Consider the following 55,372-nt stretch of genomic DNA (forward strand, 5'->3'; position numbering starts at 1 on the left):
GGCTATAGCGCAATTAACTCTCTCGAGTTGGTTTGAACCCGTTGCCTAGACGTCAAGTTCCGGTCCACAGGAGCCTCCTAGGATTTCCTTCTAATTGCCAGAACATGGGCCACCCGTCCCAATTTCGTGAGCGTTGCTACGGCCCATTGACCGCGGTTGTTGATCGGGGCCATAGTTTGGGGCCTGAACAATGGAACTCGTTTTGCGATTGATCTTTGCCATTCTGTTGCTGCTCACGTCGGCCATGCTTGTTTTGCCGAGCATGACGCAGGTGTATTTGGGGCATGACATGGCGATGAGTGATTGCGATGCCTGTCCTGATAGCGCGCATGACATGGACAACGCTGCGGACCATGGGATGGCTTGTGCGAAAGGTCACTGTGGCCTGTTCAATGCAATGGTTCCAAATGTGGACACTTGGCCGACTGAGCCGATAGCGATTGCACATCCAGTGCAGGTGGGCCCCACATGGCAGAGCTTGCGTCCGCAATCAGACCTGCCACCTCCACGCGCCTGATCATTTGAAATCAAACGGAGCCCTCGCGGTTCCATGACTTTTCAGCCCTGTGTCATTGCAGGGCCATTCAGGACATGATCATGAAAAAACTACTCATTGTGGGCGCTGCAATCGCTGCCCTTTCCGTTGCTGCATATCTGGCAATTCCCGAAACACCTGCCCCCTCGACCGCGGGCTCTGCGCTCCCGCCCGAGGGGGCTCCGCTTGTCAGTATTGTGGTGCCCGATCAATTGTCGGCTCAAGCGCAGCTCGGCAAAACTGCCTTTGATGCGGTTTGCGCCACCTGCCACGGTAGCAATGCGACGGGCAAGATGGGGTTTGGACCGCCCTTGATCCACCCTATTTATGAACCGAACCATCATGGCGATATGGCGTTTCAGATGGCGGCTCAAAATGGGGTCCAAGCGCACCATTGGCCTTTCGGAAACATGCCTCCGCAAGCAGGCGTGACGAGCGGAGATGTGAAAGCCATCGTTGCGTATGTTCGCGAAATTCAGCGCGCTAACGGTATTAATTGAGGGTTCCCATGAAACGACGTGAGTTCCTTTTGGCGACAGCTTCCGCAGCTGTCCTACCTCTTCGCGCCTTTGCAGCTGGACCGTTCGAATTGCGGGCACAAAAGGTGACAGCAAATATCCTACCCGCCGATACCTATCCAGCGAGTTACCTACAGGGGTTTAATGGCACCGTGCCTGGCCCTGAAATCAGGGTCCGCTTGGGGGATACGGTGAATGTTCGTTTGGTGAACGAACTTGACGAAGGCACAGCCGTTCATTGGCATGGTGTGCGTCTCGAGAACGCGATGGATGGGGTGCCAATTCTGACCCAAGAGATCGTCGATCCCGCCGCATCGTTTGATTACCAATTCACACCTAAGGATGCGGGCACGTTTTGGTATCACTCGCATTACCTATCTCATGAGCAGGTCGCACGGGGTCAGATGGGACCTCTTGTTATCGACGAAGTGGATGGGCCCGATGTGGATCACGATATCGTCGCAATGCTCACCGATTGGCGCTTTGATCCAGACGGTGTGCTTATGGAAGATTACGGGAGCATGCACGATGTTGCCCACGCTGGGCGGCTAGGCAATTTCGCCAAAGCCTTCTTGCCTGACGTTGCCCTTCGTATCGGGGAGCGCGTGCGATTGCGGCTTATCAATGCCTCCGTCGATCGGATTTTCCCGCTCGGGTTCGCAGGTCTGGAGGGGAGGATAGTAGCGATTGACGGGATGCCGCTCGCTGCGTCGCGATCTTTTGATGGCCTTGTCTTAGCTCCTGCGCAGCGTGCGGACATCATCGCGGATGTCACAGGACGCGTTCAAGTTTTCATGCCCTCGCAGCCTGATAACTATGTTTTGGGAGAAATAATTGCCGAAGGCGAAGTTGCGCGACGGACAGTTGAGGTGCCGACCTTACCGCCGCACTCCGTTCCATCTCCGACTAAAGTGAACCAAGAGCTGGTCTTGACCATGCAGGGTGGCGCAATGAGCCGAGGCCACGCTGGTGACAATATCTGGGCATTTAACGACGTCTCAGACCTCCAGAGCGCGCCTTTTGCCAGTTTTGAACGCGGCGAAACTGCGAAGATCACCTTGGTCAATGAAACCAGCTTTGCGCACGGTATTCACTTGCATGGTCATCATTTCTACGAAGTAAATCCAGACGGCAGTATGGGCGATCTTCGCGACACGACATTGGTCCAAGCTGGCGAACAACGCGACATTCTGTGTGTGTTCGACAATCCCGGTCGCTGGATGCTCCACTGTCATATGCTCAGCCACTCGGTGGGTGGTATGAAAACATGGGTGTATGTCGCATGAGAGGGTGGCTTGCGCGAAGGTGCCTCAGTTTTCGTAGTGGGCTGGACCTATTGGGTAGGCTAATTCCCTGGTAACGCCATTCGTCCCACCCAAACCAGACTGACGCTCTATAGCGAAACTAAGTCCAGTTTGGGTGACGAATGGTCCGTTCTCACTGCTCGCGGGAGCCAAACTCCGCTCGGAAATCTTCCAGCTTGCGACGCTGTTGGCCGTGTTCATCAAAGTTATCTTCGGATAGCCAGGCATCATAGGCTGGGCGTAGCGTTACCCAGTCCTTATCGAGCATCGCGAACCAAGCAGTGTCACGGTTACGGCCTTTGATGATCCAATGCTGATGGAAAACCCCTTCATGACGGAAGCCAAACCGTTCAGCAGCGCGTCTGGAAGGGAGGTTTTCGTTGTTACATTTCCACTCGAAACGTCGGTATCCCAGATCGTCAAAGATATGTCGTGCAAAGAGGTAAAGCGCCTCTGTCGCGGCGGGGGTCCGAGAAACGAGAGGTCCCCAGTAGATATGGCCAATCTCTACGACGCCATTGGCGGGATCGAGGCGCATAAGGGTCTGACGGCCAGCTACTTTACCCGTCACCTTGTCGATCACAGCGAAAAAGATGGGGTCTTCACTTGCGGCTACATCCTCGACCCATCCGCGAAACTCCGCTCGATCAGTCGGTGGAATATCGGGCAACCAACGGAAACGTTCCTCACCGTCGGGCTGTGCAGAGGCGTCAAACAAACCATCGGCATGTTTGTCGGCATCGAGTTTTTCGAGGCGCACGAAGCGTCCTTCAAATACATCGGTTGAGGGTCTGGGGCGGGGTGTCCACTTTGAGAGATCTTCGATCATATCAGTCACTTTGGTCTTAGTATTTCGAGATGTCTTAGGCGTCAGGGCCGTCGACGTTTTCCAAGGTTTCCCCTTTGCCGATGCGAAGGAAAACGTAGCGCACATCGTCATCCCCTTCGAGAATTTGGCAGCGATGGATCAGCCGTCGTGGGAAATACGCGTAGTCACCAGCACCCAACTCAAACGACTTTTTGCCGCCAGAGCCATGATCAACGCGAATACGCCCTGAAAGCATATACATTACGCTGTCAAAGTCCTTGTGGTGATGCCACTGGCTTGGCTCATCAAGCGCCGTTACGTGACATTCTCCAACCCAGAGGTCGCCCGCTTCCAAAGCCTTGCGACGGATTTGACCTGGAGTGATCGGCCCATCTTGAAGTTCATGGGATCGGATCACGCCGATTTCTTTGAATAGTTCAACAGTCACAGGCTGTTCCTTCATGCTCTATCGTTCTGCGCCTTACAAAGCACAGTTCAGGGCGAAACAGATGGACAACCTTTGTTGTGAAACTGCCAATATTGATGGCTTAGCCCAGATGTAGCGTCCGAGCCTGCGCTGGTGTCAGCCCAAAGGTTCGTTTGAAGGCGACCCCGAACGCAGACTGACTGCTGAAACCGACCTTTTGTGCCACCTTGGAAATGTCACCGTCGGTTGCCAGCATGATGAACGCCGCATTTAGACGTGCCTGCAGCCGCCATTGCCCAAAGGTCATACCCGTTTCTTTGTAGAACAGCCGCGCCAAAGTGCGTCCCGATGCGCCGCAGGTTTCTGCCCAATCTTCGAGTGATCGTGGATCGGACGGCACTTCCAAAATTGCGTTGGCGACCCGAGAAAGACGTGCCTCCTTTGGCGAGGGGAGCTTTGTGAACAGTGTTTTAGCTGAGGCGATCTCGCTCAGGATCAGTGCTACTATATGCGGTGTCCGTCCGCTTTCGTCCCAGTCCACGGGCTCGTCACAAAGGGCGACAATCAATTCACGCAGCAGTGGCGTCACTGCAAAGACCCGTGCCTCGGTTGCTACTTTTTCAGCGAAAGTTGGCTCAATGAGCAACTCACGCATCGCAACCGCGCCCTCCATCAAAATGGAGTGCTGTTCATCAGCGGGTAAAAACAACGCTTTCGTGGGCGGCAAGACGAAGAACGCATCGGTCGTTTCAATCCGCATGACCCCCGAAACCGCATAGATCAACTGAGCCTTTGGGTGGCAATGCATGCCCGAAGAAAGACCGTCGGGATAGTCCATCGAGAACCCAACGGCCGACCGATCAGATCGGTCGTAGGCTTCCAAGAGAGATTGTCGCTCTGGCGAGATAAACGAATTTTCAGTTGTCATATCGACATTTTAGCCACGCTGCGAACCGCTCGCAATTGTTTGGTGTTTTCAAAGCCGACGTTTGTGACGCCCGCAACGAATGGCAGCTCTCCGCCCTTACCCCCCAAAAAACACCACCTCTTCCTGCTTTTCCCAACTCGCCGTCACGAGATCCGTCATCTCGCGGATGGTGATACTCGGAACCTCCCGCCCATAGACGAGCCTCCGCAGAACGCTCGGCGCAAGATAGGTCAGCCGCAAATGCCGGCTGACGTAACGCTCATGATTGCCGATCGCGGCCGCAAGATCCTTCGCGGTCTCAAATTCACCGGAGCCGAGCCTGCGCCGCCATGACCAAGCAAGTCCAATGGCGCGGAGAAGGTTGCAACATTCGCCAGACTCCGCGGGTTCCTGAGTGATGTTGCCCGGTGGAACGATCCTCGGCCGCCCGCTGCGCTTCCGAATGGTGAGGGGGACAAAGATTTGGATGCTGTTAGGATTGGTCATGATCAAGCGGCCTCCTATTTGGTGGGGGTGATCAGATCTTGAATAACCCCGCCGATGGCCTCGGTGCGGATATCGATGACAAGGCACTGTCAGACTAAACGGTCTTGAGCAGGGAAGGGAGCATGTTTAGCGTTTTGGAATGACCAAGCGCTCTCCATTTCGATACTTCAAGACGAGCCCAGAGGTGATCCGCTTAGCGGTCATGCTCTATGTGCGGTTCCCTCTGCCTCTTCGTAATGTGGAAGATCTCCTGCTTGAGCGGGGGATCGATGTTATCCATGAAACGATCCGTTATTGGTGGAACCGTTTTGGTCCGCTGTTTACTGCTGAGATCAGGAGGCGAACTACCGCAATTCGCCCTCACTCCCCAAACACCACCTCTTCCTGCGTCTCCCAACTCGCCGTCACGATATCCGTCATTTCGCGTATGGTGATGCTCTGAACCTCTCGCACATCGGCTAATTTCTCCAGAACGCTGGGCATAATGGCGGCCACCGGTAAATAGCAGCGGGTTTCACGTTTCCGAGACCTAATGAGCATATCAGCTTGGCATCACTCTGCTTGTATGGCTTGGTGCGCGATTATTTCAGTAGTACTTTCTTAACCTAGGCCGCACATTCATCGTAACAGATCGGTGGAAGCTGTCGTTATCGTTTTGAAAAATCAAACGTGAAAACATCGTATCCTGCCGAACCGCCAGTCGCCAGCGTCACCACGTTCAAAAGTGTTTCCGTTAGCGGCTCTCTCGACGAATCTATTCATCCAACCTTCCCCAGGTTTGATGGCATTTTGCATGAGCGCTTCTAGCTCAAGTGTATCTAGATAAGTATCTAGAGTGATGTTTATTTAAGATTTATATTTAATATCAAATATTTGGTTTGATATTATGGCGGAGACGAAGGCCGCCATATTACTATCCAGTATGAACTGATTATTTCCAATAAAGGCCAATTATAATTGATATTTTATTGATGTTATCATCCAGCATAGTCTAGTGACATCCACCAAAATCCATGCTATTTGAATGGATAAAATGGGGGATAAATTATGGCAACCAAAGCTGGGCAGCATCCTCAAAAAGCCCTCACCGCTCGCTTTGTTGAAACCGTAAAGGACGCCGGAAAATACTTTGACGGCCACGGCCTCTTTCTTCGCGTCAACAAATCGGGATCAAAACAGTGGGTTCAGCGGCTCGTGATAAATGGGAAGCGGACTGAGCTTGGACTAGGCAGCCCGCCAGCGATCCCACTTTCGACCGCAAGGCAGCGCGCTCTTGAGAACAAAGGCATGGCAATGATGGGTGGCGATCCTCTTGCTGCCAAACGCTCAAGAACGAAGCAGATGACTTTCACGACAGCTGTAGAAGCTTACCTTGAAAAGAAACAGTCCGAGTTCAGAAACGAAAAACACGGAAAACAATGGCGCTCGACCTTAGAAACATACGCCATTCCTGCCCTCGGCAACAAGCATGTCTCGGCTATTACTGTTGAGGATGTTTTGAGAGTGCTCACTCCAATCTGGGCTGAAAAGACTGAAACTGCGAAGAGGTTAAGGGGACGTATCGAAAAGGTCTTATCCTGGGCAACTGTTTCGGGTCATCGAACTGGAACGAACCCAGCAATATGGCAGGGCAATTTATCTGAACTTCTTCCGAAGCCCTCACAAATAGCAGAAACAACCAATCAGCCTGCTGTAGCAGTTACCGAAATTTCACGTTGGTGGTCTGCATTATCCGCACGCGAAGGAATGGCTGCTGAAGGCTTACGTCTGTTGATTTTGACGGGGGCCCGGTCCGGAGAAATCAGAGGTATGACTTGGGATGAAATTGAATTTCAAACTGACCCCGTTGCGACATCCGCGACTTCTGCGACATGGACGATCCCAGCGTCGCGGATGAAAAATAGACGGACACATCGCGTGCCATTGTCGTCGGAGGCGATCACACTTCTACAACGCCTTCCCCGCCTCAATAGCACAAACTTGGTATTCTTCGCTCCCAAAGGTGGGAAGCTATCAGACATGTCTATCAGCGCCGTAATGCGACGCATTCATGAGGCAGACATAAAATCAGGCGGACAAGGCTTCCTTGATCCACAAAGCAAACGCCCTGCAGTACCCCACGGACTTCGATCCACGTTCCGTCAGTGGGCGGCTGAAAAAGGTTATGAACGCGACATGACCGAGATCGCATTGGCACACTTCATTGGCTCAGACGTAGAACGCGCCTATCAGCGCTCCGATATGTTTGAGCGACGGAAGCAAATGATGCAGGATTGGGCAAAGTTTGTCTTAATATCTGAGGATTAAGCATGCGGAACCCGAAAGCCAGAGGCAGACCACAAATACCAAATTTGCTGTCTAATGATGCAAAACGCGCCTTCGTTTTATATGCAGCCGCCGAACATTATCGCAAAGATAACGGGCTGAGACGTAATGCCAACCTCGAGCTCACAACGTTCAAACTCATTGCGCTTGCTAAAAGCCTTTATCCTTGCCGAGGGATTTTTGATCGACCGGTTCAACGACATAAAATGTTGGCCTCCATCAAACGTGGCAGGAAAATCTTAGGTATCAAAGATGGTTGGTGCGGTCCTAAACCCCAGTCCCTTTTAAATCGTAGGACTAGCTCAATTTTGTAGATTAAACGTCAATTTTATAAACTATAATAATTACTTACTGATAATAATTTAAAAGGGAGCATTCGTCGAAACGGAAAGTCTGAAATCATCCAATCATGCACCATGAATTCCTCATGGGCCTATGTTTGGAGAAAAAGATGACCGACATCCTCTACCGTCTACCAGAAGTCATGGCCCGCACTGGGCTTGCGCGGTCAACGATTTATCATTGGATCGCACACGGCGAATTCCCTCAGCCCGTTAAACTGGGTGAACGCATATCAGCATGGCGCAGTAGCGAACTTGACGCCTGGCTCTCTTCCCGCATTCAGGGAGGCAAGTAATATGCAACTCACGCCTGATGCAGTGGCCTTTGCTCAAGAAGTGCAAAAACACACTAAGGTCGGAAAAGCCCTGATCATACACGTCCAACATGATCAGTGGTGCGGTGTCTTTCAACCCCAAGGTATTTGCAACTGCACCCCAGCCTATGTGCTTCTTGATGACGAAGGGACGGTTTTAGAGACCCAAGGGAAATCCGTCTGCAAGTCTACGCTCGAGACATATGTCGCGTCCATGAAGGGAGGTGAGAAATGAGTTTAGCTCAAGACATTACCCCGCAATTAAATGTGAAATGGTATCGCGCAATGCATCGCGATCCGCTCTTCCCCCAGCCGATCAAGTTAAGCGAGCGCTGCATCGGGTTTCGTGAAGCTGACATCGATGCATTGATTGAGCGTCTCACTACACAGGCAGCGGAGGGCGTTCGTGATGCCTAATTCTGTTAAATTTACCAAGGTGACGGCGACAATCCCTGAGCGGCTTTCAAAAAGCTACCATTTGAATGCAGACGGCTCCCTTCGCAAAGAAAGCGGGGGCCAACTCATAAAAGGTGCAATTGAAGTCTTAGAAGTCCCAACGCTCGCTCATTTCGGCAGTGTGCTTCAATCGCTCACCCCGCAGCATGCGCTGATTTATGGACTGCCAAAAAAGAACGTCCAGCTGCTTCACTCTAAATCCTACCATAGCAAGTTATCTCATCCGGCTACCGCAACAACGCGGACAAAAGATGAATTCGTTTGGCCATCATTTGGCGGCGTAATGATGCTTGATTACGATCCACCTAGTCATGAAGCGCCACTGTCTCGCACAGCCCTAGTCCAAGCGCTTAGGGATGCTGTGCCTGGTTTGCAAAATGCATCCATGCTGTGGTGGCCAAGCGCATCGAGCTGCATTTGGGCTGAGGGTTCCGAATTAAAAGGGACTGACGGACAGCGGTTATATCTCTTTGTAAAAGATGCCCAAGACATTCCTCGGGCGGGCAAAGTGCTGGAGCAACGTTTATGGCTAGCAGGGCTGGGTTACATTTTTGTCAGTAAATCGGGCTCATTATTAGAGCGCTGTCTATTTGATACCGCTGTATGGCAACCAACGCGCTTTGACTTCATTGGAGGTTCGAACCTCTCTGCAGGTTTAGAACAGCGGCGCGGGGCTCCAATCATCATCGAGGGCGAAGCCGAGTTTGTAGACACATCGGAGGTGTTCGCACCCTTGTCTCGTGATGAGTTAAAGAAATTTACCGCCGAGGTTATGCTTTCGAAGGATGCGCTAAAGAGTGAGGCGCGTAAGGTTCAAGACGAATGGGTTACAGATCGCGTCAGAGATATGACCTTGGCTAATCCGGCTGAAGACAAGAAATCTTCTGATGAATTTCGTCAAATTGCGGTGCATGCGATCGACACCGGCCAGCTATCCGATGATTTTGTTTTGAACATACAGATCGGTGGTCAAGTGCAGCCCGTTAAGGTTTCTGATGTTCTGCAGGACCCTTATACTTACCATGGTTCATTAACATTGGACCCTTTGGAGCCGAATTATGATGGAGGGCGTTTAGTTGGGCGCCTCTTTCTGTGCCAATCTAAACCCGTGCTCTACTCCTTCGCGCGCGGCGGTAAAACTTACCACCTTTCCAAGAAGAAAAGCCGGGTTGAATTGGTGAGTGGTCATATGGTCGAGGCCGTCGAAGAAACTGTCAGTATTTTGCGTCAAGATCCGCAGTCTTTTGATTATGGCGCTCAAGTCGTCACCATTGATAAGGGCGTTATTCACCCAATGTGCGAGCATGCGCTGAGCTTTCACATAGGCGAGCGCATTCAATATTGCAGAATGACGTCTGAAGGACTGAGGGATGTGGATGTTCCGGTAAAGCTCGTGCGGCAGGTTTTGGCGCAAAAAACGCGTCGTCAACTGAAGCCTTTGAAAGGTCTACTAACTGGACCCACAATTTTGCTAGATGGCACCATTTTGGATCGGGTGGGGTATGATCATGCAAGTGGCCTTTTTTGCGACTTCGATAAAGGTGCCGTTCCGGAAATTCCTGTCGAACCGAATACCTCAGATGCAGTGGATGCGTTGCAAACTTTGCTGAAGCCTTTTGAGACGTTCCCGTTTGTAGACGCTTTATCTAAGGGCATTTTGTTGGCAGCACTTTTGACGGCAGCCGTTCGACCAGTCCTGAAAACTGCACCTGCATTTGCATTTGATGCGCCAATTCAGGGGAGTGGTAAGACTTTGTTGGCGAGCTGCGTCGGTGCACTGATGGAAAGAAAGAGCCCCGATATTTGGCCGCATGTTAATACGCAAAATGACGATGAAATCCGTAAGCGGTTATTTGCGGTGCTGGCTTCGGGCTGCCAAACGCTGATCTGGGATAATGTCATTGGTACTTTTGATAGTGCGAGTATGGCGGGCTTTATCACCGCGGATGCCATGGTGGATCGGGTCTTGGGGAAGTCGGAGAGCATTCGAGTTCCAAATCGCATCCTGCTTCTACTCACAGGGAATAACCTGATTTTGGCAGGCGACATGCCTCGTCGTGTCCTGATCTGTCGCATCGACCCGCAAACTGATCAGCCATTTGCTCGTGAATTTTCATTAGACCCGCTGGAATACGTGCTTTTACACCGTAATGAGCTTTTGGCTGCTGCATGCACCCTCATTCGTGCGCGATTTATTCATATGAAAACGCCTGCTGCTGGTCGTCTTGCCTCGTTTGAAGAGTGGGATGTCATGGTGCGTCAAACCGTTGTGTGGGCGAATGAGGCACTTATGCCAGGTGAGTTTGGCGATCCTATGGATTTGGTGAGGCAAGCTCAGACCGCTGATCCTGAAGCAGAAATGCTATTCGCCCTGCTCGAAGCTCTTAAAGACGAATTTGGCAATCGAGAGTTCACGGCCAAAGATGTGCACGTAAAGGTTAACACAATAAGTATTTCGACAAATCTGGGTGAGGCGTTGCGAGATATTGCGGGTGATAGCGCTCTAAAATCTACGCGGGCCGTTGGTCGTGCGTTGACGTATCGCAAGGAACGTATTGTGCATGGTCTATGCTTGGCAGCTCGCACGGATACGAGTTCAAAATCTCAGGTATATCGGGTCAAAGTGTTAAATGACGGGTTTGGCGGGTTTAACGGGTTAAAATCTACACAGGGAGAAAACGATGTCGCTTCAAAAAACACCAATCAATGGAAATTAACCCCGTTAAACCCGTTAAACCCCGTAAAAACGGAAGATGAGGAATTTTGAAGCCGCGCCTCATCGCGTTCGGGATCACACATCGGAGACCATCTGGCAGGTCTTTAGTTGCCGTCGCATGAAATCGCTTCCAGATGGTTGGCAAAACTATCTTCCGGTACCGTGTGGGATGCGACGGGTCCTTCTGGAAGAACCGTGTTGCGAGTGGTTCGGGCCGCAGACCTTCGTTAGCGGCAGATCATGCAAGAGGGGGCTCAACAGGCATCTGGCAATCTAGGCGAGTCGGCAAGGACTACGGGGTCATCAACGAACCTCGGGTTCGAATCTTTTTGCCACCGCCACTTCCCCCTTTCAAAAAATAATTACGTCTGCGCTGGGCGTGATTCCCTTTTTATTTCAAAGGGACTTAGTGATCTTCAAGGGGCTACTGAGAACCTAACACTGGACGATTTTCGTCTCAGATATGGTTTTGTCTCAAAAGCACCGAACCTGAGTAACTTTGGGTCTTTGTCATGAAACGCATTAGATACAAGTGCTTAGCGGAAATTGGTTGCTATCGAGTTGCGGTTTGCAACTGCATGGCGCTTGAACTTTGATTTCAAATAAACGTTCAAGTGCGGTCTTCTGCGCAATTAATCTGTACGAGTAGTTTGGGCTGCTTGATTTGACGTCAAGTTCGGCCCAAAGCCGCCTTTCGATGGGTGGCCGGTCGCCGCATCGCAGCTTCCTCGAAGCCGTCATTCATCCAGACCGCAGAATTCTGGGCGGCCGGACGTCAGGGATGCGGGACATTGCGGACCTGCTCGTTAGCAGCGAATGCACGTGCAGAAAGTCCAAATCGAAGTTCGCATCTGCAGCACCGAGAGTTCGGCAGCATCGCAGATTTCCCCATTCCGGTAATTCAGGAACAATGCGAAACATCAGCCACAAGCGCCATTGCCGCGCGAGCGGCTTCGTCCTTGAGCCTGATCCGGTCTCTGATCAAGGCAAGGGAGTGTTGCGCTGAGCGTGGCGGTCGTTCAGAAATCTGAAAATGCTGATCAATAGCATCACTGTTGGATCAGAAGATATGCGCAAGTGTCCACGTCAAACCCGACAATCCGATATCCCGCCTTAAAAGCTGTGGTCAACTCTTCGCGCACGCGCAGGCGTTCGGATATGGCTTTGTCCATGTCATGTGACAGCAAGCCTGCGAAATCAGCGGGGATTGTGATCTTCAGACTGCCTTCGGGCACATGAGGCTGCGCCACCGAAGGGTCAAGCCGCTGCACGACTTCAGGTGCGTTCAGATGCCATTCAGCAACGAGGCGGTCGGAGGGGACACCGGCATTGATGCCCTCCATCTCGCCATAATAATCTTCGTGGTAGATTCCCGCGGTCGCGCCAAGCCTTGCTATGTTGAGGCTTGCGTTGATGCGGCGCAGTGGATCATAGGTCCAGCGCACCACGTTTATGCCGCGCTGAAGGCACCAGTCGCGCTGATACCATTTCAGCTTTGCCCCCAACCCCATGCCTCGGCTGTCGGGATGCACGGCCAGCCTGTGCGAGTGTTGTGCGTCGGGTTGGCTTGTTGGGAAGCCAAACAGAAAACCCAGCATGCGCCCGTCTTTGAATGCGCCTGCAACAAGCCCCCCTTCATGCTGGATCGCCAGCATGATGTCTGAATTGTCGGACGGGTCATCCTCGCCCCAAACCTCTTTCTGAAAGCGCTCGGACCGTTTGAGTTCTGTGACCGAGTTCAGCTCGCGTATTGTGATGCCTGACTGTTCCACCTTCATGCGCCGATCTCCTCGACATGATCGGAGACGGTTTTCAGAAACCCTTGGTCGAGCGTGACGCCGATGCCGGGGCCGTTCGTGGGCACGGGCATTTCGCCGTTCGTGGCTTCGAGCGGTTCATTGATGATGTCGCGCTTGAAGTAGCGGCTGGCGCTGGAGGTGTCGCCGGGTTTGGTGAAGTTCGCGAGCGTCGCCAGATGGATGTTGTGCGCCCGCCCGATGCCGCTTTCCAGCATCCCGCCGCACCAGACCGGCGCATCAAAGGCGGCACAGGTGTCATGGATGGCACGGGCCGAGGCAAACCCGCCCACGCGTCCGACCTTGATGTTGATGACCCGCGCCGCACCGAGTTCGAGCGCGATGCGGGCGTCCTTGGCGCTGCGGATGCTCTCGTCAAGGCAGATCGCGGTCTTCAGCGCCGCCTGCACCTTCGCGTGGTCGTGGATGTCGTCATAGGCCAGCGGCTGCTCGATATAGTCGAGGCGGAAGTCGTCGAGCGCCTGCAACACCGGCAAGTCGGCCATCCCGTAGTCGGTATTGGCGTCCACGGTCAGCTTGATGTCGGGGTGGCGCGCCCGCACCGCTTCGACGATCTTGACGTCATGGCCCTGCGCGATTTTGAGCTTGGTGCGCTTGTAGCCATTCGCGACCGCCTCATCGACGCGTTCCAGCGTCTTCTCGACCGGCGCGATGCCAAGGCTGACGCCCACATCGACGCTGTCGCCGACGCCGCCAAGCGCGGCCTTCAGCGGGATGTTCAGGCTTTTGGCCCAGAGATCCCAGAATGCCATCTCGACCACCGCCTTGGCCATTCGGTTGCCGCGCCACGGGGCGAGGATCGGCTGAAGCTCATAAGGCGAGGCAAAGCGTTTGCCGACGATCTGCGGCAGCAGCACGTCGCGCAGGAAGGCCATCGCGCCGGGGATGGTTTCCTCAAGATAGTCCGGGGCCGGGTCCATCACCGCTTCGCCGATGCCCTCCAGCCCTTCGCCCTTCAGCACCAAAAGCGGAAAGGTCTTGGCCGTCATCGTGCCAGTCGAGATCACGAAGGGCGTCAGAAGTGGCAGGCTGACGATGCGAAGCTCGGCGGATTCGATCAGGATGCCTTGGTGCATCGCCCCGGCGGGCGGCGTTTCGGGTTTTTCCAGCATTTCGACAACTTCCTAGATTTTGGTGGATCACATGACCTTGGCGATGAACCGCTCGAACACCTCGGTCCTGGGGTTGGTGAACATCTCTTCGGGCGGGCCCTGTTCGGCGATGCGGCCTTCGTGCAGGAAGACGACTTCGGAGGAGACCTCGCGGGCAAAACCCATCTCGTGTGTCACGACGATCATCGTCCGACCTTCGGCGGCAAGATCCTGCATCACCTTCAGAACCTCGCCCACCAGTTCCGGGTCAAGCGCCGATGTTGGCTCGTCAAACAGGATTGCGTCGGGCTCCATCGCCAGTGCCCGGGCGATGGCCACACGCTGCTGCTGGCCGCCGGAAAGCTGCGATGGATACATGCCCATGCGCTCTTCCAGCCCGACACGCTTCAAAAGCGCCTCGGCCTTGTCGCGGGCTTCTGCCTTCGGTTGACGTTTGACCTGGACAGGGCCCTCCATCACGTTTTCCAGCACGGTGCGGTGGGTCCAGAGGTTGAACTGCTGGAAGACCATGCCAAGCCGGGCGCGGATTTCCTCGATATGGCGCACGTTCTGGGGCTTGCCATTCCGCACCAGGATTTCGTTGCCATGGACGGTCACCTTGCCCGATGTCGGTGTTTCAAGGAAGTTGAGACAGCGCAGGAAGGTCGACTTGCCGGACCCCGACGAGCCCAGGATCGAGATCACGTCGTGTTTCCGCGCTTCAAGCGAGATGCCCTTCAGGACTTCGACACTGCCGAACGACTTGTGGATGCCTTCGGCCTTCAAGATGATTTCCGTCTGGCTCATGCCTGGGGTTCCTTTGCGGGCTGTGCAGCGACGCGCGGTTTGTGATGGGCTTCGATGTGCCGGCTAAGGCGGCGTTCGGCCTGCCGCCAGATCAGGACGAAGATCGCGGTAATGCAGAGATAGATCAGGGCAGCCCACAGGTAGGTCGAGAAATCGAAGGTGCGTGAAAAGATCTGGCGTGTTCGGCCCATGATGTCGAAAACGGTGACGACGCTTGCCAGCGCGCTGGCTTTCATCAACAGGATCACCTCGTTGCCGAGCGCAGGCCACGCGATACGATAGGCGTGCGGGAAGACAACGCGGCGGAGCGTCTTGAAACGAGTCATGCCGATGGCTTTGGCGGCCTCGATTTCACCTTGTGGCACACCCATGATGCCGCCGCGCAGGATCTCGGTCTGATAGGCGGTGGAGTTGAGCGCAAAAGCCAGCAGCGCACAGTTGAACGGGTCGCGGAAGAAGGTCCACAGCCCCCAGTCCTGCAAGATGGGTCGAAACTGGCCCGAGCCGTAGAATATCAGAAACAGCTGCGCGAGGATCGGCGTGCCGCGCATGAACGAGATGTAAAGCCTGAGTGGGGCCTGAGCCAGTGGCGCGGCATGGGTGCGGATCAGTGCGAAGCCTGGTGATACGAGCGCGGCAATAAGCGCGCCGAGGAAGGTCAGCTTGATCGTCATCAGCGTGCCGTCGAGCAACCGGGGCCAGTATTGGGCGATGATCTCGATCGGGTTCATCACACGGCCCTCCGGATGCCGCGATTGGCGCGACGTTCCATCCAATACAGCACCAGCTCGGACAAGACGCACATGACCCAGTAGATCAGGCAGGCCAGCAGATAGAACGTGAAAGGTTGCTTGGTGACGCCGACGGCGACCTTGGTCATGCGCATCAGGTCATCAAGCGCGATAACTGAAACAAGAGCAGTGTCCTTCAGCATGTTGATCCAGAGGTTGCCCAACCCCGGCAGCGCGAACCGCCAAAGCTGCGGCAACTGGATACGGCGGAAAATCTGGCCCTGGGTCATGCCGATGGCGCGCCCGGCCTCGGTCTGGCCCTTGTCGAGCGACTGGAACGCGCCGCGCAGCACTTCGCCCGCGAATGCGCCGAACACCATGCCAAGCGCAATGACACCGGCGGCGAAGGGGCTGAAATCCGTCGCCCCGCGTTCGGGGTTCCACCAGCGCAGCGCCATGTTCAAAAGCAACCCCACGCCGTTGTAGACAACGAAGAGCGTCAGGATCTCGGGCAGGCCGCGCATGATGGTGGTGTAGCCGAAACCCAGGAACCGCAGGGGGCCAAGGCGAGACATCGACGCGAACGCCGCCAGAAATCCAAGTAACAGGCCCACGGGAAGCGTGACGATCGCGAGTTGCACCGTGATCGCCAACCCCCGCAGGATTTCGTCCCCCCAGCCGGTATCGCCAAATGAGAAGAGTTCAAACATGGGTCAGTCTTTCGGTCGGGGGAACGTATCGCGTCATTGCATCGTGTAGACGTCGATATCGAAATACTTGTCGTTGATGGCCTGGTAGGTGCCATCCGCGCGGATTTCCATCAGTGCGGCGTTCAGTTTTTCGCGCAGTTCGTCGTCTTCCTGACGCACCGCGATGCCGACGCCGTCGCCGACAAATGCCGGGTCGGTGATCGGGTCACCCGCAAGTTCACAACAAGCACCATCATCGGACTTGGTCGTCCAATCGAGCATCGGAAGCATGTCGCCCACCTGCATGTCGATCCGGCCACTGGCCATGTCGAGGTTCACCTCGTCCTGGGTCGGGTAAAGGCGAATGTCGGCGTCTGGATAGGTGGCTTCAATGAAATCGGCCTGAGTGGTGCCGGATTGGGCACCGATGACCTTGCCGCTCAGCGCCTCGTTGCTGAATTCGGTGATGTCCGACCCGACGGGCACAACGTGGGTCATGGCCGCGAGGTAATAGGGATCGGTGAAGTCCACCTGTTTCTGGCGCTCTTCGGTGATGAACATCGACGCGATGATGAAGTCGTATTTGTTCGCCAGAAGGCCGGGAATGATCCCGTCCCAGTCCTGCGCGACAACCTCGCATTCCACTTCCATACGCTTGCACAGCTCAAGCCCGATTTCCACGTCGAAACCGGCGATTTTTCCGTCCGCTTCGATATAGTTGAACGGGGGGTAGGCGCCCTCTGTCCCGAGCCGCAGCGACTGCGCCCACGCCGAAGTCGCCATCGAGGCGGCAATGGCGGTCGTCGCCAGCACCGCGGCCAGTTTGTTCTTGAGTTTCATCTAGTTTCCTCCTCTTGGTTCTTGATTGTAGTTATTTCGCCACTTGCGCGACAGGGTCGCCCACATGGCCGGTAAAGCGCCCATAAAGCTCGGCGAATCTGCTCAGTCGATCTTCGACGTCACTTCCAAGCTCCATGAACACGCTGTTGATCAGCAGATTGCAGAGGCTCGCCATCTGCGCCGTGGAATCCCAGAACTGGTTGAACTGGGTCGGCACAGCGAAAACTTCGTCCGCGACGTCATGGCCCCAATCGCAAAATGGATCGGTGACAAGGGTCACGGGAATACCGGTTGCCTGCGCTTCCTGGGCCAGAACCTTGGCGAGCCGGGAATACCGGCGCGCTTCGAAAATCAAGAGGCAAGAGTCCTTGCCAGAGGCCAGAACCTCGGCAAAATTACCGCCCGCCAGGTCGACCAGTGACACCCCGTCGCGCACATATTGCATCTGGTTCGCGAAGTACTGGGCAATACCTCGTTCTGTCTGAAAGCCTGCCACATGGATGTTATTCGCGCTGGCAAGCCGTTTGACCACCCGAGGCCATTCGGGCATGCGGGCGCATTCATAGACGCTCACCACTGCCGCGATTTCCAACTCCATCCCACGTGTCAGATGCGCGTCACCCGCCGCGGCGCTTTTCTGTAATTCCTTCAGCCGGTCGCTCATGAGCCAGGGATAGTCCGCGATATCACCCTTCAGGTGATCCTTGAGGTTCTTGAAGCTTGTATACCCGATGGAGCGGCAGAACCGCCCGACTGTCGCCTCGCTGACCCCGACCTTTTTCGCGATGCTTGCGGCTGTTTCGAATGGCAAATCCGCCAAGGCGCCGCTCATGTAGCTGGCAATCGCCTTATCCGCTTTCGTCCCCTCCTTCAGGGCATTGGACAGGCGGGTCTTTATTGGAAGTGACAAAGGCGGGCCTTTCGGAATCAAGTGGATAAGTAGCATAAGTAATGAAAGATATATTTCATATAGTCAACAATTTTATAGTTCTGTCATTTTGATTTTGTTATTCTGGCTTTCGCAAACAAGCAGATCATGTCGCCCATTTTAAAATCCGTGCCTGGCGCGAAACCACCGTTCTTGCGAGGCGCAAGGAACGGCCGGTCTGTTCCCTCCATTCCAAAGTCTCGACAATGCCCAATGACCGGTACAGGCGATCGTCAAATCGTGTTAACAGTGCAGCATTCGGTGCTTTGGGGTCGATCAGAACTACCGCTGCGGCGCGAACTCAGGCCCGGTCCGGTTGGCGAACGGCAAGCGCCGCCCGCCATCGTGGTTCAAATGTCGGTTTGCCCGGCGATGCTCAGCGCATCTTCATGTTCGACGGCAAGGTATCTGACAGGGCTGTCAAAACTAGTGTGTCCGAGCAGCAGTTGAACAGCTCTGAGATCTCCGGTCTTGCGGCAGATCTCCGCCGCCTTGGTCCGGCGTTGCGAATGTGTGCCGTATCCGCTGGGTTTCAGGCCGATAGCGGCCACCCAATCCCGTACAAGCCGGCCATTTTGGCGCATTGAGATATGTGGGCGGTCATGAAACCGGCTGGGAAACATGATACGGCAGCCGAGCATTTCAGGCGACATGATCCACGCGGCAATGGTATCCCGCGTGTTTTCAGAGAGTTCGAACTGAACGGGCCGCTGTGTTTCACTCCGAAACACGGAGACCCTTTTGCGAATGCAATAGTCCCTCACCAGGTCATTGACGGCCAGTTTCACCAGATCGCATTCGTGAATCTTACTATCAATCGCCACGTTGAACAGAGCAAGATCGCGCAGGTTGCGTGCCAGTTCGAGCCGCGCGCGGATCGCCCAGACCTGTTTTGGTAACAGAGGCCGTTTCTGGCCGATGATCCGCCCCTTGTTCCAGGCTCTTCGTTTCGTGGCGAGAGCGGGAAGTTGGACGCTTGGCATGGTTTGCTCTCCAATCTTTCCGCCACATCGGGTGGTTGTTCAATGCGGATACGTTGCAGAAGCGCCCTGCCATCGGGGCGGTCGGGCGCTGACCGGCGGCGCGCAAAGCGCGCCTTGACTCCGGGCATGGGTGCACATTTCTGAGGTCAGCTAAGTTGCGAGTCCTGTAGATTCACCCCTCCAGAATTTTCACACTATGCACGAATGACCGGAACCACCGCCGCGCTGCGTCATGGAATTCTGTGCAATTGCAGAATACTCTCCGCTGCGAGCGCACGCAGCGAGAAATCGGCATGTCGGCTGTGGGCTCGGAGCGGACATGCGGCGGTGCGGCGGCCCCATCACGAGGGCCGCGCCACCCTATCGACGCGATCGGCCCATTGCGGACGTTCGTGCGTTGCGCAGCAAAGGTCGGCAAAGAGCCCATACCGTGAATTTGATTTTCTCGCTGCGCGCGCTCGCAGCAAAGATCCTGCTGCGGGAGCACTATCTCAAGTACTGTAATACAGCACTGAGAGCTGCCGTTCGTGCCGATTGCAGCGCAGTTTCGTCAGGAAATGAACTCGATACAGGACAAAACCGTCCTTGCATTTGCCCTATTCGCTGGCGCAGCTCGTGTTTCAAGTGAGGCAAGCTTCTCGCTGCGTTGCACCCCATGTTGCCGCAGCGGTCATTGCTTTCTGGTTTCGGTCTGCTGATCCAAATCGCGTTTCTTCGTGATCACCCCAAAGCCAGCTATCCTGCAATGATCGCATAGCTTCGGTACGGCCGCGGCCAAACAGAGTGTTTTTGGGAACCGTTGGAGCTGTAGGGGCACTTCAATTACGCGCATACAAACATGAACATAAGTCGCAGGGCTAGCCTTTTACCGCGTCCTGATATGCGAGCTTCATTGCCCGGGCATCGCCATCAACCAAGAGATCAATATCTGGCGTAAAGCCGTCGGCGATCATCCGGCGCGACAACATATGCTCTCCGGCGCTGTTCAGCGTTTCGCAGACTATGAGTTTGCCGTGTTTGAGATGGTAGACCGATTTCAACGCACCATCCTTGTCAAAGGTTTCGATCAATTGATCCGGCGCGTCTGACAACCCGGCGATCTGTAGCTTCAACGCTCCGATATCGGACCAAAACCACGGCAGTGCCGTGTACCGGGTCGGAGATCCCGTCAGCGTCAGGGCAAGCGCGCGCGCTTGATCCGTAGCATTTTGCACGGATTCAAGCCGCACCTGCCGTTCCAGATGGATCTGCGGGAACGACACACAATCCCCGATGGCGAAGATATCGGGATCATCTGTCGCCATATGGTCATCGACAACAACTCCATTTTCCGTCGAAAGCCCTGCATCCCTCGCCAGTTGGTCCATAGGCACTGCACCGACACCGACCAAAACGTGGTCAGCAGGAAGAAATGTGTCGCCCAATTGCACGCCGCAAACCGCACCATCCTGTGCGGCGATCGTTTCGACCGATTGACTGAGATGCAGCCGGACTCCTGTTTTTATCAAATGATCCGCAACAGCTTGGGCCACACTCTCGCTTGTGGCGCGCCCGAGCAGGCGGGGCGCTACCTCGATCACATCGACCTGTACGCCGCGTGCCGATAGCATTGCGGCGGCCTCAAGCCCGATGAATCCGCCGCCGATCACGACGACACTCTTCATCGCGGGAAGAGCATCCCGCATCGCCCGCGCATCTGATGCTGTACGAAGTGCAAAGACCTGCGGCAGATCGGCGCCGGGCATGGTGATCTTGCGTGCACTAGTGCCTGTAGCGATGATCAGTTTGTCGTAGGCGATGGCTTCACCATCCGCGCAAACGACAGTTTTGCTGGCTCGATCAATCCTGTCCACATCCAAGCCCAACGATAACTCAATGTTGTTCTGCGCAAAAAATGCCTCGCCACGTAGGGGCTGAAGCGCGGCTTCTTTCGTCGCCATGAACGACTTGGACAGCGGTGGCTTGTGATAGGGGAAATCCGGATCGCCAGACAGCAAACGGATGTCAGATCCATATCCTGCTTCCCGTAGGCTAGCGGCCAGCTGCACGCCGGCATGGCCGGCCCCGATGATCACGACCCCTGACATCGCCTAGCGCCCGATCACTTGGAAAACGATGCCGTCCAGCTCGGGTGTCACCGTCACCTGACAGGTCAAGCGACTGTTTTCCTTCATGTCTTCTGCAGTGAATTCCAGCGTATCGGCTTCGTCTGATTGCATTTCCGGCAGAGAGTTTAGCGCATCAATCACAAGGCAGTGGCAGGTGGCGCACATGCAAGACCCACCGCATTCGGCGTCGATACCGACAACGCCCTGTGCGGTCGCGGCCTGCATAACGCTTTGGCCATCCGTCGCGGTGATTTCGTGACGATTGCCCGTCGGTTCGATAAAAACAAGTTTTGTCATGGCTTTTTCCTCAAATAAACTGGCGACCGCCATCTACGATCAGGGTTTGACCTGTGACAAATCCGGCAAGGTCTGACGCCAGATAAATCGCCGATCCCACCATATCTTTTGCGTCCGCCGATCGTTTCAGCGCACCGCGTGTGACGCCGTAGTTTTCGGCGTCTTCGATTAGGTCAAGGCTGGCCTCAGTCAGGGTGAAACCGGGCGCGATGACGTTGGCGCGGATGTTGTCGTCGCCAAGTTCGCGCGCCAGTGACCGCGTCATGGCAATGACTGCCCCCTTTGAGGCGACGTAATGCATCCACTGCGGAGAGCCCGAAAACACTGTAGCCGAGGCGACGTTCACAATAGCGCCCGCCCCTGCGGTTCTCATAAGCGGTGTCACCGCGCAGGTCATTTGCCAGACGCCTTTGACGTTCACGGCCATGACCTTATCCCAGACATCTTCGTCGATCTCGGTGAAGTCCTTGCGCTCAAGTCCGGCATAGATCGCGGCATTGTTGATCAACACATCCAGACCACCCAGCGTCTCTTGGGCGAACGCCGCCAGTTCGGCACAGCTTTGCGCATTGGTCACGTCGACCTTTGCGCCATGCGCCAGACCGCCAGTGTCGGTGATTGCGCGGGCCGTTTCCTGCGCGCCGTCTTCGTTCAGATCGGCTGCAATCACACGCGCGCCCGCTTCGGCGAACCCTTCGGCAAAGGCGCGGCCAAGGCCACCCGCGGCTCCTGTCACAAGGACACGTTTCTCTTTCAAGCCAAGGTCTGACATCCTAGTTTCCTTTCAGGTAGTGGTCTGACTGCGCCTCCGCCCGCCCGGATGCCAGCATGGCGCGGGCCATGATCCGTCCCGCATCGGTGAGCATCGTAGGCATCACGAAATCTTCGAGCATCGCCAGCGTTTCATCTGTTTCGTAGCCGAACCAGCCACTGATCGTCGCGACCCCGTGAGGCGAAAACCGCCATGCCTTGTCGGCGTCCTTGACCAGGGCGTCTTCTAATGAGGTCGCGTCCTTAAGGGTGTCATGGCGGTCGATAATCGCCAGCACAGCATCGATATCGACGCCTTCAGGTTGATGGCGGCGCAGGATATCGCCAGCTATGGCAACCCCGTAGACCTCGTGATCGCGCACGAGATCAGGGCGCGTGGCATTTGGACCCACCGCATCGCTAAGCAAGGCGGGATCAATTCTCTTCCAACCGACATCATGCAAAAGGATCGCGGGAAGCACGATCGCCTGATCCACACCTTTGTGTTCTGCCAACAATGCGCGGGCGAGGCGGTATGAAATCAGCGTATGCACGTCGTTCGATCGAACATCCAGAAACGGCTTGGCGTCCTGCCAAAGCGGGATATCTCGTGCCAAAAGGGTATCCGCGGTCACGCCAGCACCTCGTAGCTGAGGTACATGGTCTTGTATTCCAGGTAGCTCTCGACGCCATAGCGCCCTTTTTCGCGCCCGACGCCACTTTCCTTCATGCCGCCAAACGGCACGTAGTGTGAGGAACGGTGGATGTCGTTGAGCCAGACGGAGCCGGCCTCCATACCCTCACAGAGGGTCAGACCCTTGGCAAGATCACCAGCAAAGACAAAACCCGCCAGACCGTAGCGGTTGTCATTGGCCATCCGGAGGGCCTCGAACGCATCATCAACGACGCAAACTCCCAGGACCGGACCGAATGTTTCCTCCGTCAGGACCAGCATATCGTGTGTCGCATCAGCGATGATCGTTGGCGGGAAATAGAAGCCGCCATCGTAGCCCTCGCCGGTTTTCCGGTCTCCACCCAGCACAATACGGGCACCCTTTTCTCGGGCATCAGCCACTTGTACTTCGCTATTGGAATAGATCTTTTCGTTTACCAATGGCCCCAAATCGCCGTCGCCACCAGCGGGGGCAAGCGTCAGTTTTCCGGCCTTCTCAGACAGACGCGAAAGGAAGTCTTCGTAGACAGGGCGTTCAACATATACACGGTTCACGCGGTAGCAAAACTGCCCCGAGTTCGCGAAACCGTGGCGCGCAATCGCTGTGGTCGCCTTTTCCAGATCTGCATCTGCGCAGACAATCGCCGCACTTTGCCCGCCAAGCTCAAGGGTCACACGTTTCATTGTCCCTGTGGCCGCCGCCGCAATCGCCTTGCCTGCGGCCGTACCGCCCGTAAAGGCGATCTTGCGGGGGATGGGGTGTTCGATCATCGCCGACCCAATACCCCTGCCACGACCGGTCACGACATTGAATACGCCCGCAGGCAGGCCTGCTTTGTGGAAAAGCTCGGCCAACATCAGGGTCGATAAGGGTGTATCTTCGGCGGGCTTGGCAACCATCGTGCAGCCTGCAATCATGGCCGCACCCAGTTTGAACATCAGCAACGTCACAGGATAGTTGAACGGCGTAATCGCAATGACCACGCCCAATGGATCGCGGGTCACGATGGTCTTTTCACCAGTTCCAGACGCCAGAGACATCGTGGCCGTCAAGCGCAGCCCTTCTTCGGCGTATACATCCAGCAGATCAGCGGAACGGGCAATTTCCGCCACACAGGCGTGTATCGGGCGGCCCAATTCCTTGTTGAGGATGGCCCCGACCGTTTGGGCATTGTCGCGCATCGCTTGGGCACAGGCTTTCTGGATACCCACACGTTCGACCATCGGCAACTGTTTCCAGGTTTCGAAGGCTCGAGCCGCTGCCCGAATAGCGATATCGGCATCCGTGGCGTCCCCCGCCGGAACGGTGTCAAACACCTCGCCAGTTGCCGGTGCGGTCACATCTTGGCGCACACCTGACGTCGCAGGGCGCCAAGCCCCATCGATGAACATATCCATGTCGTTTCCTTAAATCACATGCAACATCAGCGCGTTGCGCGATGCAGTGAGGGTTTGCGTCGCGTATGCGCGCCCCGCCTCTGTTTCAAGTTTGCCTTTCTGGACTTCCAGACGGTCCGCATAGGCATGTGGAGTCAGTTTGAACCAGTCGCAGGCGACAGCAATGCCGGTGACGTCAAAACGCCACAACTTGTCGGCATCCCGCACGATTCGATCATTGAGATGTCGCGGATCAGGTCGGGTGTCATGGCCATCGATGATCTCGCACACCTGCGCGATGATATCCGTGTCCCAGCCGGTGGCCTGCAACACCTCGGTGCCCATCCGAACACCTTCGGACTCGTGTAGATAGCGCACATCAGATTGCAGCATATTCGGGCCGGAAAACCCTTTTTCGATGATGTCTTCCATGTCGATGGCGTACCAGCCGATATCGTGCAGCAGGATCGCCAGCAGGCAGACGTCGCGGTCGGCTTCAACGTAGTCCTGCAGAAGCCGTGCAGCCCATCCGAAGGACAACGGGATGTGGATGTCGTTCTTGCGCGCACGCATATAGGGTTCTGCCTTGCGCCACACGGGATCATAGCGGGCAAAGTCTTTGTTCATATCTAGCATGATCGCCTCCGAATGGTGCGAGACAGGCAAACCCTGCCTGCCTCGCCTGTCGTTTCAGCTTAGGATCGTGACCTTGCCGGTGTTGCCATCGACGCGGATTTTGTCACCAGACTTGATCTTCGAGCTGGCCGAACCAGTGCCTGTCACCGCTGGCAAGCCGTATTCGCGGCACACAATCGCGGCGTGGCTCATCATGCCGCCGATGTCTGTGACGGTGGCCTGAATCTTGCCGAAGACCGGCGCCCAACTTGGTGCTGTGACCGGAGCCACAAGGATTTCACCCTGCTGGATTTCATCCAGCTGTTCAGGGCTGCGGATCACACGGGCGATCCCCTCAACGGCACCGGGGCTGGCGGCCATACCGGTCAGATTGTCGCCGTCATCGTCGCCTCCGATCCAATTCTTGATCGAATCCGACGTGATCCCCCACAGCATGATGGTGAACGGCTCGGTGATCAACTCTGGCGGGTTGTTCAGCGCGGGCTGCGGCGCTTGCGTGGCAAGGGCGTCAATGATGCCCTTACGGCGCTCGATTTCTGCGGGCCAATGGGTTGGTCCGGCCCAATCGCCACCCGTCGCCCATGCGTTGCCGTAATCAAAGATCACGTCGCGCACTTCGTTGCGATTCAGGTAGAACATACCGTCCTCAGTCGGCCAAAAGCCTTCCTCGTGCAGCAACTTGGACAGCGCGCGCATTTTCTTCCAGAACACGCCCATCGACCAATGTTCGATGTAGAAGTTGTGATCCTCGACGTAAGGATAAACCGTCCGGGCCAGACCCAGTTTCCCCTGAAACGCCTCAGCCGCTTCGGGCGACATCATTTCTTGGTATTCGGATGCGATGCGATCCCGCTCTGCATGCAGAGCATCCATTGGGCGTTCGATCGTCTCTCCGGCCTGCACACGTGCAATGTAGTCGCGCAGATAACCCATAGGGATTTGCAGGTTTTCATTCCAGTACTCGTCGGTCGAATAGAACCCGTTGCCCGTTGTGTAGTTGAACCAAGGATCCTTCGCGGCCTCCCATGCGGCAATCCACTTGGCGCCACCTTCTAGCGCGCTGGCCGCAGCCAAAGCGTCCTCGACGGTGCCGCCTTTCAACGCATCCGCCACACCGAGTTCAACCGCAAGCCGGGCGAGTTTTTTCAACTCGTCATCGGGACGGAACAGGTCGCTGTCATGACCTTGTACCATCTTGGCAATCGCCTGATCGGGGATCGACGGGAATTGCTCTTTCATGAAGCCAAAGAAGTCCAAGTAAGCCGCATACCCGAGATTGAGGAATTCAAAGTGATACTGCCATGTCCGATAGATCAACTGGATCATACGGTCGTAATTCTCGGTCAGGGCTGTGGTGTTATCCAGACCGACGCCGTCTTTGACCCAGTCCATCGGAACCACATCAGGAAGTTTTTCGAATTCAATCGCTTCCATCTCGTCGATGTTGGCTTTGACCTTCTTGTGCCAGTTTTCCAGCAGCGTCGACCAATTCTGAAAGTAATGGCCTGCACGCTCCATGAACTGGGGGATGCGAGCCTCGATCTTTTCAGGGGCAACACCAATGGGCGACATGTAAACGTACCCATTGTGGATGCGGTAATCGACACCGTTCGCAGGCGGCACCAGATAGTGGCGTGTGTTGTATTGACCTAGACATTTTACGGCAAATTCGACCGTCATCGTATCGAATGGCTTGAACGGGTTTGGCCAGTGCTGGCTGTCGCAGAACCAGAACTTCTGATCTTCCTTCTCGCGCAAGGCGGGCTGGAACTTCAGATAATAGGGATACAAGTCCTCCCACCCTTCGGCACCTGCCGGAGCATTGAGGTCATAGGCACTTGGAAACATCGGTGTAGTTGCGTCCATTTTGGTTTCTCCTCCCAGAGACTGACTTGAGTTATTTCTTTGATCCAACAGGGTTATTCAGGGCCCCAACCATACCCATCATGCCAGTTGAAAAACTGGTCTTGGCTGGCTCTGCCGGCTTTTGTGACCAGACGGTTTCAGGGCGGCTTTGCAGCGCAACGAGGTTTTGGCCTTCGGGCAAATCCGCATCAAAAGCCCATTCCACGTCTTGCGGGCATTTGTTCTGGCGCTCCAACGCTTTGGCAAGTTGCGCCACGGCCATGACTTGAGCGTCGGTTAGGCATTGCGCATTGCGACGGTCTGCAGCCACTTCCCGCTCAACCGTTGATTTGGCGGCCACATCGGGTACTAGTTCAACGTGTTTGTCGGAAATCTTGCGGTCGATGACCTCCATCAGGATCTTCTCGACAGTGAAATTGTCCGGCGTGACGATCCCCGATACGACCAACTCTCCCAACCCGTAAGAAGCGTCGATCACGATGCGCGTGCGATCCCCAGTCAGCGGATCGAGCGTCATCGCGACACCAGCGGTCTGTGCGTTCACCATTTTCTGAACCGCGACACTCATCAAGACTTCGATCTGGCCAAGGTCGTTGTCGTGCCGGTACTTCATTGCGCGGGCCGTAAAGAGCGAGGCCCAGCAGTCCCGCACATGTTCGATGACAGTGTCTGCGCCCACGACCCACAGATACGTATCCTGCTGCCCGGCAAAAGACGCATCCGGCAAATCTTCGGCGGTTGCAGAGGATCGCACGGCTACGGGAAGATCATCACCCATGGCGTTGTAGTCATTGCGAATGGCAGCCTCGACATCGGCGGGCAGCTTGTGTGACCGAAAGCGGATCTGGATCGCTTGTGCGGACCTCTCCAGCGACGATACGTCATCGAACTTCGTGCTCGCAAGCTGAGCTTCGATTTCGGCGCGCAGCCCGGTTTGGTCTAGCATCGCCAAATAGGCATCTGTCGTGACGGCAAACCCTGTGGGGACGGCGATGCCTGCCTGTGTCATCTCGCCAAGACTGGCGCATTTGCCGCCCACACGGGCGTGATCTCTGGTGCCGATTTTTCCGAACGGAAGTGTGAAAGCGGTCATTGCGTTTTCTCCATCCCAAGATCCACCATCACCTGATTTGGGACGCGGAACGAGATATTTTGAAGGTATTCGATGTGTTGATCCGGCTTCATCGTCATATTGGGGAACCGCGCCGTCAGCTCGCGCAGCATGATGCCAAATTCCATCTTGGCCAGCTGAAAGCCGATGCAGAAGTGGATACCGTAGCCGAAGCTGAGGTGATTGCGCGCGTTCTTGCGTTGAATGTCAAAGGTTTCCGCGTTCTCGAACACGTCGGCATCGCGGTTGCCCGCCCCCATCACCAAAAGAATGTCGGCGCCTTCCGGAATAGCGACCCCCCCGATTTCAGCGTCCGTTTTGGCGCGGCGGCGCCATGACACGATGGACGGTTCGAACCGCAGGATTTCTTCGGTCGCAGCCGGGATCAGGCTGGGGTCCGCGCAAACGGCATCCCAGGCATCGCGGTTCGCCATCAATGTGATGATCGCATTCGACATCAGCGTCGTCGTGGTTTCGTGCCCGGCGAACAGGACCGAATACATCAAGCCTGCGATTTCTTCGTCCGTGATATCCGCGCCATTGGCCTGTGCCTGAACCATATCGGTAGGGAAATCATCGCCCGGCACCTCTTTGCGCGCGGCCACCAGACCACGGCAATAGGACCAGTAGTCGACCATTTTCTCAGCAAGCGGCAGTTGTTCCTCATCACTTAGATCTCCCCAGGTCAAAAGGGCACGGCTGGCGGCCCAGTCTTTGACCTTCGGGACGTCTTCGTCCGGAATACCCATCAGGGCAAACAACACCAAAGCCGGCACATCATAGGCCACATCTCGGAAAAAATCGCATTCGCCCGCTACGGCAATCTTGTTCAGATGACGATCAACGATCGCTTCAATCTGCGGCTGAATCGCCTTGAAACGGCGCGGGCCGAAGGCGGATTGTGCCAGCTTGCGAATGCGAGTGTGATCCGGCGGGATGCGAGCTGACAGGCCGGAATATACGGTGAAACCGCCATCCTTCATGATCTGCTTGCCCGCGTCGCACATCGGGCGCATCGGAGCTTGTGCATTTTCAGACGAGAACGTGTTCCAGTCGTCGAAAACGCCCTTGATATCCGCGTGACGTGTCACGATCCAATAGCCGCTTTCTGGATCTTGGAACACGGGCTGATCCTCGCGCAGTTCCTTCCACTTGGCATGTGGCGCACTTAGATCGAAGATGTTGTAATTCCCAGCCTGCGGCTGTGCTTGAGCGCTCATCACATGTCCTCCCTGACACTCATTTCGTGCTGGGAATCAGCTTAGCCCACGCGCTTTGGTTTTTCTTTGGTTTTCTTAACCCATTGTCAGGAAAGGGTATCTACCAACTCGGCTCTGAGTCGCTCCAGCGTATCGGTCTCGGGCTTCAATTCCATCGCGTCCATCGAACTCAGGTATTGGCGATACTGGCGTGCGATGGCGTCCGCCCTGTTCTGCGCATGAAAAATACGCATCGCTTCAGCGTGGGCAATTTCACACACCGCATCCATTTGCAGCGCCTTCTGACAGCTTGATAATGCGTCCCGAAATCGTCCCTGCTGCCGCAGGATCGCAGCCTTATCGCGCAGCACTTTCAAAGCCATATCCCGGAACCATTCCCGTTTGGGAACCACCCAATTTTCCATATCGTTTTCGAAATAGGCAGCGGGCAGGTCTTCGAACAATTCCCCTGAATACAACCTGTCAGCGGCATCCAGCAGAGCGATTGCATCTTCAAGCTTTTCCGACTTGGACAAAACCTTGGCGCGATTGCAAAGCTGTTCGAAGGTAGCGATATCGATCCAGGTCCCCTCAGGCGGCACCAATGTGTAATAGTTCCCGTTTCGTCGGACAAAACCGGCTCCGCCAAGCGTATTGCGCAGCATCGTTATGGCATGGTGCAGGCGCTTGCGCTTCTTGTTCTCGTCCGGCTCTTCAGACCACAAAAGCTCAGCCAGAAGATCGGTCGGCGCACCCTTTTCCCCGCGTTGCAGGAGATAGGCGAACAGCGTCTTGGTTTTCCGGGGCGCACTTCCCGGAATGTCCCATTTGATCTGGCTTCCGTCTGACAGATAAATCCGAAGCCGCCCGAAACACCTGATTTTCCAGATATCATCCTTGCCCATACGCGGCCGTAGGCGGCGGGGGCCGTGATCCACTGAGGGTTGGCACCGGACGCTTCACCGTCGTCCTGCACGAGCGCATCTTCATAGTCCGGAACCAGACGCCCCAGCACAAACCCGATCTGTTGCGAAATCGTGGCCCCTGTCTGATAGGCTGGCGGCAGCCAGAATGGATTATCATAAAGGCCTGAAGGCGCCAGAAAATGGCTGTGCCCGCGCACGGCGGCCAACATCTGGTCCTCGATCATCAGACTACGCGCATAAATAGAAACGATTGGCACCTGCGTGCCTTCGGAGATCCGGTCGCAGAAACCACCCCATCGTTCAAAGTTCGCAGTCGCCGAAATCGTGCCGGCCCCCCAACGCATATCCACGATAACGACAGAGACAAAAGGCAACGCCTCGACGGCAGCCTGAATACGGCCACTCACCTCCGCCATTTTGATCGGGATGTCATCCAACCCCACCTGGGAGAAATCCAAACGGGTTTGCTTCGGGTAATCGGGCAGAAAATCTGGGTCATCTGCGATGAGCAGCGCGCCGGTCTCGAGGGCAAGTTGCTTTAGCGCGTCGGTCACAAAATAGTCCCCGGCGTCGCCACAGATCAACGAAATATTTAGAGGGTTCGCCAATGCAGCGCGGCTGCTAGGCTCATTCATCCCACATTCCCGCATCCTTTTGTCTTGATCCATAATTGCCTTGTCCGCACATATTACTCAACAGTTTTGCGAAGGTGCGCGAGGCCACAGACGGGACCTCTTCAGCGCGGCTCATGATGCCAACCGCTCCTTGCGTTGACGCCATGTCGATCTGCAAACGCACCAACCGCCCCATCGCGATATCAGCCGCAACCACACCTTTGCTGATAATCCAAACCGTATTGGGGTCCGCCATCGTGACCGCTCGTCCGAATTCAGGCGACGCGGTTTCGATCCTGTTCCGGAACAACGGCACACCTTGGGAAATCAGCAATCGCGCCACCAACGGGCGGATCGCGGAATCCTTGGGCGGGTAAAGTACCCGAACCTGGTTCAGATCGACCGCTCTGCGTAAGGCCAGTGAGGGGCTATCCGGACGGGCCACAATGACCACTTCTTCGGAATAAAGCTGTTGAAAGCTCAAGCCCACCATTGTGTCCGGTTTGCCAAGACGCCCGATAACCAGATCGAGGCTCCCGCTGCGCAGCCGGCTAGTCAGATCATGATGTGGCCCTTCATGGACTGCAACCAAGGTGTCGGGGCTTCTGGCGGCGAAATCCCGAACGACATCGGGCAGCAACGACGATGCGACACTTGGCAAAGCCCCTAGGCGCAGTTGTCCAGCGGCACCATCCGCAGCCTGAATGCTGCGCAATCCGTGCCTCAGCGCGGCGGTGCTTTGTTCGGCAAATTGCAGGAATACTTCGCCCTTGGGGGTCAGTGAGACCCCTGAACGGCTACGCTCCAGCACCACTACGCCAAGTATATCTTCTAGCTCTTTCAAGGTTTTCGAGATCGCTGGCTGGGTCAGATTCAATTGCTCAGCAGCGTTTTTGAAACTGCGGGCCCGCGCGATGGCACTGAAGGCATCCAAATGCCGGAATTTGATACGACGATCCACATTCTTGCCCATTTAGATAATCAAAATTCTCCAAATTTCATTATGAATGCATTTTTTAACATGCGACAAGGGGTGCGATACATTTGGGAGAACGATATGAAGACCCAGGTCGCAATCATCGGCGGTGGTCCATCGGGGCTTTTGCTGGCGCAGCTTTTACACACGCGCGGGATCGACAGCGTCGTGTTGGAACGCAAGACTAAGGATTATGTTTTGGGACGCATCCGCGCAGGCGTCCTTGAACAGGGTCTGGTCAAACTCATGGAAGAAGCTGGTTGCGCCGACCGCCTGCACGCAGAAGGCATCCTGCATGATGGCACGCTGGTGTCCTACGGCGACGAAATGTTCCGCGTCGATTTCACCGAACACACCGGCACCCCCGTTGTCGTTTATGGCCAAACAGAAGTAACCCGCGATCTTTACGACGCCCGCGAAGCAGCTGGCGGCAAGATCGAATTCAACGTTGAAGATGTCGTCATCCACGGGGCCGACACAGACGCTCCACATATCGAGTATACAGTCGACGGGCAGCCACAGCGGCTGGACTGTGATTTCATCGCGGGGTGTGACGGCTTCCACGGCGTCAGCCGCCAAACCATCCCGCTGGACGTGCGCAAGGAGTACGAAAAGGTCTATCCCTTTGGCTGGCTGGGGATCCTGTCCGAAACGCCCCCCGTCAATCATGAATTAATCTACGCCAATTCCCCGCGAGGCTTTGCGCTCTGTTCTATGCGCAACGACAATCTCAGCCGCTATTACATCCAGTGTTCGCTCAGCGACAAACCCGAGGACTGGACCGATGAAGCCTTCTGGAAAGAGCTCAAGCGGCGTATTCCCGCGGATCAGGCGGAAAACCTCGTGACCGGACCGAGTATCGAAAAGTCTATTGCCCCCCTGCGGTCTTTCGTGACCGAACCGATGCGATGGGGGCGGCTGTTCCTTTGCGGCGACGCGGCTCACATTGTGCCGCCCACCGGTGCCAAGGGTCTGAACACCGCCGCATCTGACGTGCACTACCTTTATAATGGTCTGCGTGACTTCTATGAAAACAACAGCTCCGACGGCATCGACAGTTACTCTGAAAAGGCTCTTGCCCGCGTCTGGAAGGCCGAGCGGTTTAGCTGGTGGTTCTCTTCTTTGATGCATACCTACCCCGACCAATCAGAGTTTGACTTGAAGATGCAGGTCGCCGAGATCGAATTCCTGCGTTCCAACAAGGCGGCACAGAAATCCATGGCGGAAAACTACGTGGGCTTGCCCTACTGATGCGGGCCGTAAACGCGAATGGCGTGACCCTACATGTGCAAGAGGACGGTGACTCGAATGGCACACCGGTCGTGTTTGCCAATTCGCTGGGTACTGATCTACGCCTTTGGGATGCGATCATCCCGCTGTTGCCTGACGGATTGCGCCTGGTCCGCTATGACAAGCGCGGGCATGGTCTGTCGGGTTGCCCTGAAGGGCCGTATACCATCGACGATCTGACAGCCGACGCCGCAGCCTTAATTGAAGGTCTGGATCTGGGGCCGGTCATCTTCGTTGGCCTTTCGATTGGCGGTATGATCGGCCAATCCCTCGCCTCACGCCGCCCCGATCTGGTCCGTGCGCTCGTGTTGTCAAACACCGCTGCAAGAATGGGCGACCCTGCCACATGGGAAGAGCGGATTACCGCCATCAACGAAAAAGGTTTGGCCGCGATGGAAAAGGCTGTTCTGGACCGCTGGTTCGGCCCGACCTTTCGCGCAACGCCCGAAGCGGCCCTGTGGGGCGCACTTCTGACACGCACACCTGCAGTAGGTTACGTGGGATGTTGCGCGGCCATCGCAGCGGCGGATTTGACAAACATTACGGCTGGGCTGCGCCTTCCGACGCTTGCCATCGCGGGTAGCCACGACGGCGCCAGCCCGCCCGATCTGGTGGTCGCAACCGCGGCCCTGATCCCCGGCTCACAAGTCCATGTCATCGACGGTGTGGGCCATCTGCCCTGCGTCGAAAACCCGACGGCCTATGCCGCTGTCCTAAACCCATTTCTAAAGGAGCACGCCTATGTCTGAGCGTTTCGACAAGGGCATGGCTACCCGCCGTGCCGTTCTGGGTGACACGCACGTAGACCGTGCCGAGGCGAACAAAAACGCCTTTGACGCGCCCTTTCAGAGCATGATTACCGAAGGGGCCTGGGGCACGCTGTGGTCGGATGACACAATCAGCCGTCGCGACCGCTCAATGCTGACCCTAGCCCTTTTGGCCGCGACGGGAAATTTCGAAGAAATCCCCATGCATATCCGCGCCACCGCCAACACTGGAGCTTCCCAAAACGATGTCTTGCAGGCCTTCATGCACGTCGCTGTCTACGCGGGCGTGCCCAAGGCAAACCACGCCATAAAACTTGCAAAACAAACCTACGCTGAAATGGAGGATGCCACATGAAAACGCCCGCAGAGTATTATCAACGCGACCGCGACCGGCACCCTCCGGCTTATGCGCCCAGCTACAAGACATCCGTCGCGCGAAGCCCGCGCAATGCATTGATTAGCCTGCAACAATCGACCAGTGAAATCACCGGCCCCGTGTTCGGACACAACGATCTGGGGGCACTGGATCATGACCTGATCAAGAACTACGCTCAAACCGGCGACCCTGTGGGCGAGCGCATCATCGTGCACGGACGAGTGTTGGATGAAAACGCCCGACCGGTCCCTAATACACTGGTCGAAGTGTGGCAGGCCAATGCGGGTGGGCGGTATCGCCACAAGAAAGACACCTACCTTGCTCCAATTGATCCGAATTTCGGAGGGTGCGGGCGGACTATGACCGATGAAAACGGCTATTACTTTTTCCGCACGGTCAAACCGGGGGCCTACCCCTGGCGGAACATGGTTAACAACTGGCGACCGGCGCACATCCACCTGAGTGTCTTTGGCGCATCTTTCTGCCAGCGCCTGGTCACGCAACTCTATTTTGAGGGCGATCCGCTGATCCCGCTTTGTCCTATCGTGCAGACGATTCCAGATGCGGACGCGATTGACGCCTTGACCGCCAAGCTCGACCTGAATGCGACAATCCCGCTCGATACGATCGCCTATAAGTTCGACATCGTACTGCGCGGACGCCGTTCGACACTCTTTGAGAACCGGCTGGAGGGAAACTGATGCAACGCCTTAATTACCTGCGTGAAACCCCATCTCAAACCGCTGGCCCCTATGTCCATATTGGTCTGGCACCCGGTGCTGCCGGCTTTGATATCTACGAACATGAACTGGGCTGGGACATAGCCGGACCAAACGCCGAGGGCGAACGGATCCGTATCGAAGGCCGCGTGATTGATGGCACGGGCAACCCTGTCAAAGACGTGCTGCTGGAAGCATGGCAGGCTAACGCCCATGGCAAATACCCCCACCCAGAAGGTGGCGGAGAGGTCGAAGACGGCTTTCGCGGTTGGGGCCGCGTAATCACCGATTTTGACACCGGTGAATGGGGATTTGACACCATCAAGCCGGGCCCTGTCCCCGCGCGCGCCCCGCTTGCGTCCATGCGCCCCACCGCCGAGGAAGAACAGAAAGACGCCTTCGGACGCGGCCATCAGGGCCTGCGAGCCATGGCACCGCATATCAACCTGTGGATCGTCGCGCGCGGCATCAACATCGGGCTGAATACGCGGCTCTATTTCAGCGACGAGGAAGAGGCCAATGCCACCGATCCGGTCATCAATCTGATCGAATGGGAAAGCCGCCGCAAAACGCTGATCGCGCAACGCGGCGAACGCGACGGCCAAGTCGTTTATCGGTTCGACGTCCACATTCAAGGCGAAAACGAAACTGTTTTCTTCGATATTTGAGGCGCGTATGACCAACCCTTGCATCATCTGCGTGGCGATCACTGGATCTCTGCCCACCAAAGACAACAATCCGGCGGTGCCGATCACCATCGCCGAACAAATCGAAAGCACCCATGAGGCGTTCGAGGCCGGTGCAAGCATCGCGCACTGCCACGTGCGCGACGACGAAGGCAAACCCACATCGGATCCTGAACGCTTTGCACGGCTCAAGGAAGGGTTGGAAAAACACTGCCCTGGTATGATCGTGCAACTGTCCACGGGTGGGCGTTCTGGCGCGGGGCGAGATCGGGGCGGCATGCTGCCGTTGTCGCCGGACATGGCTTCGCTGTCTGTTGGATCCAACAACTTTCCCACGCGCGTCTATGAAAACAGCCCCGATCTGGTGGACTGGCTCGCCTCTGAAATGTTGGCCCACGACGTGAAACCCGAAATCGAAGCTTTCGATCTGGGCCATATCGTGCAAGCCACCCGCATGGCCGCTGATGGTCGCCTCAAGGGGCCGCTCTATGTCCAATTTGTGATGGGCGTCAAAAACTCCATGCCAGCGGACGAGCCGATCTTCGATTTCTACATCGAGACGCTCAAACGCCTTGCTCCCGATGCGCAATGGTGCGCGGCGGGTATTGGTCCGGCACAACTGACCATCAACGAATGGTCGATCGCCAAGGGCGGCCACACCCGAACTGGCCTGGAAGACAACGTGCGGCTTGACCGTGACACGCTGGCCCCGTCGAACGCAGCCTTGGTCCGGCGCGCAGTTGATCTTTGCGAAAAATACGAACGCCCCGTTGCCACATGGCATCAGGCACGCGACATACTTGGCTTACGGCAGGTTGCTGTATGAAAAGGTAATGTGGCCAACTGAATGATCCCCAACACACTTTTCACAGGCATGGGCGACGCATTGGATCTGGTCGCCGACGTAAGCAGGCAAAAGCGTAATTGATAGCACCGACACAAATCATCATGTTCACGGTGTCTTCAAGAGTGGCCTCAAAACAGGCGTTTGGGTCAGTTCGGCGAACCTAGCCGTTCGACAGAGGTAATCAGGCTTTCCGCATGCAAAAGAGCAGCACCCGTCGCCTCTGCCATCGCGGGCAGTGTCAGCCATTCCAACGCCCAAGCCGCGCCAGAGCGTTCTTGTTCATGGATCATCGCCTGCCCCAAAAGTCCCTGCTGACTCGCAACATAGCGCGCCAATGCGACCATCAGCTCTGCGCCGATCGGATTTTGCTTATGCGCCATCGCGGACGATCCGCCACCACCCGACAACGCGATGTCATCGATGCCCTGTTGCACCATAAGCGCCACGTCCTGTCCGATCTTGCCCAGTGAACCTGCGACGAGGGTCAGCCAATGCCCCATGGCCACAAACCTGCTGCGATCCGCATGCCAGACCGGACCTAGCGCAAGGCCCAGCGTTTCGGCGACCTGGCCTGCACACTCAGCCACATGGGGCTCTGGAGTTTCACGCGAACCAATGGGCCCGCCAATCTGGACTACCGAAAGTTGATTTTTTACATCATCAGCAAGCGCAAGATGGTCTGCCAGCGGACGGCGCCACGCATCGACGCGCAAGGCAACGTTGGCGGGCAATGCGGCCTGCATACGGGTTCGGGCCATCATGGCGTTATCACCCGATTTTTCCAGCAAGGCATCAAGCTCAGCGACGAGCCGGGTCAGCCGTGCTGTCATCTCATCCATTACCGAAAGACAGGTCAAGACCATCGCGGTATCCATCACATCCTGGCTGGTCGCACCGGTGTGCACGGCGCAGGCTGCACCTACGTCCAGAGTGGATTTCAAGCCAGCAACCAAGGCTGGTACGGGCAACCCGTCTCGACCACTTCCGTGACCAAGATTTTCACTGGAAAACGTCTTGATCGCAGCCAACGCCTTGTTCGCGTCCTGCTCCGATACAAAACCGTATGCGCCCAACGACTGCGTCCAAGCCGCCTCAAAGGCAAGCATACGGTCCGTAAAGGCTGTCGCGCTAAATTCCTCTGCAATTCTCGGATCGCATAACAGCGCACCAAACAAACCTGATGTTGCAAAAGCATTAGTCATGGCTGCGTCTCATTTTTGGTCAATTCGATCAACAAGTGTACCCGGGCCTCAGCAATCAATTGACGGACGCGAACCTTGCCAACACACTATAAAGAGATCGGTGCGAAGTGCCAGATTTCGCGAACAGAAATTACCCAACATGGCCAGTCGCAAACGATCGATACGCATCTAAAACCTGTATCCCGCATTATCCCTGAGCGCCCACGGCGCCAATTTCTGCACCCAAACAACGGATGCCAAGACGAAAGGGGCAGCATTAACTACTACTAGCGCCTCGCCCTTCGTCTCAGACAGTATATGTGCCGGAATGGCCCCAAGTTCTTCGCAGGGTCTAATTTGAAGCATTCGATTTTGGATTAACAAGACGGACTCGTAGTCTCTACATTTGGCCCAAACTCGGTCGCGCTCGCTGTTTCGACAACCGGCCTCTAGAAAGATCTGCCTAACGATGATGTTGTAAATCCGATGTCCGCCTTCGCCAGGCATCAACGAAACGGTCTAGAAATGACGACTTAGGCTATTGTTCAATGACCGCTCTGTCGACATGCACTGCAACGCAGCGATAACCGTGCTGCAAGAGCAAGCAAATGCTGCGTCAGCACTAGCCGCATCTGCACAAGGCGGTTTTGTCCGCAGAGCCGACGTTGATGCAGACCGCAGCGAAGGTCAGCTTCCCGCCCTCACGCCCCAAACACTACCTTTTCCTGCTCTTCCCAACTTATCGTCACCAAGTCTGTCATCGCTCGTATGGTCATGCGCGGGATCTCCCGGCTATAGACCAGCCGTCGTAGAACATCTGGTGCCAGATAGGTAAGCCGTAAATGCCTGCTGACGTATCGCTCGTGGTTGCCGATGGCAGCAGCAAGGTCCTTGGCGGTCTCATACTCTCCGGCTTCAAGGCGCCGCCTCCAAGATCGATGGCCAATTTTGCTTCAGTTTGATGTCAGAATTCACAAGTGTGATATGCATCACTAGATTTTCATTTCTGTTGATATGTGTTATATTATAACTCATTCTGGAGTTACATATATGTCCCGAAACAACGGCCGAAATACCGATGGAAGGTTCGCTCCCGGAAATCCTGGGCGTCCCAAGGGCTCGCGTAACAAGACTACAGCGGCCATCTCCGCACTGCTCGACGGAGAAGCCGAAGCTATCACGCGAAAAGCCGTCGAGATGGCACTTGAGGGTGACAGCGTAGCTCTTCGCTTATGCCTTGAGAGAATTGCTCCCCCAAGGAAAGATACGCCCGTCGAATTCGTCCTGCCGCCGATTCAGTCAATTAGTGATGCAGCTATTGCGGGGCGCTTTGTATTGGCAGCTGTAGCTGAAGGTGCACTGACTCCGCTGGAGGCGGCTCATGTGATGGCTCTTATCGAAACTTACCGGAAGTTACTGGAATTTAGTGAGTTTGAAGAACGACTAACCAAATTAGAAAGCTCGGTAGCATGAGGCTTAGGCAGCGCTTACAAAGGTTGGAAGCAGTTTTTACTCGTGACGATGATGCCGAGGTTGTGTCGGTCGACTGCTACTGGGATGATGGGAAAGAATATATTGGGACGATGAAAGTTGCTCATTGCCATATCATCAAAACACACAAAAAACGAAAATTATGCCGATCAATGGTGTCGTTAAGTCAGGTACGCTCTGACTTATAATTTAACCCGACTCGAAAGGGTAACATTCATTGATCGTAAACTATCTCGCAAAGCAGCCATAGATTCTGATCAGATGTTACGGGGTCAAAATGGGGGATAAATAATATTTTATCCATTTAAGTACTTGTTTTTAAAGTATTAAAGCCATTTTAATGGCGGAGACGAAGGGATTCGAACCCTCGAGACGATTCCTCGCCTACTCCCTTAGCAGGGGAGCGCCTTCGACCACTCGGCCACGTCTCCGTCGACCCGTTTAGCGATGGCTTTGACGGAAAACAAGGCACCTCTGGCAGAAAGTTTTCGCAGCCGAATTGGTTAAGAGATCTTGCGTATAGCTTAAAAGAACATATCATGAACAAAAATGTATGCCGCCATGTATTCGATCACCCTCCCATTTTCTGGAACGGCCATAGTATGGCGTCGGATTGCACGGCGCTTGCTGTCGGCACGTATAGCACCTGAATTTGTTGAGTGGTCGGTTGGGGCGACGGAAATGGTGCCGACCTTGCCTGACGAGCGTTACAAGGCTCGGGTGCCAGAACGTTTTGTCATTTTGACTGAAACCGCCGTGTGGCATTCGGATCCAGCGAAGTTTGACCTGCTGTATCGTTTAGCGTGGCGGTTGCGTCTTCAGCCGTCGCTGGTCGGAGATCGTTGCGACACGGACGTCCTGCGGCTTCTCGAAATGGAAAATGATGTATTGAGAGCACATCGGAAATTGGGCCGCGATCTTCGTTTGCATGAGGTGGGGCGACAGGCTGGGCGGCGTATCTTTGCTGGGTGGTGCGATGTGCCGCATGACCCTTTGGAATTAGCGCTGCCAAAGTATCAACGTCAGTTTTCTGAATTTGATTGGGTTATCTACACACCCCAGCGGATGGTTCGCTGCACACAGGGCGAGGTCTCAATAACGCCGTCGCCAGAGCGGCCAGAGTTGTCGCGCGATATGCGGCATATTGACTGGTATGAATGGTTAAGGGCGCAGGTTTGCCCTGCGCCCTCAAACGATAGAACCGATTTTTCGGCCGTTATTACGTATTGAAGAGGAAGTGCATCACGTCGCCGTCTTGGACGATGTATGCCTTGCCTTCCGCACGCATTTTACCAGCTTCTTTAGCGCCAGTTTCACCCTTGAATTGGATGTAGTCATTGAACGCGATGGTTTCAGCGCGGATGAATCCGCGTTCAAAGTCGCCATGGATCACGCCAGCAGCAGCGGGAGCGCCCGTGCCTTCTTTGATAGTCCAGGCGCGTGCTTCTTTCGGACCAACCGTAAAGTAGGTCTGCAGGTGAAGCAGTTCATAGCCAGCACGGATGAGGCGGTCGAGGCCTGCTTCGGTGAGGCCCAGTTCGGAGAGGAACATTTCCTGCTCTTCGTCGTCGAGTTGGCTGATCTCTTCTTCGATGCGTGCAGAAATAACAACGTGGCTGTTGCCCTGAGCCGCTGCCATTTCAGCAACGCGAGCCGATTGGCTATTGCCTGCGCCGGCAGATGTTTCCTCGACGTTGCAAACATAAAGGACAGGTTTGGTCGACAGCAGTTGCAGCATCTTCCACTGTTTCTGGTCATCCTCTGAGATTTCAACTGTGCGGGCGGGTTTGCCTGCTTCAATCGCGTCCTTCGCAAGTTTAAGGAGCCGCTCTTGTTCAACAGCTTCTTTGTCGCCACCGCGGACCTTGCGGACGATGTTTTGTAAACGACGTTCGATCGACTCGAGATCGGCGAGCATCAACTCCATCTCGATGGTCTCTGCGTCAGCGACAGGGTCCACGCGGCCTTCAACGTGCGTGATGTCATCGTCTTCGAAGCAACGCAGCACGTGGGCGATGGCGTCGCATTCGCGGATGTTGGCGAGGAACTGGTTACCAAGGCCTTCGCCTTTGGAAGCGCCTTTGACGAGGCCTGCGATGTCAACGAATGTCATCCGAGTCGGGATGATCTGTTTAGACCCAGCGATTTCGGCCAGAGCATCAAGGCGCTGGTCCGGAACAGCCACTTCGCCGACGTTCGGTTCGATGGTGCAGAAGGGAAAGTTTGCAGCCTGTGCCGCTGCCGTTTTGGTCAGCGCGTTAAACAGGGTCGATTTACCGACGTTCGGCAGACCCACGATACCCATCTTGAATCCCATCGGACCCTCCTGAAATTGCTCGAATGGCTTCTAGGCTGCAAGGCGCTTCTACGCAAGCGTCGCTGGGGGCATTGCCCCCAGACCCCCAGGATATTTGGGGCACAAAGGCAGTATTGTGTGTTTTAATCGTATGCGAGGGCTGTGCGGCATTCTTTTGCACTTATTGGACCATCATGTCGGAGCCGCGGGAGCGCAGTAAGGGCGACGTAGGAATGCTCGTTTCTTTATCCCAGAGTAACGTCGAGGATCATCATCAAGATCAGACCGAAAAGAAGACCCGTCGTTGCGCGGTTCTGGTGCCCGTTGCGGTGCGTTTCTGGGAGGATTTCGTGGCTGATGATGTAGAGCATTGCACCTGCGGAGAACGTCAGCCCTATCGGGAGGATTTCGTGGGTAACGGAAACTGCGCTGGCGCCAATCAGCGCACCAATGGGTTCGACCATGCCTGTGAGGGCAGCCACTAGGAAAGACTTCCATCGCGAATAGCCGCGCCCGATGAGCGCAACGGCAACAGCCAGACCTTCGGGCATATCTTGGAGCGAGATACCTGTCATAACCGATATGCCGCTGGTGGTCCCGTCACCAAAGGCTACGCCAATCGACATGCCTTCTGGGAAGTTGTGGATGGTGATAGCAATCACGAAGAGCCAGATGCGTCCCATCGCAGCAGCGTCAGCGCCTTCTTGCCCTGTGATGAAATGTTCATGGGGCAACGACGAGTTCAGCCAAGCGACAAATCCAGCGCCAAGGGCGATCCCAATGCCAGCGATCAGGGAGGCTATCAAAGTAGAGCCATATTGCTCTGTCGCAATATCAATACCAGGCAAAATCAAGGAGAAGTAGGATGCAGAGAGCATCACGCCTGCTGCGAAACCTAACAGCGTGTCGCTGGCGCGTTGGCTAAGCGTCTTCCCAATTAACACTGGAACAGCGCCCAAGGCCGTAGCAATGCCTGCGACCAGACCGCCAAGTGTGCCGTTGAGAATGGTTTCCATAAATGCGCTCCCAGAGTTTGGGCGCATTAGATTTAGAATCATTTTAAATAGCAAGATAATCTAGGGTAGTTTCTCTTCACTAAAGAGGGATTTTCACCTTTCCAAAAAGGGGATTCGCGTGTAAGAGCGCGACTTCATCGGGTCGCACACCCTTGGAGGGCGGCCCCTCATCTTATGGAGATTATCAAGATGGCACGTGAGATTCCTGATCTTATCGCCACGGAACGTACGGGGACAGGCAAGGGGGCCGCTCGTCAAGCTCGCCGTGATGGGCTCGTTCCGGGTATCGTTTACGGTGGTGGACAAGATCCGCTTCCGCTGAACTTCAACTACAACAAACTGCTTCAGAAACTGAAGCAGGGCCGTTTCATGTCCACCCTGTTCAACCTCAAAGTTGAAGGTCAGGAAGATGTACGTGTGATCTGCCGTGGCGTTCAGCGCGATGTTGTAAAAGACCTGCCGACTCACATCGACTTCATGCGCCTGAAGCGTACAAGCCGTGTGAACCTGTTTGTGCATGTCGAGTTTGAGAACCACAAAGCTGCACCGGGCATCAAAAAAGGCGGCGTTCTGACCGTTGTTCGTCCGGAAGTCGAGCTGAGCGTTATCGCTGGCGACATTCCTGAGCAGATCGTTGTTGACCTGACCGGCCGCGAAATCGGCGACGTGATCCACATCTCTGACGTTACCCTGCCGGAAGGCGTTTCGCCGACCATCGACCGTGACTTCGTTATTGCGAACATCTCGGCTCCGTCGGGTCTGCGCTCGGCTGGTGTTGACGAAGACGAAGAGGGTGCAGAAGAGTAATCCTCTTCTTCACAACAGAATTAAGGAAACGGGGTCCATCGGGCCCCGTTTTCTTTTGTTGCTGAGATCAATGTTGGGAGTGTTCCGCGGCTGGCTTTAGGACTGAGCGAACAGATTGCCGCGTGCCTTCACAATGCTAAAAAGCAAGATGAGGATGTAGATCACGTTCACGGAGACAAGCAGTAGCCAAGGGCGGAAAAACACGAGGCCCACGACGAGCAGAGTAAGCACGAGCACGACACGGGAGAGGCTTCGTGGAATTCGGACGGCCTTGAGGGACAGCGTCCTCATTGTTGAGATCATAAGAACGCCAACAAATCCGAGCCAAATCGCTACGATCATTGGGATCGAGTGGGCGTCGAAATAACCACCGAAAACAAGAAATGCAGGCATCAGAGCGAGCATCGCGCCACCTGGTGACGGGACACCTACAAAGTGGGGCGTTTCACTGTCGTCCGTCTTTGGCTTGTCCTTCATTACGTTGAAGCGAGCGAGACGTAGGCAGGCAGCACCTGCGTATACCAGCGCGAAAATCCAGCCGAGGCCGCCAAGCGAGCTCAGGAAAAATTGGTAAATCAAGATCGACGGAGCGACGCCAAAGCACACAAAATCCGAGAGCGAGTCGAGTTCGCCGCCCAATTCCGACGTTGAATTGAGCCGACGCGCCATGAGGCCATCAAGGCCATCCATCACAGCAGCGAGCATGATCAGAAACGTGGCGAGCATGAAACGTTCGTCGACGGCAAAACGGATGGACGTAAGGCCCAAGCACATTCCCGTTAGGGTCACCATATTGGGGACCATTTGGACGAAAGGAACGCGGCCTTTGGTGTCCCGATTGTTTTCTTGCTCGCTCATGAGATGCCTCAGGCTTGGGGCGCTTCGCCCAAATCTGCAATAACAGTTTCGCCAGCGATCATCGTCTGGCCTATCGATACCATCGGCTTTGCGCCCTCAGGAAGATAGATATCCAGACGAGAGCCGAAACGGATCAGACCAAAACGTTCACCAATGCCAATCTCTTGGCCTTCTTTGGACCAGCAAAGAATACGACGCGCGACGAGACCTGCGATCTGAACGGTGCCGAATTTGCGACCATCTGGAAGTTCGATGGTGATGCCATTGCGCTCGTTGTCCTCAGACGCTTTGTCGAGCGACGCGTTTAGGAATTTGCCTGGGCGATAGGCGACCGCGGTGATTGTTCCTGCCGCAGGTGCGCGGTTCACGTGACAGTTAAACACTGACATGAACACGGAAATGCGGGTCATCGCTGCGTCGCCGAGTCCTAGCTCTGCGGGCGGGACAGCAGGTTCCAGCAGCGACACGACGCCGTCTGCTGGAGATACCATGATGCCCTTACGATCAGGCGTGACGCGCAGGGGATCGCGGAAGAAGTAATAGACCCAAACCGTCAGGCCGACGCCGACCCAGCCAAGCGGTTCCCAGAGTAGGAACAACAAAACCGTGATCGCTGCAGCGATTGCAACAAACTTGCGCCCTTCGGGGTGCATGGGTTTCACAAAGGTCGACAGCATCGAGACAGACATCAGAGCACCATTTTTCGAATGAGTTGGGTCTCTTTAGCCGTGTGGTCGCGCCAAGAAAACCTCTCCTGAGGTGATCGTAGACATATGATCACGAAAAGAGAGGCCTATTTTCTTAGTTCTTTGGGTTTTTCTTAAAACCGCCTTTGGGGTTGCCGCCCTTGAAGGTCGACTTGCGGTCGCCAGAAGGCTTGCCGCCAAATTTCTTACCAGCTGGTTTGTCACCAAATGTGCGTTTTCCTGCGGGCTTCTTTGCTGTGTCGTCGCCAGCACGCGCACGCGGCTTAGCAAAAGACGGACGATCAACGCGGCCATCGTCGCGACGCTTCATGTCGTCTTTCTTCCAGCGCGTTTTAATGCGAGGCTCGGACCCAGTTTCGCCTCCGGCGGCAGCTTCGGCCCTGCGAGGCTTGGATTCTGGTTTGTCGAATTTGGCGGGACGATCAAACTTTGCTGGTTTGTCTTTACGGTCTGGACGTTCGAAACGTTCTGGACGAGGCGAACGCTCACCACGCTCACCACGCTCACCACGCTCACCACGCTCACCACGCTCACCACGCTCACCACGCTCGTCGCGACGAGGACGGTCTGATGGGCCGCCACGATGGGAAGGACGCTCAGGACGGTCTGGACGCGGGCCGCGCGGGCTACGTGCGTCCATTTCTGGTGCTTGGTCCATTACGACCAGCGAAATGCCCTGTTCGAGGTCAAGGCTTGCGCCTTCGCGCGCAACCATCGCCTTACCAGCTTCTTCCTGAACTTCGACGTAGGTGTCTTTATCGTTGATGCGGATACGGCCAATAGCATTCTTGTTCAGACCAGACTGTTTGCACAGCATCGGCAACAGCCAACGCGGTTCAGCGCGTTCGTTGCGACCGATAGACAGCTTGAACCAAACCGAAGGTCCGAATTCTTGCTTCTTTTTCTCGCGATCTACCGACACGCCGCCGAGCTCTTCAGGCGGGCAGCGGCGTTCTTGATAGAGGCGCAGATAGGCAGCAGCGACTTGTTCAGGGCTGTATTTCTCTAGCAGTTTGCCGGCGAACGCAGCTTGATCGTCGTTGATGGCTTCGGACCATGCAGGGTGATTGATCAGACGCTCTTCTTCACGGGCTTGTACAGCCTCGGCGCTTGGCGGTTCTGTCCATTCTGCTTCCAGCTTTGCCCATTTGAGCAAACGGGTGATTTTCATGCGATCACGCGGTGTGGCGATCAGCGCGGAAATACCCTTGCGGCCAGCACGACCGGTACGACCGGAGCGGTGCAATAGGGTTTCCGTGTTTGTCGGCGTTTCAGCGTGGATCACCAGCTCAAGTCCCGGAAGGTCGATACCACGTGCAGCAACGTCCGTCGCAACGCAGACCTTTGCGCGACCGTCGCGCATCGCTTGCAGTGCGTGTGTCCGTTCGGTTTGGGTGAGTTCGCCCGAGAGCGACACAACTTGGAAACCTCGGTTTGACAAGCGGGCCGTCAGGCGGGCCACCGCTGCGCGAGTGTTCGCAAAGATGATGGTGTTGTCGGGGTCATGGAACAAAAGAGCGTTGATGATTGCATGTTCTGCATCATGCGGTGCACAGTTGAGAACCTGATACGAAATGTCAGAGTGCTGTTGTTCTTTTGAAGAAACTTCGACGCGCAGGGCGTCCTTTTGGAAGTCTTTGGCAAGTTTCGCGATCAGTGGCGGAACGGTTGCGGAGAACATTAGCGTGCGGCGGTCTTCGGGCGCTTCAGCCAGAATGAATTCGAGGTCCTCGCGGAAGCCGAGATCGAGCATTTCGTCCGCTTCGTCCAAGACAACAGCGCGAGCCATTGTAAGGTCAAGCGCGTTGCGTTGGATGTGGTCGCGAATACGACCAGGGGTGCCGACGACGATGTGCGCTCCCCGTTCGAGAGCACGACGTTCGTTACGTGGGTCCATGCCACCAACAGCGGACGCAATCACGGCACCCGTTTTCGCGTAGAGCCATTCAAGCTCGCGGCTGACTTGGAATGCAAGTTCACGGGTTGGCGCAACAATCAGCGCAACAGGAAGGCCAGCGCGACCCGCGGAGCCGTCGTCGTCCAAAAAGTCGGATGCGATGGCGAGGCCAAAGCCAACTGTTTTGCCAGAACCAGTACGAGCGGAAACCAGAAGGTCTTTCCCCTCGTATTCGGGATTTAGCACAGCCTCCTGAACATCGGTCAGCGTTGTATACCCACGCTCGGATAGCGCGGCGGAAATAGTCGGGATCATCAGGGAGGCTTTCAAAAAAGGTCGAAGGTGGCCGTCTACACGGGCAGACACGCTAAGTATATAGCAAATATGTTGGCTCTGCTATGACCTGTCGGTATGGATAACACATGAAACTATTTGTCGGCCTCGGAAATCCGGGTGTGAAATACGCCCAAAATCGTCACAACATCGGCTTTATGGCCGTGGACCGTATCGCAAGCGATCACGGGTTTTCGCCGTGGCGCGCCAAATTTCAAGGTCAAACGAGCGAAGGGCGGTTGGGCTCCGAAAAGGTTATCCTGTTGAAACCGGACACGTTTATGAACCTGTCGGGCCAGTCTGTTGGCGAGGCGATGCGGTTTCACAAGCTCACCCCCCAAGATGTAGTTGTGTTTCACGATGAACTCGATCTTGCGCCGAGCAAGTGTCGTTTGAAGACGGGGGGCGGTCATGCGGGCCACAACGGACTTCGTTCGATCCACCAACATATTGGCGAAGCCTATGATCGGGTTCGGCTTGGTATCGGGCACCCTGGGCACAAAGATCGTGTAGCTGGCTATGTCCTGTCGGATTTTGCGAAAGCAGAACAGGATTGGCTTGATGATATGATGCGTGGAATCAGTGACGGGGCGGGCGCTCTGGCGGAGGGTGATGGCCCTAAATTTCTAAATGCCGTTGCATTACGTGTTGCCCCGCCTCGCTCTGGTACTGGGACGGCTCAAGCTCCGAAAGCGAAAAATAAGCCCGAAAAGCTCGTCAAAAATGAGCCGACTGTTGAAGAAGATACCCGTAGCCCGATGGAAAAGTTGGTGGATAGGTTCAGATGACAGGTCGCTTGCACGAGGCACTCTTGGCGCAGGCGCAGGCCTGCGAGGCTCTTGGGTCATCGTTGACCGCGAATCTACTGAACTTGTTGGCCGAAAGGCTAACACCGAATTCCCCGCTCACCGCGCGTTTGTTTAATTGGCCGGGTGATATGGGACCATCTGCAGATTCCGTCCCTTTGCGGTTCGCGGGCGCGTTGAACGCGCTTCGCATGCTGGGGCGCTGTGGGTTGGAAGACGCCTACGAAAACTACGCGGCCGATCCGGATGCGCTTTGGCTAGCTGTTGAGCGTGCTTTGACCGAAGAAGCCCCTTTTATATCGACCTTTATCGATAGTCCTCCGCAAACAAATGAAGTGCGCCGCTCTGCTGTTCTCATTGCGGTGTCACATTGGCTGACAAAGCGGTTCAAACTCCCGATGAACGTTTTCGAAATCGGTGCGAGCGCTGGGTTGAACCTTATGTGGGATAAGTTCGCTTTGTATTTGGGAGAAACCGTCTACGGCGACGACGATAGTCCCGTTCGGTTGGCTCCTGAATGGACAGGCCCCTTTCCGCCGAGGTCAGACCTGCGGATATTAGATCGTCGTGGCGTGGACCTTAGCCCAATTGATGTCCAGAATCCGCTAGATCGGTTGCGGCTCAAGTCTTACATCTGGCCTGATCAATTCGAGCGCGTGGCACTCACAGAGGCAGCAATCAGGCTGTGTGATGTCAGCGTCGAACAGGGCGATGCAGTTGAGTGGTTGAACGCTTCTCTCCAAACGACATGCGGCACACTGACGATGGTATACTCAACCGTGGCTTGGCAGTATTTGCCTGCCGATGCCCAAGAGCGTGGACGGTCGATTATCGAAACTGTTGGTCGTGCGGCGACTGCAGAAAGTCCGCTTGCATGGTTCCAGATGGAAGCGGACGGTCAAAGCGGAAGCGCAGGCCTGACGTTGCGCATTTGGCCGGGAGAACTGCGGTTCAAAATGGGGCGAGTTGATTTTCACGGTCGCTGGGTTAAATGGACGCCACCTGTGTGATGAGGCGTAAATGACCCAAATGGACCAATCTATTAATGTATACGGTGCGCCGCTTATTCCGTGCTCTACCGATCCGCTGACTGGATTTTTCCGCGACGGATTCTGCAATACGTGTGATCAGGACCAAGGGAGTCACACCGTTTGCGCTGTTATGACGGATGAATTTCTCGCGTTTTCGAAATACGTTGGGAATGACCTGTCGACACCAAGGCCTGAGTTCAATTTCGCAGGACTGAAAGCTGGCGATCAATGGTGCCTTTGCGCTGGACGCTTCTTGCAAGCTGCAGACGAGGGATGCGCTCCGTTGGTCAATCTCAATGCCACGCACATGCGGGCGCTTGAGATTGTGCCTTTAGCTGTCCTAGAGGCTCACTCCGCTGCTTGAGCAGGAACAGCAAAAGCTGTCTCGTCCAACAGATCATCAATAAAAAGACTGAGAAGCTGAGGCCGCCCGGTAACGCCGGCCTTCCTGTAGATTGCATTTGTCTGCGCCTTAACGGTGCCCTCTGAGGTATTGCGTAGCGCAGCGATTTCAGCGGTATTCAGTCCTTTGATCGCAAACAGAGCAACGTCTTGTTCTGCCGCCGTGAGGCCCCATGACTCGAACCGTTCGTGCATGAGTTCCATAAAAGCACCCGATGCCGCGCGTAGACGTGTTTCCGCCAACCGAGCGCGCGCCGAAGATCGTCGCAAGATGACCGCACCAAAACCGACACCGATCAAAAGGCCGAATGCAGCGCCAAGCTCAATATATTCCGAGACTTGCCATGAAAATGCAGCAACGCCAAAGACCGACGACAGGATGTTCCATAGGAAGAAGGTGGCGCAAATAATTTGCACCACAAGGACAGCTGTGACTGCCCGCTTGTCCATTAATTGGCACCTATCCCGTTAATCATCGTCGTCCTTATCGTCTCCACTATCTTCGTTGTCTTTGCTGTCGTTATCGTCGCCACCTCGATTACGGCCACGATCACGATCATCGTCAGAGCTATCTTCGTCCTCGTCATCTTCTCGATCATCGTCATTTCCGTGTCTGTCGTGATCGTCCTCGGATTCGACTTCTTCGAGGTCAGCAATGCGGGGGATGATGGTCATATTGGATCGTTTGCTTTCGCCGATCGCACGCCAATAGTCCCTCAGCAGTTCGCCCGTGGTGGGGTTAAACACCAGTTCTCTTTCGTGGGTTTGATTGCGTGCGACGACTCTTACGCGGCCTAAAAGGGTGCGATTTACCACGATGTCGGTATAGCCCTGCTCTTGCAGCTGCGTCACGATGCTGTCTTGGATCGACTGCGCATGCACAGGCGCACCAAACGCCAAAAGGGCGCTTGTGATCATAATCGAAAGAGATTTGGTCCCGAATTTCATTTTTTCACCAGAAGGGGGTTCTGACAAAATGCCAGAACCCAATCATGTTAGCATGAAGCGTTACGAGTCGTCATTGCTGTCGTCGTCACTATCGTCACGGCTTTCGTCGTAGTCATCATTGTGATCATCGTCGTCATGACCGCGGCCGTGGTGACCACCATTCCGACCGTGATCGTCGTTTAGATCATGCGAAGGGCCGTCATCGCTTCCACGAACCCTACCCGAGGCGCCACCTTCACCATCGCGTTCAGTTCGAGTTCTGACTTCGCTCGATATCTCTGCGCCTGTCGCTCGGTCATATACAACTTCGTACTTCATGCCATCACGATAGGCTTCGACTTTGACCGTGCTTGTGGAGTCATAGATTTCAATGCCTGTGAAGCCACCATCTTGGTAAGCAGCGATGATGTTGTCGATCAGTGGATCGGCTTTGACGGTTAGTGTGGATGCGGCAATCAAAATCGCAGCGGCAAAGGTTATCTTTTTCATAATACTCTCCCTAATTAACGGTAATCCGTGGAGGCAGCGTCGCCTGAAAAATGACCGTCGATCTATCCGCGCAGAGTTTATTACAGGCTAATGATCCATAGGTTGTATGGCTATAAACCAGAGTTTATGTGCCGAAAAACAAAACCCCGCACAATGGCGGGGCTTTGATTCATCACGATGTTGCAGACACTTAGTCGCTGTTTCGACCTTCGTTGCCACTGGTCATATCGACCCCTAGGTGGCGCGCAACGGTAAAGATGTCTTTGTCGCCACGACCACACATGTTCATCACGATGATATGGTCCTTGGGCAGAGTCGGTGCGATTTTCATCACGTGAGCCAAAGCATGGGAAGGTTCCAGGGCAGGAATGATGCCTTCGGTGCGGCACGAGAACTGGAATGCTTCGAGCGCTTCTTTGTCGGTAATCGAAACATATTTTGCACGACCGATGTCATGCAGCCAAGCATGCTCTGGCCCGATGCCCGGATAGTCCAAGCCAGCGGAAATCGAGAAACCTTCGAGGATCTGACCATCCTCATCTTGGAGAAGATAGGTGCGGTTGCCATGCAGGACGCCCGGACGACCGCCTGTCAGAGACGCGCAATGCTCCATTTTTTCGTTCACGCCTTTGCCACCAGCTTCGACGCCGATGATGTTGACCGATGGATCATCGAGGAACGGATAGAACAGACCCATAGCGTTCGAGCCGCCCCCGATCGCGGCAATCACGGTGTCGGGCAGTCGGCCTTCACCTTCTTGCTCTGGCAGCTGCCAGCGAACTTCTTTGCCTATGATCGATTGGAAATCGCGGACCATCGCAGGATAAGGGTGAGGACCAGCAACGGTACCGATGCAGTAGAATGTATCTTCGACGTTGGTGACCCAATCCCGAAGCGCATCGTTCATTGCGTCTTTCAGTGTGCCACGGCCGGACGTCACTGGAATAACCTCGGCGCCAAGCAGCTTCATGCGGAACACGTTCGGCTGCTGACGTTCAACGTCATGCGCTCCCATGTAAACCACGCATTTCAGGCCAAATTTTGCGCACACGGTTGCCGTCGCGACACCGTGCTGACCTGCGCCAGTTTCAGCGATGATCCGCGATTTACCCATGCGGCGGGCAAGGATGATCTGACCCAGCACGTTGTTGATTTTGTGCGCGCCAGTGTGGTTCAGCTCGTCACGCTTGAGGTAGATTTTCGCGCCACCCAGCTCTTCTGTCATGCGGCTAGCAAAATAGAGCGGGGAGGGGCGGCCGACGTAGTGTTTCCACAGATCGTCCATCTCGGCCCAGAAGGTCGCATCGGTTTTTGCTTTTTCGTACTCAGCCTGCAGATCAAGGATCAGTGGCATAAGCGTTTCAGCAACGAACCGACCGCCGAAATTGCCAAAGCGGCCTTGTTCGTCCGGACCGTTCATAAAGCTGTTGAATAGATCGTCTGCCATCGTGGCCTCCCCGAAGTTCAGCAGAACAGTTAGCGCCAATGCGCTAAGGGGTAAAGGGAGGAACCGTTACGCTTGTGCTGCCGCGATAAATGCGCGGATTTTTTCGGCATCTTTCACGCCAGGTGCGGATTCGACACCGGACGATACATCCACCTGACGGGCGCCTGTCATATCGATGGCCTGCGCGACGTTGTCAGCATTCAAGCCGCCCGCCAGCATCCATGGACGGGTCCAATATTTGCGCCGCACTATTTTCCAGTCCCATGCTGCACCATTGCCGCCTGGACGATCGGAGTCTTTCGGCTGTTTCGGCTCAACGAGAATCTGGTCGGCGACTTGGGCATAGAGGTCGATCTGAACCAGATCATCTGGCGACGAAATGCCGATAGCCTTCATAACAGGCAGACCATAGCGCTCTCGAACTTCGGTCACGCGCTCTGGGCTTTCTTTGCCGTGAAGCTGCAACATATCGAGCGGCACTTTGGCTGTCAGTTCATCCAAAAATGCATCGCTCGCATCAACAACGAGCGCCACTTTTGCAACGCCAAGCGGGACCTCTAGTGCCAAGGCTGCAGCTTCGGCGATGGTGACATTTCGCGGGCTCTTCGGAAAGAATACAAATCCGAGGTATGCCGCGCCAGCATCGCAGGCGACCTGAATGCTAGCCGCATCGCGCAGCCCGCAAATTTTTACTCTGACATCAGGCATAATTAAGAACGTTCGAGCAGTTGAAGAACGTCGTCCTTCCCGTCGCCATCCGCATCGCGGAGGCGATCCAATTCACGGCGAAGCTGTTTTGCTTCTTTGCCGCGTGCACGGGCTTCGGAACGGGTTTTGTGTTCACGCAACCATTCCCAGAGGAAGCCGATGAGTAAGCCGACACCGACGCCTAGGAAAATCGCGATAAACAGAGGGACCTGAACGGTCGGCGCTACGCCGATGAAGTCAGCGAGCAAGTTCGGCATAGCGTGGATCGTCACGATGTCACGATTTGCCAAACCAACAAGCACAAGACAAAGGGCAACAATGCCCCAAAAGGCGTAGCGAAGCGTTTTCATTCGGTTCTCTTATTCGTCGTTCAGTCGATCGCGCAGCAGCTTGCCGGTCTTAAAGAACGGTACGTGCTTTTCTTCGACGTCGACAGATTCGCCGGTGCGCGGGTTACGGCCCGTTCTCGCATCGCGCTTCTTAACAGAGAATGCGCCGAAACCGCGCAGCTCTACCCGATGGCCATCGGCCATCGCTTCGGTGATGGTGTCAAAGACCGTGTTCACGATCTTCTCTACGTCACGCTGGTAGAGGTGAGGATTTTCGTCGGCGATCTTTTGGATCAGTTCTGACCTGATCATAGGCGTGGACCCCCCGGGTATGAAACAGACGGCAGGTTCACCCTGCTCACAGGACGACTATAGGAAAACAGAACCCATCGGGGAATAGCCGTCATAGGGTGTAAATCGCGAAAATTGCATCAATTTCGGGCCTTTGGCAGGTGATTGACGGAATTCGATGATGAGTTGCAGTCTTTGATCAGACGCTGCAATGCAGCACTGATGCAGCGATTCGCCAAAGAAAAACCCCGCTGCCTTTCGACAGCGGGGTTCATTCGTTCACTCAAAAGGGGACTTATTCGTCCGAACCTTTCAGAGCTGCACCGAGGATATCGCCGAGCGAAGCGCCAGAAGCGGACGAACCGTACTGTTCTACTGCTTCTTTCTCTTCTGCGATTTCACGTGCTTTGATCGACAGACCCAGTTTGCGGGTCTTGCTGTCTACGTTGGTCACGCGAACGTCGACTTTATCGCCTACGCCGAAACGCTCAGGTCGCTGTTCAGCACGGTCACGCGACAGGTCCGAACGACGGATGAACGATTTCATGCCTTCGTACTCAACCTCGATGCCGCCATCTTCGATTGCGGTTACGTTAACGGTGATCACAGAACCACGCTTTACGCCGCCAATGGCTTCAGCGAACGGGTCGCCTTCCATTGCTTTGATCGAGAGCGAGATGCGCTCTTTCTCAACGTCGACTTCGGTAACGACAGCTTTGACAACGTCATTCTTGTGGTAGTTCTGGATCGCGTCTTCGCCACGATCGTCCCACGACAGGTCGGAGAGGTGAACCATGCCGTCGATGTCGCCAGGCAGGCCGATGAACAGACCGAATTCGGTGATGTTCTTAACTTCACCTTCAACCTGTGTGCCTTCTGGGTGGGTCTCAGCAAAGACTTCCCATGGGTTGCGCTGGGTCTGCTTGAGGCCGAGCGAAACACGACGCTTGGACGAGTCGATTTCGAGAACCATGACTTCGACTTCTTGCGAGGTCGAAACGATTTTGCCCGGGTGGACGTTTTTCTTGGTCCAGGACATTTCGGAAACGTGAACCAGACCTTCAACGCCAGCTTCGAGCTCAACAAATGCACCGTAGTCGGTGATGTTGGTTACGCGGCCAGTGTGTACCGATTCCAGCGGGTAGCGAGTTTCAACTGCATCCCACGGATCGTCCTGAAGCTGTTTCATGCCCAGAGAGATACGGTGGGTGTCTTTGTTGATCTTGATGACCTGAACGTTGATGGTCTCGCCGATCGACAGGATTTCCGACGGGTGGTTAACACGGCGCCATGCCATGTCGGTGACGTGCAGCAGGCCGTCAACGCCGCCCAGATCAACGAACGCACCGTATTCAGTGATGTTCTTGACCACGCCTTCAACAGCCTGACCTTCGGTGAGGTTGCCGATAACTTCAGCACGCTGTTCAGCACGCGACTCTTCGAGGATCGCGCGACGCGATACAACGATGTTGCCACGACGGCGGTCCATTTTCAGGATTTGGAACGGCTGCTTCAGGCCCATCAGCGGGCCAGCATCGCGTACGGGACGTACGTCAACCTGCGAACCCGGAAGGAACGCAACAGCGCCGCCCAGATCAACAGTGAAGCCACCTTTGACGCGGCCAAAGATTGCGCCTTCGACGCGCTCTTCTGCAGCGTATGCTTTTTCCAGACGATCCCATGCTTCTTCGCGGCGCGCCATTTCGCGGGAAATGACAGCTTCGCCACGGGCGTTTTCCGCCGCGCGCAGGAACACTTCCACTTCGTCGCCAACAGCGATCGAGGGAGCTTCACCCGGGTTTGCGAATTCTTTGAGGTCTACGCGGCCTTCCATTTTGTAGCCGACGTCGATGATAGCCTGACCGGCTTCAATCGCGATAACCTTACCTTTGACAACCGAACCTTCAGCCGGGGTGTCAATTTCGAAGCTTTCTTGTAGGAGGGCTTCGAATTCCTCCATCGATACGTTAGCCATCTGGCGTTAATCCTTTTCACGGTTTTTCTGGCCTAGCGGTTGGATCCGCCGGTCTTTTGATTGGCGTCGGTAAACGCAAAACAAAGAGGGCCGGAATG

General features: G+C 55.4%; 58 protein-coding genes, 1 tRNA gene and 1 pseudogene. 21 read left to right on the forward strand and 39 right to left on the reverse strand.

Annotated features, from left to right (window positions below):
• Positions 1-190 precede the first annotated feature (190 nt).
• The 3 genes from BSK21_RS00545 (at position 191) to BSK21_RS00555 (ending at position 2,339) form a co-directional block, all read left to right on the forward strand.
• Entirely contained in the window at positions 191-517 is a 327-nt protein-coding gene (locus BSK21_RS00545; protein WP_067552224.1) for a hypothetical protein, read from the forward strand.
• Positions 518-597: 80 nt separating this feature from the next.
• On the forward strand, positions 598-1,035 hold the full coding sequence (locus BSK21_RS00550) for a cytochrome c (protein ID WP_067552227.1): 438 nt from the start codon (positions 598-600) through the stop codon (positions 1,033-1,035).
• 8 nt (positions 1,036-1,043) lie between these two features.
• A complete protein-coding gene (locus tag BSK21_RS00555) occupies positions 1,044-2,339 on the forward strand; it encodes a multicopper oxidase family protein (protein ID WP_067552229.1) in 1,296 nt (431 codons plus the stop codon).
• 151 nt (positions 2,340-2,490) lie between these two features.
• Here the strand turns inward: BSK21_RS00555 and BSK21_RS00560 are convergent, their stop codons facing one another.
• The 4 genes from BSK21_RS00560 to BSK21_RS00575 form a co-directional block, all read right to left on the reverse strand.
• Positions 2,491-3,117 carry a GNAT family N-acetyltransferase gene (locus BSK21_RS00560; protein WP_231924840.1) on the reverse strand — a complete coding sequence of 209 codons (627 nt, stop codon included), beginning with the start codon at positions 3,115-3,117 and terminating at the stop codon, positions 2,491-2,493.
• A gap of 103 nt (positions 3,118-3,220) precedes the next feature.
• Positions 3,221-3,613 carry a cupin domain-containing protein gene (locus tag BSK21_RS00565; RefSeq protein WP_156529619.1) on the reverse strand — a complete coding sequence of 131 codons (393 nt, stop codon included), beginning with the start codon at positions 3,611-3,613 and terminating at the stop codon, positions 3,221-3,223.
• A 100-nt stretch (positions 3,614-3,713) separates the two neighbouring features.
• Positions 3,714-4,520 (reverse strand): helix-turn-helix transcriptional regulator, encoded by an 807-nt coding sequence (locus BSK21_RS00570; RefSeq protein WP_067552238.1) that lies wholly within the window; start codon positions 4,518-4,520, stop codon positions 3,714-3,716.
• A 96-nt stretch (positions 4,521-4,616) separates the two neighbouring features.
• Complete coding sequence (locus BSK21_RS00575) at positions 4,617-5,006, reverse strand: hypothetical protein (RefSeq protein WP_067552241.1); 390 nt, start codon at positions 5,004-5,006, stop codon at positions 4,617-4,619.
• 139 nt (positions 5,007-5,145) lie between these two features.
• On the opposite strand from BSK21_RS00575, the pseudogene BSK21_RS00580 reads away from it, so the two are divergent.
• The 6 genes and pseudogenes from BSK21_RS00580 to BSK21_RS00605 all read left to right on the forward strand — a co-directional run.
• Positions 5,146-5,349: pseudogene (locus tag BSK21_RS00580) on the forward strand (IS6 family transposase); the annotation flags it as partial.
• 704 nt (positions 5,350-6,053) lie between these two features.
• Positions 6,054-7,313, forward strand: a complete 1,260-nt coding sequence (locus BSK21_RS00585; RefSeq protein WP_067552247.1) for an integrase arm-type DNA-binding domain-containing protein — start codon at positions 6,054-6,056, stop codon at positions 7,311-7,313.
• Positions 7,314-7,740: 427 nt separating this feature from the next.
• Entirely contained in the window at positions 7,741-7,968 is a 228-nt protein-coding gene (locus BSK21_RS00590) for an AlpA family transcriptional regulator (RefSeq protein ID WP_232230444.1), read from the forward strand.
• A 1-nt stretch (position 7,969) separates the two neighbouring features.
• The gene (locus BSK21_RS16005) at positions 7,970-8,221 is read left to right on the forward strand and encodes a hypothetical protein (RefSeq protein ID WP_067552250.1); all 252 of its coding nucleotides are present in this window, start codon (positions 7,970-7,972) and stop codon (positions 8,219-8,221) included.
• Complete coding sequence (locus tag BSK21_RS00600) at positions 8,218-8,403, forward strand: AlpA family transcriptional regulator (protein ID WP_067552253.1); 186 nt, start codon at positions 8,218-8,220, stop codon at positions 8,401-8,403. The genes BSK21_RS16005 and BSK21_RS00600 overlap by 4 nt, the downstream gene beginning before the upstream one ends.
• Entirely contained in the window at positions 8,396-11,209 is a 2,814-nt protein-coding gene (locus BSK21_RS00605; RefSeq protein WP_074038929.1) for a hypothetical protein, read from the forward strand. Before BSK21_RS00600 ends, BSK21_RS00605 begins: the two co-directional genes overlap by 8 nt.
• Before the next feature lie 998 nt (positions 11,210-12,207).
• Here the strand turns inward: BSK21_RS00605 and BSK21_RS00610 are convergent.
• The 20 genes from BSK21_RS00610 to pcaQ all read right to left on the reverse strand — a co-directional run bounded on the left by BSK21_RS00610 (position 12,208) and on the right by pcaQ (position 31,574).
• Positions 12,208-12,936 carry a GNAT family N-acetyltransferase gene (locus BSK21_RS00610; protein ID WP_067547894.1) on the reverse strand — a complete coding sequence of 243 codons (729 nt, stop codon included), beginning with the start codon at positions 12,934-12,936 and terminating at the stop codon, positions 12,208-12,210.
• Positions 12,933-14,087, reverse strand: a complete 1,155-nt coding sequence (menC, locus tag BSK21_RS00615; protein WP_231014192.1) for an o-succinylbenzoate synthase — start codon at positions 14,085-14,087, stop codon at positions 12,933-12,935. Before menC ends, BSK21_RS00610 begins: the two co-directional genes overlap by 4 nt.
• A 27-nt stretch (positions 14,088-14,114) precedes the next feature.
• Positions 14,115-14,873, reverse strand: a complete 759-nt coding sequence (locus BSK21_RS00620) for an ABC transporter ATP-binding protein (RefSeq protein ID WP_067547897.1) — start codon at positions 14,871-14,873, stop codon at positions 14,115-14,117.
• Positions 14,870-15,604: an ABC transporter permease gene (locus BSK21_RS00625; RefSeq protein WP_067547900.1), complete on the reverse strand. Its 735-nt coding sequence runs from the start codon at positions 15,602-15,604 to the stop codon at positions 14,870-14,872. Before BSK21_RS00625 ends, BSK21_RS00620 begins: the two co-directional genes overlap by 4 nt.
• Positions 15,604-16,314, reverse strand: coding sequence for an ABC transporter permease (locus tag BSK21_RS00630; protein ID WP_074038930.1), 711 nt, complete (start codon positions 16,312-16,314; stop codon positions 15,604-15,606). Before BSK21_RS00630 ends, BSK21_RS00625 begins: the two co-directional genes overlap by 1 nt.
• A gap of 33 nt (positions 16,315-16,347) precedes the next feature.
• A complete protein-coding gene (locus tag BSK21_RS00635) occupies positions 16,348-17,133 on the reverse strand; it encodes an ABC transporter substrate-binding protein (RefSeq protein WP_067547902.1) in 786 nt (261 codons plus the stop codon).
• A gap of 31 nt (positions 17,134-17,164) precedes the next feature.
• Positions 17,165-18,079: a MurR/RpiR family transcriptional regulator gene (locus BSK21_RS00640; RefSeq protein ID WP_143152106.1), complete on the reverse strand. Its 915-nt coding sequence runs from the start codon at positions 18,077-18,079 to the stop codon at positions 17,165-17,167.
• A gap of 332 nt (positions 18,080-18,411) precedes the next feature.
• Entirely contained in the window at positions 18,412-19,044 is a 633-nt protein-coding gene (locus BSK21_RS00645; protein WP_067547908.1) for a tyrosine-type recombinase/integrase, read from the reverse strand.
• Positions 19,045-19,901: 857 nt separating this feature from the next.
• A complete protein-coding gene (locus BSK21_RS00650) occupies positions 19,902-21,131 on the reverse strand; it encodes an NAD(P)/FAD-dependent oxidoreductase (protein WP_067547911.1) in 1,230 nt (409 codons plus the stop codon).
• Positions 21,132-21,134: 3 nt separating this feature from the next.
• Positions 21,135-21,449 (reverse strand): 2Fe-2S iron-sulfur cluster-binding protein, encoded by a 315-nt coding sequence (locus tag BSK21_RS00655; RefSeq protein WP_067547914.1) that lies wholly within the window; start codon positions 21,447-21,449, stop codon positions 21,135-21,137.
• Between the two features lie 10 nt (positions 21,450-21,459).
• On the reverse strand, positions 21,460-22,221 hold the full coding sequence (locus BSK21_RS00660) for an SDR family NAD(P)-dependent oxidoreductase (protein WP_067547917.1): 762 nt from the start codon (positions 22,219-22,221) through the stop codon (positions 21,460-21,462).
• A 1-nt stretch (position 22,222) separates the two neighbouring features.
• Complete coding sequence (locus BSK21_RS00665; protein ID WP_067547920.1) at positions 22,223-22,834, reverse strand: HD domain-containing protein; 612 nt, start codon at positions 22,832-22,834, stop codon at positions 22,223-22,225.
• A complete protein-coding gene (locus BSK21_RS00670) occupies positions 22,831-24,270 on the reverse strand; it encodes an aldehyde dehydrogenase (RefSeq protein WP_067547923.1) in 1,440 nt (479 codons plus the stop codon). Before BSK21_RS00670 ends, BSK21_RS00665 begins: the two co-directional genes overlap by 4 nt.
• Before the next feature lie 9 nt (positions 24,271-24,279).
• Positions 24,280-24,885, reverse strand: coding sequence for an HD domain-containing protein (locus BSK21_RS00675; protein ID WP_067547927.1), 606 nt, complete (start codon positions 24,883-24,885; stop codon positions 24,280-24,282).
• 54 nt (positions 24,886-24,939) lie between these two features.
• Positions 24,940-26,751, reverse strand: a complete 1,812-nt coding sequence (locus BSK21_RS00680) for a PEP-utilizing enzyme (protein ID WP_067547930.1) — start codon at positions 26,749-26,751, stop codon at positions 24,940-24,942.
• 31 nt (positions 26,752-26,782) lie between these two features.
• A complete protein-coding gene (locus BSK21_RS00685) occupies positions 26,783-27,844 on the reverse strand; it encodes a PEP/pyruvate-binding domain-containing protein (protein ID WP_067547933.1) in 1,062 nt (353 codons plus the stop codon).
• Positions 27,841-29,082, reverse strand: coding sequence for a cytochrome P450 (locus BSK21_RS00690; RefSeq protein ID WP_067547936.1), 1,242 nt, complete (start codon positions 29,080-29,082; stop codon positions 27,841-27,843). The genes BSK21_RS00685 and BSK21_RS00690 overlap by 4 nt, the downstream gene beginning before the upstream one ends.
• Before the next feature lie 86 nt (positions 29,083-29,168).
• Complete coding sequence (locus tag BSK21_RS16095; protein WP_232230445.1) at positions 29,169-29,786, reverse strand: bacterial transcriptional activator domain-containing protein; 618 nt, start codon at positions 29,784-29,786, stop codon at positions 29,169-29,171.
• Complete coding sequence (locus tag BSK21_RS16100) at positions 29,729-30,655, reverse strand: hypothetical protein (RefSeq protein ID WP_232230446.1); 927 nt, start codon at positions 30,653-30,655, stop codon at positions 29,729-29,731. Before BSK21_RS16100 ends, BSK21_RS16095 begins: the two co-directional genes overlap by 58 nt.
• Positions 30,615-31,574, reverse strand: a complete 960-nt coding sequence (gene pcaQ, locus BSK21_RS00700) for a pca operon transcription factor PcaQ (RefSeq protein ID WP_067547942.1) — start codon at positions 31,572-31,574, stop codon at positions 30,615-30,617. The genes BSK21_RS16100 and pcaQ overlap by 41 nt, the downstream gene beginning before the upstream one ends.
• 84 nt (positions 31,575-31,658) lie before the next feature.
• Between pcaQ and pobA the strand changes: the two genes are divergently transcribed.
• Genes pobA through BSK21_RS00730 form a run of 6 tightly spaced genes read left to right on the forward strand, consistent with a single transcriptional unit; the run spans position 31,659 to position 36,241 of the window.
• Entirely contained in the window at positions 31,659-32,828 is a 1,170-nt protein-coding gene (gene pobA / locus BSK21_RS00705; protein ID WP_067547945.1) for a 4-hydroxybenzoate 3-monooxygenase, read from the forward strand.
• Positions 32,828-33,616 carry a 3-oxoadipate enol-lactonase gene (gene pcaD / locus BSK21_RS00710; protein ID WP_067547947.1) on the forward strand — a complete coding sequence of 263 codons (789 nt, stop codon included), beginning with the start codon at positions 32,828-32,830 and terminating at the stop codon, positions 33,614-33,616. Before pobA ends, pcaD begins: the two co-directional genes overlap by 1 nt.
• Positions 33,609-33,989, forward strand: coding sequence for a 4-carboxymuconolactone decarboxylase (gene pcaC / locus BSK21_RS00715; RefSeq protein WP_067547950.1), 381 nt, complete (start codon positions 33,609-33,611; stop codon positions 33,987-33,989). Before pcaD ends, pcaC begins: the two co-directional genes overlap by 8 nt.
• On the forward strand, positions 33,986-34,711 hold the full coding sequence (pcaH, locus tag BSK21_RS00720; protein ID WP_067547958.1) for a protocatechuate 3,4-dioxygenase subunit beta: 726 nt from the start codon (positions 33,986-33,988) through the stop codon (positions 34,709-34,711). The genes pcaC and pcaH overlap by 4 nt, the downstream gene beginning before the upstream one ends.
• Positions 34,708-35,397: a protocatechuate 3,4-dioxygenase subunit alpha gene (locus tag BSK21_RS00725; RefSeq protein ID WP_067547961.1), complete on the forward strand. Its 690-nt coding sequence runs from the start codon at positions 34,708-34,710 to the stop codon at positions 35,395-35,397. The genes pcaH and BSK21_RS00725 overlap by 4 nt, the downstream gene beginning before the upstream one ends.
• A 7-nt stretch (positions 35,398-35,404) precedes the next feature.
• Positions 35,405-36,241 carry a 3-keto-5-aminohexanoate cleavage protein gene (locus tag BSK21_RS00730; protein WP_067547964.1) on the forward strand — a complete coding sequence of 279 codons (837 nt, stop codon included), beginning with the start codon at positions 35,405-35,407 and terminating at the stop codon, positions 36,239-36,241.
• Positions 36,242-36,408: 167 nt separating this feature from the next.
• Here the strand turns inward: BSK21_RS00730 and BSK21_RS00735 are convergent, their stop codons facing one another.
• Positions 36,409-37,464, reverse strand: coding sequence for a 3-carboxy-cis,cis-muconate cycloisomerase (locus BSK21_RS00735; protein WP_067547967.1), 1,056 nt, complete (start codon positions 37,462-37,464; stop codon positions 36,409-36,411).
• A 1,029-nt stretch (positions 37,465-38,493) separates the two neighbouring features.
• Here BSK21_RS00735 and BSK21_RS00745 point away from each other — a divergent pair.
• Positions 38,494-38,916: a DUF5681 domain-containing protein gene (locus BSK21_RS00745; RefSeq protein ID WP_067547973.1), complete on the forward strand. Its 423-nt coding sequence runs from the start codon at positions 38,494-38,496 to the stop codon at positions 38,914-38,916.
• A gap of 359 nt (positions 38,917-39,275) precedes the next feature.
• Here the strand turns inward: BSK21_RS00745 and BSK21_RS00750 are convergent.
• A tRNA-Ser gene (locus tag BSK21_RS00750) sits at positions 39,276-39,365 on the reverse strand.
• 118 nt (positions 39,366-39,483) lie between these two features.
• Here BSK21_RS00750 and BSK21_RS00755 point away from each other — a divergent pair.
• Positions 39,484-40,164: a DUF4130 domain-containing protein gene (locus BSK21_RS00755; RefSeq protein ID WP_067547976.1), complete on the forward strand. Its 681-nt coding sequence runs from the start codon at positions 39,484-39,486 to the stop codon at positions 40,162-40,164.
• Here BSK21_RS00755 and ychF read toward each other — a convergent pair.
• Together ychF and BSK21_RS00765 are read right to left on the reverse strand one after the other, a co-directional pair.
• On the reverse strand, positions 40,154-41,251 hold the full coding sequence (gene ychF, locus BSK21_RS00760; protein ID WP_067547979.1) for a redox-regulated ATPase YchF: 1,098 nt from the start codon (positions 41,249-41,251) through the stop codon (positions 40,154-40,156). The two genes, BSK21_RS00755 and ychF, sit on opposite strands and share 11 nt — an antisense overlap.
• Before the next feature lie 224 nt (positions 41,252-41,475).
• Complete coding sequence (locus BSK21_RS00765) at positions 41,476-42,246, reverse strand: ZIP family metal transporter (RefSeq protein ID WP_067547982.1); 771 nt, start codon at positions 42,244-42,246, stop codon at positions 41,476-41,478.
• Positions 42,247-42,435: 189 nt separating this feature from the next.
• Between BSK21_RS00765 and BSK21_RS00770 the strand changes: the two genes are divergently transcribed.
• On the forward strand, positions 42,436-43,053 hold the full coding sequence (locus tag BSK21_RS00770; protein ID WP_067547991.1) for a 50S ribosomal protein L25/general stress protein Ctc: 618 nt from the start codon (positions 42,436-42,438) through the stop codon (positions 43,051-43,053).
• Positions 43,054-43,149: 96 nt separating this feature from the next.
• Here the strand turns inward: BSK21_RS00770 and pssA are convergent, their stop codons facing one another.
• The 3 genes from pssA to BSK21_RS00785 all read right to left on the reverse strand — a co-directional run bounded on the left by pssA (position 43,150) and on the right by BSK21_RS00785 (position 46,830).
• On the reverse strand, positions 43,150-43,911 hold the full coding sequence (gene pssA, locus BSK21_RS00775) for a CDP-diacylglycerol--serine O-phosphatidyltransferase (RefSeq protein ID WP_067547985.1): 762 nt from the start codon (positions 43,909-43,911) through the stop codon (positions 43,150-43,152).
• A gap of 8 nt (positions 43,912-43,919) precedes the next feature.
• Positions 43,920-44,600, reverse strand: coding sequence for a phosphatidylserine decarboxylase (locus BSK21_RS00780; protein ID WP_074038931.1), 681 nt, complete (start codon positions 44,598-44,600; stop codon positions 43,920-43,922).
• A 112-nt stretch (positions 44,601-44,712) separates the two neighbouring features.
• Positions 44,713-46,830, reverse strand: a complete 2,118-nt coding sequence (locus tag BSK21_RS00785; RefSeq protein ID WP_074038932.1) for a DEAD/DEAH box helicase — start codon at positions 46,828-46,830, stop codon at positions 44,713-44,715.
• A 107-nt stretch (positions 46,831-46,937) separates the two neighbouring features.
• Here BSK21_RS00785 and pth point away from each other — a divergent pair, with 107 nt between their 5' ends.
• Genes pth through BSK21_RS00800 form a run of 3 tightly spaced genes read left to right on the forward strand, consistent with a single transcriptional unit; the run spans position 46,938 to position 49,049 of the window.
• Positions 46,938-47,636, forward strand: coding sequence for an aminoacyl-tRNA hydrolase (gene pth / locus BSK21_RS00790; RefSeq protein WP_067547997.1), 699 nt, complete (start codon positions 46,938-46,940; stop codon positions 47,634-47,636).
• Positions 47,633-48,664 carry a DUF2332 domain-containing protein gene (locus BSK21_RS00795; protein WP_067548000.1) on the forward strand — a complete coding sequence of 344 codons (1,032 nt, stop codon included), beginning with the start codon at positions 47,633-47,635 and terminating at the stop codon, positions 48,662-48,664. The genes pth and BSK21_RS00795 overlap by 4 nt, the downstream gene beginning before the upstream one ends.
• A 10-nt stretch (positions 48,665-48,674) precedes the next feature.
• Positions 48,675-49,049, forward strand: coding sequence for a DUF2237 family protein (locus tag BSK21_RS00800; protein WP_067548003.1), 375 nt, complete (start codon positions 48,675-48,677; stop codon positions 49,047-49,049).
• Here BSK21_RS00800 and BSK21_RS00805 read toward each other — a convergent pair.
• The 8 genes from BSK21_RS00805 to rpsA all read right to left on the reverse strand — a co-directional run bounded on the left by BSK21_RS00805 (position 49,034) and on the right by rpsA (position 55,274).
• On the reverse strand, positions 49,034-49,537 hold the full coding sequence (locus tag BSK21_RS00805; protein WP_067548006.1) for a helix-turn-helix transcriptional regulator: 504 nt from the start codon (positions 49,535-49,537) through the stop codon (positions 49,034-49,036). The genes BSK21_RS00800 and BSK21_RS00805 overlap by 16 nt on opposite strands.
• Before the next feature lie 18 nt (positions 49,538-49,555).
• Positions 49,556-50,035 (reverse strand): hypothetical protein, encoded by a 480-nt coding sequence (locus BSK21_RS15755; protein WP_197498123.1) that lies wholly within the window; start codon positions 50,033-50,035, stop codon positions 49,556-49,558.
• A gap of 60 nt (positions 50,036-50,095) precedes the next feature.
• Positions 50,096-50,524, reverse strand: coding sequence for a hypothetical protein (locus BSK21_RS00815; RefSeq protein WP_067548012.1), 429 nt, complete (start codon positions 50,522-50,524; stop codon positions 50,096-50,098).
• Between the two features lie 190 nt (positions 50,525-50,714).
• On the reverse strand, positions 50,715-51,971 hold the full coding sequence (gene trpB, locus BSK21_RS00820; protein WP_067548015.1) for a tryptophan synthase subunit beta: 1,257 nt from the start codon (positions 51,969-51,971) through the stop codon (positions 50,715-50,717).
• A gap of 66 nt (positions 51,972-52,037) precedes the next feature.
• A complete protein-coding gene (locus tag BSK21_RS00825; protein ID WP_067548018.1) occupies positions 52,038-52,679 on the reverse strand; it encodes a phosphoribosylanthranilate isomerase in 642 nt (213 codons plus the stop codon).
• Between the two features lie 2 nt (positions 52,680-52,681).
• The gene (locus BSK21_RS00830) at positions 52,682-53,029 is read right to left on the reverse strand and encodes a LapA family protein (protein ID WP_067548021.1); all 348 of its coding nucleotides are present in this window, start codon (positions 53,027-53,029) and stop codon (positions 52,682-52,684) included.
• 9 nt (positions 53,030-53,038) lie between these two features.
• A complete protein-coding gene (gene ihfB, locus BSK21_RS00835; RefSeq protein ID WP_067548024.1) occupies positions 53,039-53,320 on the reverse strand; it encodes an integration host factor subunit beta in 282 nt (93 codons plus the stop codon).
• Positions 53,321-53,594: 274 nt separating this feature from the next.
• The gene (rpsA, locus tag BSK21_RS00840) at positions 53,595-55,274 is read right to left on the reverse strand and encodes a 30S ribosomal protein S1 (protein WP_067548027.1); all 1,680 of its coding nucleotides are present in this window, start codon (positions 55,272-55,274) and stop codon (positions 53,595-53,597) included.
• Between the last annotated feature and the right edge of the window lie 98 nt (positions 55,275-55,372).

The sequence above is a fragment of the Marivivens sp. JLT3646 genome (assembly GCF_001908835.1).
In the GTDB taxonomy this organism is placed as follows: domain Bacteria; phylum Pseudomonadota; class Alphaproteobacteria; order Rhodobacterales; family Rhodobacteraceae; genus Marivivens; species Marivivens geojensis.

Excerpts from the sequence above, each read along its gene's own strand:
- BSK21_RS00545 (WP_067552224.1), top strand. The coding sequence starts at position 191 with ATGGAACTCGTTTTGCGATTGATCTTTGCCATTCTGTTGCTGCTCACG.
- BSK21_RS00550 (WP_067552227.1), top strand. The coding sequence starts at position 598 with ATGAAAAAACTACTCATTGTGGGCGCTGCAATCGCTGCCCTTTCCGTT.
- BSK21_RS00555 (WP_067552229.1), top strand. The coding sequence starts at position 1,044 with ATGAAACGACGTGAGTTCCTTTTGGCGACAGCTTCCGCAGCTGTCCTA.
- BSK21_RS00570 (WP_067552238.1), bottom strand. The coding sequence starts at position 4,520 with ATGACAACTGAAAATTCGTTTATCTCGCCAGAGCGACAATCTCTCTTG.
- BSK21_RS00575 (WP_067552241.1), bottom strand. The coding sequence starts at position 5,006 with ATGACCAATCCTAACAGCATCCAAATCTTTGTCCCCCTCACCATTCGG.
- BSK21_RS00585 (WP_067552247.1), top strand. The coding sequence starts at position 6,054 with ATGGCAACCAAAGCTGGGCAGCATCCTCAAAAAGCCCTCACCGCTCGC.
- BSK21_RS00590 (WP_232230444.1), top strand. The coding sequence starts at position 7,741 with ATGCACCATGAATTCCTCATGGGCCTATGTTTGGAGAAAAAGATGACC.
- BSK21_RS16005 (WP_067552250.1), top strand. The coding sequence starts at position 7,970 with ATGCAACTCACGCCTGATGCAGTGGCCTTTGCTCAAGAAGTGCAAAAA.
- BSK21_RS00600 (WP_067552253.1), top strand. The coding sequence starts at position 8,218 with ATGAGTTTAGCTCAAGACATTACCCCGCAATTAAATGTGAAATGGTAT.
- BSK21_RS00605 (WP_074038929.1), top strand. The coding sequence starts at position 8,396 with ATGCCTAATTCTGTTAAATTTACCAAGGTGACGGCGACAATCCCTGAG.
- BSK21_RS00610 (WP_067547894.1), bottom strand. The coding sequence starts at position 12,936 with ATGAAGGTGGAACAGTCAGGCATCACAATACGCGAGCTGAACTCGGTC.
- menC (WP_231014192.1), bottom strand. The coding sequence starts at position 14,087 with ATGCTGGAAAAACCCGAAACGCCGCCCGCCGGGGCGATGCACCAAGGC.
- BSK21_RS00620 (WP_067547897.1), bottom strand. The coding sequence starts at position 14,873 with ATGAGCCAGACGGAAATCATCTTGAAGGCCGAAGGCATCCACAAGTCG.
- BSK21_RS00625 (WP_067547900.1), bottom strand. The coding sequence starts at position 15,604 with ATGAACCCGATCGAGATCATCGCCCAATACTGGCCCCGGTTGCTCGAC.
- BSK21_RS00630 (WP_074038930.1), bottom strand. The coding sequence starts at position 16,314 with ATGTTTGAACTCTTCTCATTTGGCGATACCGGCTGGGGGGACGAAATC.
- BSK21_RS00635 (WP_067547902.1), bottom strand. The coding sequence starts at position 17,133 with ATGAAACTCAAGAACAAACTGGCCGCGGTGCTGGCGACGACCGCCATT.
- BSK21_RS00640 (WP_143152106.1), bottom strand. The coding sequence starts at position 18,079 with ATGCTACTTATCCACTTGATTCCGAAAGGCCCGCCTTTGTCACTTCCA.
- BSK21_RS00645 (WP_067547908.1), bottom strand. The coding sequence starts at position 19,044 with ATGCCAAGCGTCCAACTTCCCGCTCTCGCCACGAAACGAAGAGCCTGG.
- BSK21_RS00650 (WP_067547911.1), bottom strand. The coding sequence starts at position 21,131 with ATGTCAGGGGTCGTGATCATCGGGGCCGGCCATGCCGGCGTGCAGCTG.
- BSK21_RS00655 (WP_067547914.1), bottom strand. The coding sequence starts at position 21,449 with ATGACAAAACTTGTTTTTATCGAACCGACGGGCAATCGTCACGAAATC.
- BSK21_RS00660 (WP_067547917.1), bottom strand. The coding sequence starts at position 22,221 with ATGTCAGACCTTGGCTTGAAAGAGAAACGTGTCCTTGTGACAGGAGCC.
- BSK21_RS00670 (WP_067547923.1), bottom strand. The coding sequence starts at position 24,270 with ATGGATATGTTCATCGATGGGGCTTGGCGCCCTGCGACGTCAGGTGTG.
- BSK21_RS00675 (WP_067547927.1), bottom strand. The coding sequence starts at position 24,885 with ATGCTAGATATGAACAAAGACTTTGCCCGCTATGATCCCGTGTGGCGC.
- BSK21_RS00680 (WP_067547930.1), bottom strand. The coding sequence starts at position 26,751 with ATGGACGCAACTACACCGATGTTTCCAAGTGCCTATGACCTCAATGCT.
- BSK21_RS00685 (WP_067547933.1), bottom strand. The coding sequence starts at position 27,844 with ATGACCGCTTTCACACTTCCGTTCGGAAAAATCGGCACCAGAGATCAC.
- BSK21_RS00690 (WP_067547936.1), bottom strand. The coding sequence starts at position 29,082 with ATGAGCGCTCAAGCACAGCCGCAGGCTGGGAATTACAACATCTTCGAT.
- BSK21_RS16100 (WP_232230446.1), bottom strand. The coding sequence starts at position 30,655 with ATGGATCAAGACAAAAGGATGCGGGAATGTGGGATGAATGAGCCTAGC.
- pcaQ (WP_067547942.1), bottom strand. The coding sequence starts at position 31,574 with ATGGGCAAGAATGTGGATCGTCGTATCAAATTCCGGCATTTGGATGCC.
- pobA (WP_067547945.1), top strand. The coding sequence starts at position 31,659 with ATGAAGACCCAGGTCGCAATCATCGGCGGTGGTCCATCGGGGCTTTTG.
- pcaD (WP_067547947.1), top strand. The coding sequence starts at position 32,828 with ATGCGGGCCGTAAACGCGAATGGCGTGACCCTACATGTGCAAGAGGAC.
- pcaC (WP_067547950.1), top strand. The coding sequence starts at position 33,609 with ATGTCTGAGCGTTTCGACAAGGGCATGGCTACCCGCCGTGCCGTTCTG.
- pcaH (WP_067547958.1), top strand. The coding sequence starts at position 33,986 with ATGAAAACGCCCGCAGAGTATTATCAACGCGACCGCGACCGGCACCCT.
- BSK21_RS00730 (WP_067547964.1), top strand. The coding sequence starts at position 35,405 with ATGACCAACCCTTGCATCATCTGCGTGGCGATCACTGGATCTCTGCCC.
- BSK21_RS00735 (WP_067547967.1), bottom strand. The coding sequence starts at position 37,464 with ATGACTAATGCTTTTGCAACATCAGGTTTGTTTGGTGCGCTGTTATGC.
- BSK21_RS00745 (WP_067547973.1), top strand. The coding sequence starts at position 38,494 with ATGTCCCGAAACAACGGCCGAAATACCGATGGAAGGTTCGCTCCCGGA.
- BSK21_RS00755 (WP_067547976.1), top strand. The coding sequence starts at position 39,484 with ATGTATGCCGCCATGTATTCGATCACCCTCCCATTTTCTGGAACGGCC.
- ychF (WP_067547979.1), bottom strand. The coding sequence starts at position 41,251 with ATGGGATTCAAGATGGGTATCGTGGGTCTGCCGAACGTCGGTAAATCG.
- BSK21_RS00765 (WP_067547982.1), bottom strand. The coding sequence starts at position 42,246 with ATGGAAACCATTCTCAACGGCACACTTGGCGGTCTGGTCGCAGGCATT.
- BSK21_RS00770 (WP_067547991.1), top strand. The coding sequence starts at position 42,436 with ATGGCACGTGAGATTCCTGATCTTATCGCCACGGAACGTACGGGGACA.
- pssA (WP_067547985.1), bottom strand. The coding sequence starts at position 43,911 with ATGAGCGAGCAAGAAAACAATCGGGACACCAAAGGCCGCGTTCCTTTC.
- BSK21_RS00780 (WP_074038931.1), bottom strand. The coding sequence starts at position 44,600 with ATGTCTGTCTCGATGCTGTCGACCTTTGTGAAACCCATGCACCCCGAA.
- BSK21_RS00785 (WP_074038932.1), bottom strand. The coding sequence starts at position 46,830 with ATGATCCCGACTATTTCCGCCGCGCTATCCGAGCGTGGGTATACAACG.
- pth (WP_067547997.1), top strand. The coding sequence starts at position 46,938 with ATGAAACTATTTGTCGGCCTCGGAAATCCGGGTGTGAAATACGCCCAA.
- BSK21_RS00795 (WP_067548000.1), top strand. The coding sequence starts at position 47,633 with ATGACAGGTCGCTTGCACGAGGCACTCTTGGCGCAGGCGCAGGCCTGC.
- BSK21_RS00800 (WP_067548003.1), top strand. The coding sequence starts at position 48,675 with ATGACCCAAATGGACCAATCTATTAATGTATACGGTGCGCCGCTTATT.
- BSK21_RS00805 (WP_067548006.1), bottom strand. The coding sequence starts at position 49,537 with ATGGACAAGCGGGCAGTCACAGCTGTCCTTGTGGTGCAAATTATTTGC.
- BSK21_RS15755 (WP_197498123.1), bottom strand. The coding sequence starts at position 50,035 with ATGAAATTCGGGACCAAATCTCTTTCGATTATGATCACAAGCGCCCTT.
- BSK21_RS00815 (WP_067548012.1), bottom strand. The coding sequence starts at position 50,524 with ATGAAAAAGATAACCTTTGCCGCTGCGATTTTGATTGCCGCATCCACA.
- trpB (WP_067548015.1), bottom strand. The coding sequence starts at position 51,971 with ATGGCAGACGATCTATTCAACAGCTTTATGAACGGTCCGGACGAACAA.
- BSK21_RS00825 (WP_067548018.1), bottom strand. The coding sequence starts at position 52,679 with ATGCCTGATGTCAGAGTAAAAATTTGCGGGCTGCGCGATGCGGCTAGC.
- BSK21_RS00830 (WP_067548021.1), bottom strand. The coding sequence starts at position 53,029 with ATGAAAACGCTTCGCTACGCCTTTTGGGGCATTGTTGCCCTTTGTCTT.
- ihfB (WP_067548024.1), bottom strand. The coding sequence starts at position 53,320 with ATGATCAGGTCAGAACTGATCCAAAAGATCGCCGACGAAAATCCTCAC.
- rpsA (WP_067548027.1), bottom strand. The coding sequence starts at position 55,274 with ATGGCTAACGTATCGATGGAGGAATTCGAAGCCCTCCTACAAGAAAGC.